Origin of the sequence: Vreelandella maris, assembly GCF_013371085.1 — a bacterium.
Lineage (GTDB): Bacteria > Pseudomonadota > Gammaproteobacteria > Pseudomonadales > Halomonadaceae > Vreelandella > Vreelandella maris.
This window is the reverse complement of record NZ_JABWCV010000016.1, coordinates 1-57287: the sequence shown is the minus strand read 5'-3', so window position 1 is coordinate 57287 and position 57287 is coordinate 1. Positions and strand designations below refer to the sequence as shown.

The following is a 57287-nucleotide window of genomic DNA, read 5'->3' as shown; positions in this document are numbered from 1 at the left end:
TTCTTTAAGTGAAGATGATTTGGCATTGAGCATTTGCCAGGGCGAGGCCGATGTGGGGCTGGGGGTAGAAGCCGCGGCCCATCGCCAGCAATTAGGTTTTGTTCCTCTCTGCGAGGAGCCATTTGATTTAATTATGCAACGGCGCAGCTATTTCGAACCCGCCGTACAGCGGCTGATGGCGTTTGCTCAACAAGCCCGTTTCGCAGAGCGTTCAATCCATTTGGGTGGTTACACTATTGCTGAAACAGGCAAGATTATACATAACGCCTAGCGCCCCCCCCCGATAGCCTTGATTGATTAGCAGGGTAGCTTGACGCTGTTACTATATGCGCCACAATAGTGAAGCGTTACTGACGCAAATCATCACGAAAAGGAGAGCATGATGAAACAAGCACTGAATGGTAAACGAGTAGCTATTTTAGCCGCCGCTGGTTTTGAAGAGTCTGAGTTGAGCGTGCCGCGTACAGCCTTACAGAAAGAGGGCGTCGAGGTTCACATTGTAACGCCTGATGGTAAGGGCATTCGCGCTTGGGCGGAAACTGAGTGGGGCGATACCTACGAGGCTGATAAAGCTCTTGCCGATGTCAATGAGTCTGACTATCACGCGCTGGTTCTGCCCGGTGGCTTATTCAATCCCGACGAACTGCGCACTAACGATGAAGCGTTGAGCTTCGTAAAAGCGTTTTTCCAGGCAGGCAAGCCTGTCGCCGCTATATGCCATGCCCCATGGATTTTAATTAACGCAGGCGTGGTTGAAGGGCGTCGTATGACCTCTGTTCCTAGCGTTGCACAAGACCTTCTTAATGCTGGCGCTGAATGGGTGGATGAGCCCGTCGTTGTCGACAGTGGCCTTGTATCCAGCCGTACGCCAAAAGACTTGGATGCCTTTAATACCAAGTTACTCGAAGAATTGCAGGAAGGTCGTCACTCCGGTCAGCACGCTTGATGGGGCTATTGCGTCAGTGGGCAAGCTTTGCCAAAAGGCTTGTCCACGTTATTTCCAAACCCATCAAAGGAGACAGTAGCCGTGGGGGGATGGTGGTTCATCCTTACCGCGGCTATGGTTCCCAGAATGAAATATTTGTCATGGGCAGGGTTTTTCGTCAAGCAGCCCTGGGGCAGGCGATTCCCCGCCATGGTATGTTGCGTGATACGGCTGATGTCGCGCGACGAGTTTTTCGCCGCGGGCTTGCCGATGCGCAGGTAGAGGTTCGAATTGGTGATAATCAGCTTTGTGTCAGCACAGATCGCGATGGCTATTTCGATGTCCATTTGCCGATCAGTCATACCCTGCCGATCGATGTCTCCTGGCACCGCGCTGATATTTTGGTACATCGTGCGGACCAAACGACGGTGCGAACTCATGTAGAAGTCTACGTGCCACCGCCAGAAGCGGATTTGCTGGTGATTAGCGATATCGATGACACCGTTATGTTTACCGGTGTGGCAGAAAAGCTCAAAATGCTTTATCGCCTATTTGTAAAAAAACCCCACCGTCGCACTGCCTTTCCCGGCGTCGCATCGCTGTATCAGGCGTTGTATCGAGGCGTTAGTGAGCGCGCCGAACGGCCCATTTTATATGTCTCACGCGGGCCTTGGGCGATTTACGAAATGCTCGAAACGTTTTTTCAGATCAATCGTATCCCAGTAGGCCCCATCCTTTTCTTACGCGAATGGGGTATCTCATGGCGCCGTCCCTGGCCACGGCGTGCAGAAGAGCATAAACGCGAATTGATCGACCGCATGCTGACCCTCTACAACGATTTGCCGTGTATATTAATTGGTGACAGCGGCCAGCATGATCCAGAAGTGTACATTGAAATCGTTAAAGCCTACCCGAACCGTATTAAAGCCATTTATATACGGCGAGTGGATAAAGACCCCAAAAGAGAGGCGGCGATTCAGCGGTTGCGCGATGAGTTGGTCGGCACTCAATGTGATTTGGTACTAGCTGCCGATAGCGTGCTGATTGCTGAACATGCGCACGCCCAGGGCGATATTTCTATTCATGGTTTGCAGGCAGTCAAGCGCGATGTGGAAGAACACCGCAATAATCCCGCCTAAAAACCATCCAGCCTAACAATATGTCCGCTTAACAGTGTTGCCAAGCCAGCCCCCATGGTAAAAGCTACGCATCGGAGAAGTTTGTTTGACGACGGCTGTTTTTAGATGGTTGTTTGTACAAAGCTTTTTTGTGGACAGGAACTGCCATGGTTATTCTACTGATCATTTTTGCACTGGCTGTTTTTGTGCTCCCAAATATCTGGGCCAAGTGGGTGCTTAAGCGCTACACGAAGGGCCGTGACGATTATCCCGGTACAGGGGCCGAACTTGCCGATCATTTGCTACGCCGCCTGGGTGTTGAGGGCGCTAGCGTAGAGCGCACGGAGTTCGGTGACCATTACGATCCTGAGACACGCTGCGTGCGGCTTTCCCCGGATAACTACGATGGCCGTTCGCTTACCGCCGTCACCGTGGCTGCCCATGAAGTGGGGCATGCCATTCAGCATTATCAGGGGTATGCGCCATTAATAGCGCGCAGCCGGTTAGTTAGCGTAGCTCAAAAAGCCGAAAAACTCGGTGCTCTACTGATGATGGCCGCACCGTTTCTATTTTTATTAACACGCCTGCCGGGAGGCTTGGCAATCGTGATTGCCATGGCCGTCATTAGCTTTGGCACCGCAGCGGTGGTGCATCTAGTGACGCTGCCGGTGGAGTTCGATGCCAGCTTCAATCGGGCGCTACCGCTGTTGAAAGAGTACGTGCCGCCTGCCGACATGGCAGGTGCCCGGCATGTGCTCACCGCCTGCGCATTTACTTACGTGGCCGCTTCGCTGGCAAGCGTAATGAATCTGAGCCGCTGGCTGGTGATTTTGCGGCGGTAAGTAACGCTATCTCTTCAGCCCGTAGATTGTGTTAAATCCTGCCCCAGGGCTGCTATCGATGCCGCTAGCCAGTGATCGCAGCCAGCTGCGCATCGGCACGCTGAGCGAGGCCATCGCGGGAAAGTCTGGCCCTGTCACGGGCGTCGTCGCTGCCGAGTTGACTGGCATTGGCATCCACGTTGAGCAGCACGCTGTGCAGCGAGGCATGAATCAACCTAGCCCCAGCATGCGCGTCGCTAACAAACTGCTGCTCGATGTGTTCTCCCGCCTGCCGCGTCAGTGCCAGCGCCGCAGCACACAGCTGCGCCGTTTTCAGCGGCACTTCAACGGCAGTTTCGGCCGCCGCATGAAGGGCGCTTTGACGCCCTTCGTCCTCCTCATCCCGGCCGACGGCTGCCATAAATGCCTCAAAGGCGGCCACATCTTCTTGGGCCAGTGGCGCTAGGCGCTGTTTAAGTGAGGCACCTTCATCAATCAACGCCTGACGCGGCGTCGTGGCGCTGGCTCAAGTGCAGCCCCTTGAGCACGAGCGCCAGGCCCAGGTCGGCACTCACCACGGCCACGGCGCCGCAGCCAGGCATCGGCTCGCGGGCCACGGTGTCGCGAAAATCGCTCAGTCTGTGCTCCCAGAGCGGTGCGGTGTTATCCGGCATGCGTCCTATCCTTTTTACATAGGGTAGTGGTTATACCCCAGCACGTTTCATGCTTTACACAATGCGCTCAAGTGCGGTTTTCAATGCTTGGCGCGTCTCGGGGCGCACGCAGCGCGACTGTTCCTGGCCATCCCTTAGAAAGATCAGCGTCGGCCAGAGCTTAACCTTGTATGACCGTCCCAGTCGTTTTCCCTTGCCATCCTCGACTCGCACATGGCGTACCCCAGGGGTTTGATCAATCACTTCCCTGATCAGTGGCTGCGCCGCACGACAGTAGCCGCACCAGGGCGTGCCAAATTCCACCACTACCGCCCCCTGACTGGCATCCAGTTCGCTTCGCTTTGGTACGATGCTATCGGGTAGGGTCATGTGTTCTCTCCTGAGAGGATGACAGGCCCCGCATCCCTGGAGGCCTGGTTAGTTTAGCGAATGATCAAGATAAACGAGATAAACCCGGTTTATTCGCCACTATCACCGCGCGACGCGGTGCAGGGTAGCTTTCAATGGTGCGGCTGCGGTCTTCCGGGTCAAGAAAATCGGCCAGCGATTGGTAGGTCATCCATTCTGTCGAGCGCTGCTCATCCAGCGTAGTGACCGCCTCATCCACCACGCGCACATTGGTAAAGCCGCAGCGTTCCAGCCAGTGGCAGAGCGCTTTTGAAGAAGGCAGAAAGTAGACATTCGGCATGGCCGCATAACGTTCGCCGGGCACGAAGACGGTCTGCTCGTCGCCTTCCACTACCAGCGTTTCCAGGACTAGCTCGCCGCCGGGCGCCAAGGCTGATTTTAACTGTTGAAGATGTTCCAGGGGCGCAGGGCGATGGTAGAGCACGCCCATGGAAAATACCGTATCGAAAAAACCGAGGTTCTCCGGCACATCCTCAATGCCCACCGGTAAGAACAGCGTTTTTCCGCCATCGGCATCGCCGACGAAGTGGCGTACCGCCTGAAACTGCCAGTAAAAGCGTGGCGAGGGGTCTATGATCAGCACGAAGGCCGCGCCTGCCCCGGCCATCCGCCAGGCGTGATAACCGCTGCCACCACCCACGTCGAGCACCTTACGATATTGTAGCGGTGCCAAGTGCGGGGCCACTCGTTGCCACTTCCAGTCCGAGCGCCATTCGGTATCAATATGAATGCCACCCAGTTGAAAAGGGCCTTTACGCCAGGGGGCGAGCTTTCTTAGCAGGTTAAAGCACTGACGCTGCTGGCTGTCACTCAGGGCAAGGTCGACGGTGACCGTATCGCTGTTTAAGTCCACGTGCCTGTCAGAGGGCAGCGCTGGCAGTTTAGCAACAGCCTTTTCCCAGGCGGAGAGGTCGCCATGGCGGTTACGATCTAACCCGTGGGCTAACTGCTTAGGTAGCTTTGCAAGCCAGGGTGTTAGCGAAGCATCCAGGGTTGCTTGATCCAAAAACGCCTGATAAATCGCACGATGATCGTCGGGTAACAGCGCCACCTTTAACCCTCCTTAAACGCAATTAGCGAGGCAAAGTTAAGGTACTGGAACCAGGTCATCGAGCGTGGAAAGCCAGCCTGCTTCAAGCGGCCATGAAGAGCGTCGAGGGTATCCGGTACCAGCACGTTTTCAAGGGCGGTGCGCTTTTGGCTTATTTCCAGGTCGCTATAGCCATTGGCACGCTTGAAATCATGGTAGCGCTCGACCCGCCAGGCGTTATCGCGCTCGTCGGCATCCACGGTTTTCTCTGAGAGAATCAAGACGCCACCCGGCTCCAGCGCCGCGTAAAGCCTTGCCAACAGCGCATCGCGGTCTGCGGCAGGGAGAAACTGCAGCGTAAAGTTGAGAATGATCATGCCCGAAGGTGCATACTCCAGGGTACGAATATCAGCTTCTTCTACCTGCATAGCATACGCAGGGCACTCGTCGGCAAAGGTTTGCCGGGCCTGGGTGACCATGGCGGGCGAGAGATCAACGCCCGTATAGCGAAAGGCGTCTGGCGCCAGCGCGCCCGCTAACGCCAAGCCCGAGGCGCCCAACGAGCAGCCCAAATCATACACATGGGCGCCATGACGCAAATGGCGCTGGGCAATCAGGCTCAGCATGCCAAGAATTTGTCCGTATCCTGGCACCGAGCGGCGGATCATATCAGGAAAGCAAGCGACCACTTTTTCGTCGAAAGAGAATCGCGCTACGCGGTCAAGGGGTGTCGAAAAGATAGCGTCACGGTAAGATGCATCACTCATGGGCAAGCCGGGATTGTAAATGAGGCTGAGTAGTTTACGCGCCCTTGTTAACACAGAACAGAGTTAACGCAGAACAGACCTGTCTGGCAAAGACACGGACTGCAAGGATCGACGCCACAGGAGACGGCATATGGCTTCAGCAACAAACGCTACCCCCGATACGCTGCCTGCGTGGCAGACGTTGAAGCATCACGCTGAAACGCTGCAGCACGTTCACTTGAAAACGTTGTTTGGTACCGAACCCTCACGCTGGGAAAGCTTCACTCGTCAGGTAGCAGGCTTAACGTTAGATCTTTCCAAGCAGCGTTGGGATGACGATACGCTTGAACATCTGTTTACCCTGGCCAGCGAAGCGGGTGTACCCTCGGCGATTGAGGCGCTGCTAAGTGGTAAGCGAGTGAACGTCAGCGAAAACCGTCCAGCCCTGCACACGGCGCTGCGTTTACCCGCCAATGCGACACTGGAGGTTGAAGGTGAAGATATCGTCACCGCCGTCCACGAAAGCCTTGCCCAAATGGAGCGTTTGGTTAGCCGTTTACATGCCGGGCAGTGGCGCGGGGCCACCGGCAAGCCGATTCGTCATGTAGTTAATCTAGGTGTCGGCGGTTCTGACCTTGGGCCGTTAATGGTTACCCATGCATTGACAGATTTCCGACCCAAAGATGTTCATCCAGTCGAAGTCCACTTTGCCTCGACCATGGATGGCTCGCAGTTAGCGGATTATCTGAGCCGGTTAAACCCGGAAACCACTATCTTTGTATTGTCGTCAAAATCGTTTACGACTATCGATACGCTCTCCAACGCCAACACGGCTCGCGAGTGGCTGTTGAGCCGCTTAACCCAGCATGGCGCGACGCCGATTAGCGCTGAATTAGTGGTACGTCAGCATTTTATTGGTGTTTCGGCAAGCCCTGAAAAAATGAGTGAGTGGGGAATCACTCCGGACCACCAATTGACTTTCTGGGAGTGGGTGGGCGGACGTTATTCGCTGTGGGGCACGATCGGCTTGCCGATTGCCCTTGTGGTAGGGATGGATAATTTCCGAGAATTCCTAGCGGGGGCGCACGAGATGGACCGGCACTTTGCCGAAGCGCCGATGGAAGACAACTTGCCCGTGCTGCTCGGCTTGGCAGGGATCTGGAACGTCAACTTTCTGGACATTCGCGCGCACTCTATTCTGCCCTACGATGGGCGTTTGGAGTACTTTGCCGCTTACCTTGAACAGCTAGAGATGGAGTCCAACGGCAAGTCAGTTACTCGCCAAGGTCAGCCCGTTAACTATTCTACCTGCCCGGTGCTCTGGGGGCAGTTGGGGCCCAATGCGCAGCACGCTTTTTATCAGCTGCTGCACCAGGGCACTCAACCGGTCGTGTGCGATTTTATAGCGCCGCTGAAGCGCTATGACGAAGTAGAAGATCCGGATACCCGCCACCACCTTAAAGCCCAGCACCGCTTGTCGCTGGCGAACTGCTTTGCTCAGTCCCGTGTTCTCATGCTTGGCGACGATGCCTTGGAAGATGACGGCCCGCGGCCCGAGCATAAGCGCTACCGTGGCAATCAGCCTTCAACCACGGTGCTGCTTGACCAATTGACGCCCGCTACCCTGGGTTCGCTTATCGCGCTATATGAACACAAAGTGTTTGTTCAGGCGGTAATTTGGGATATCAACCCGTTTGACCAGTGGGGCGTTGAGCTAGGTAAACAGATCGCCACGGACACTCAAAAGATTATCGACCATCAGGGCGATCTATCGCGTATGGATGCCTCCAGCCGTGGATTGATTGAAGCATTTTGGGCGGCTGAGCAGGAGTGAATTAAGGAGATAGCCGGGGCTAACCCGGCGACAGGCCTACGAGGAGGCGCTGTGAACCCATCCTTGGGCGCTACATTTGCCATCTGACCGCCATGGATGGCGGAAATGCCGGAATTGAAGGGATCACTTTTCCGGCCATGGCAAACGACCTCCTCTACGACCTATCCCCGGCGCCCCTGGTAATAAGCATGAAGCATGGCTAGATATACAGCTTTTTGCTTTTCCGCTATCCTGTGGCTCTTTGTAAACTGCTGAACTCTATTTTTAACGTCTGCTTTTAACCACTGACATAACGCCCAGCGAGGCTGCTAGCACTATTTTTTCAGGAATCGACGTTACATGACCCAGTTTGATGCCTCTCAGTACGGCGCGAGTTCCATCGAAGTCCTGTCCGGGCTCGAGCCGGTACGTAAGCGTCCCGGTATGTATACCGACACCACACGCCCCAATCACTTAGCCCAGGAAGTCATAGATAACAGCGTCGATGAAGCGCTGGCGGGTCACGCCACCATGATCAACGTCGTGCTGCATAGCGACGGCGGGATCGAAGTACAGGACAACGGCCGAGGGATGCCGATCGATCTGCATCCTGAGCACGGTGTCTCAGGCGTTGAACTGATATTTACCAAGCTACACTCGGGCGGTAAGTTCTCTTCCACGAGCTACCGCTTCTCGGGCGGTTTGCATGGGGTAGGGGTGTCGGTGGTTAACGCGCTGTCGCGCCGCTTAGATGTGGAAGTCACCCGCGATGGCGCATGCCATGCCATGGCCTTCGAGTTCGGCGAGAAAGTCGAAGAGCTGCATGAAATTGGCAAAGCCCCCAAGCGAGCAAGCGGCACGCTGGTGCGCTTCTGGCCGGACGAAAGCTACTTCGATAGTCCCAAGCTCGCGCTAACGCGACTGAAACACCTGCTGCGTGCCAAGGCAGTGCTTTGCCCCGGCTTGAAAGTCACCTTGGTCGAACCCGACGGCACTACCACCGAGTGGGAATTTGCCGATGGCCTGCGCGACTATTTGGTTGAAGCCACCGACGGCTACGAAGTGCTCCCCCGCGAACCTTTCGTTGGCCACTTCAATGACGACGAACATGGGGTCGATTGGGCGGTTCAATGGCTACCGGAAGGCGGTGAAGCGCTGCTGGAGAGTTACGTCAACCTGATCCCCACCCCGCAGGGCGGCACTCACGTCAACGGCTTTCGTTCAGGGCTGCTGGATGCGCTGCGGGAGTTCTGTGAATACCGCAGCCTGCTGCCCCGTGGAATTAAATTGACCGCCGATGACCTTTGGGAGCGCGCCTCTTTTGTGCTCTCGGTAAAAATGCTCGACCCCCAGTTTGCCGGACAAACCAAAGAGCGGCTCTCGTCGCGCACCATTGCTGGCTTTGTATCGGGGGTGGTGAAAGACGCTTTCTCGCTGTGGCTTAACCACCACGTGGATCAGGCCGAAGCGATTGCCGAACTTGTCATTAGCGCGGCGCAAAATCGTCAGAAAAAAGCCAAAAAAGTGGCCCGTAAAAAGGTCACTTCCGGCCCGGCGCTGCCCGGTAAGCTGGCGGACTGCTCCGGTCAGGACCCTGCTCAGAGCGAGCTGTTTTTAGTCGAAGGGGACTCGGCGGGTGGCAGTGCCAAGCAGGCGCGTAACCGTGAAACCCAGGCGATCTTGCCGCTGCGCGGCAAGATCCTCAATACCTGGGAAGTGGAAACTCACGATATCTACGGCTCCCAGGAAGTTCATGATATCGCCGTGGCGATTGGCGCCGACCCCGGCAGCGCTGATCTGGAAAAGCTGCGCTACCACAAGATCTGTATTCTCGCAGATGCCGACTCTGACGGCCTGCACATCGCGACGCTGCTCTGCGCACTGTTCGTGCGCCACTTCCCCAGTTTGGTGGATGCAGGGCATGTCTATGTCGCGATGCCACCGCTTTACCGCATCGATTTGGGCAAAGAAGTGCATTACGCCCTGGATGAGAGCGAAAAAGCCGCCATTCTCAAGCAGCTCGCTAACAAGCGTGGCACGCCCAACGTCCAGCGCTTCAAGGGCCTGGGTGAGATGAGCCCGCTGCAACTGCGTGAAACCACCATGTCGACGGAAACTCGACGCCTCGTCCAGCTCACTTTAACGGAAGGCGACGGCACCATGGAAATGATGGATATGCTGCTGGCCAAAAAGCGTGCCAGTGATCGCAAAAAGTGGCTGGAAGATTACGGCAACCTCGCAGACATTGAGGTATAACCCCCGATGACCATGGATATTCAAGTAGCGGAGGGCGACGTCGAACGTCTCTCCCTGCGCGACTACACCGAAAAAGCGTACCTCGATTACTCGATGTACGTCATTCTAGACCGTGCACTGCCCAATATCGGCGACGGTATGAAGCCCGTTCAGCGCCGCATCATTTACGCCATGCGGGAGCTGGCGTTGCATGCCAACGCCAAGTACAAAAAATCGGCTCGTACCGTTGGTGACGTGCTGGGTAAGTTTCATCCCCATGGCGACAGCGCCTGCTATGAAGCCATGGTGCTGATGGCGCAGCCGTTTAGCTACCGTTACCCATTGGTGGATGGCCAAGGCAACTGGGGTAGCCCTGATGACCCCAAATCCTTCGCCGCCATGCGCTACACCGAGGCCAAACTCTCCAAGTTCGCCGAAGTGCTGCTGGGTGAACTAGGCCAAGGCACCGTCGATTGGGCACCCAACTTCGACGGCACCATGCAAGAGCCGCTGGTACTCCCCGCGAAATTACCCCATGTGCTGCTCAATGGCGGTACTGGGATTGCTGTCGGTATGGCTACCGATATTCCGCCGCACAATGTGTCGGAAGTCGTCGAAGCCACCTGCCATCTGCTGCGCAACCCCAAGGCGACCACTGCCGATTTAATGGAATTCGTGCCTGCGCCGGATTTCCCTACCGATGCGGAAATTATTACCCTGCCTGCGGACCTGCGTAAGCTCTACGAATCAGGCCGCGGCTCGGTCAAACTGCGCGCCCGCTACATCCGCGAAGAAGCCAATATCGTTATTACCTCGGTACCCTACCAAGTCAGCGGTGCCAAGGTGCTGGAGCAGATCGCCGCGCAAATGCAGGCCAAAAAACTGCCCATGGTGGCCGACCTGCGCGATGAGTCGACTCATGAAGAGCCGACCCGGCTGGTCATTGAGCCGCGCTCCAACCGCATTGACGTTGAATCGCTGATGGCGCACCTGTTCGCCACCACCGACTTGGAAAAAAACGTGCGGGTGAACATGAACGTGATCGGCCTGGATGGGCGCCCACGGGTCATGCCGCTGCCGGAAATGCTAGGCGAATGGCTTCAGTTCCGCCGTAGCACGGTGCGTCGTCGTTTAGAGCACCGCCTAGGCAAAGTCGAAGATCGTTTACATATCCTGGAAGGCCTGCTGATTGCCTACCTCGATCTTGACGAAGTGATCCGCATTATTCGTGAAGAGGATGATCCGAAAGCCTCGCTGATTGCGACCTTCAGCCTCTCCGAGCGCCAAGCGGAAGCCATTTTAGAGCTGCGCCTGCGTCATCTTGCCAAACTCGAAGAGATGAAAATTCGCGGTGAGCAGAATGAGCTGGAAAAAGAGCGCAAATATTTAGAAGGTCTGCTGGGCAGCGAAGCCAAGCTCACAACGCTGATCGAAAAAGAGATTCGCGCAGCGGGTAAAGAGCATGGTGATGAGCGCCGCTCACCGTTGGTTGAGCGGGCAGAGTCCAAGGCGCTGTCTGAAGTAGAACTGTTAGGCGCTGACCCCATTACCGTGGTGCTCTCGGATAAAGGCTGGATTCGTGCGGCCAAGGGACATGATATCGACCCCGAAGGGCTCTCCTATAAAGCCGGGGATAGTTTCCAACTGGCGGCAAAAGGTAAAACCAACCAGCCGCTGGTGCTACTGGACGATACCGGGCGTGCCTATACGCTGTCTGCGCATAACTTACCCAGTGCGCGGGGCCAGGGTGAGCCGGTTACCGGGCGTGCTAACGTTGCCGCCGGAGCGAAAATGGCGGGGCTGATGTTTGCGCCACCGGAACGGCGCTTCGTACTTGCCACTGATGGCGGCTATGGCTTTGTGGCGCGGCTTGATACGCTCACCGGTAAAAACAAAGCCGGTAAAGCGGTACTTAGCCTGCCCAAGGGCTGCAATGTCATGGCGCCAGTGGAAGTGCCTGAGGGCGACGAGGAGCTGTGGGTGGCTTCTGTTTCAAATGAGGGCCGACTGCTGCTGTTCCCCTTGGATCAGTTACCCGAGATGTCTAAAGGTAAGGGCAATAAAATGCTCGATATCCCAGGCCCAAGAGCCGCCCGCCGGGAGGAGTTTGTTACCGGCATTGTGGTGCTAGCCGCCAGTGATGCGCTGTTGATCCATGCAGGCAAGCGCAAGCTGACACTAAAAGCCGACGACTTGGCATACTATCGCGGTGAGCGTGGTCGGCGTGGTAGCAAGCTGCCCCGCGGCTTCCAGAAAGTAGATCGACTAGAGGCAGGGGAGTAAGTAATGGCACGCGGTGATTTGATCCTAACCGTACTAGCGTCGGATTTAACCGCCGACATTCAAGCGCAGGTAGATGCTCTCATTACGCAGTTTAATCTGAACGTGGAGAGTACCCAGCGGCTTGCCGATGTCTCATTTCAGTCAGGTGAAGGCATCGACTGTATTGAATACTGCTTGTCTGGTGACGCAGATAGCAAAGCAGTGCGCGACGCCGCGCTTTTGCTGAGTGAAACGCTGGGTATTGATATCGTTGCCCAACCTGATACTCGCGATCACGTGCAGCCCCGTTTGGTCTGTTTCGATATGGACTCCACGTTGATTAAAGCTGAGGTGATTGATGAGCTTGCTCGCCGCCATGGCGTGGGTGAAGAAGTCGCTGAAGTCACCGAGCGTGCCATGCGCGGGGAAATTGATTTCAAGGCGAGCTTTCGCGAGCGGATGAGCAAACTGGTCGGTTTGGATGAGTCGGTGCTGGCGGAAATCGCTGAGGAGTTGCCGTTGATGGAAGGCGTTGAACGCCTGATGATCAATCTAAAGCGGTTAGGCTATCGCACCGCCATACTCTCAGGTGGCTTTACCTACTTTGCCCTCCACTTACAGAAGAAGCTTGGCTTTGACGAGATCCATGCTAATGAGCTGATCATTGAAAATGGCAAAGTGACCGGCGAAGTAAGCGAACCAATCGTAGATGCTGAGCGCAAAGCCGAGCTGCTCGAAGTCATTGCATTCCGGCAGGGCTTTAGCCTCGATCAGACGATAGCCGTGGGTGACGGTGCCAACGATCTTAAAATGCTGGCCAAAGCGGGGATGGGCATTGCGTTTCGGGCCAAGCCGTTGGTGCGTGCCCAAGCGTGTCAGGCGATATCGACATCGGGTCTTGACGGTGTGCTCTACCTGCTCGGCTATCAGCAGCAGGATTTAACACCGTAGAGCAGTATAAGAGTAGGAAGTAAAAAAGCGGGTGGTGCTTTTCGGCACCACCCGCTTTTTATTTTATGCCGTTTCAGCCATGGCCTTTATCGGGGTGCGGTACCGGTTTGTCGCCGACTTCTTCTGGACGCAGCTCTACCGGCTTACCCTGGGTTTTATCAGCGTGCTTTAAACGCAGGTGCAAGCCAGATTTGGCCAGCAGGTGGGCGCTGACGGGGGCGGTGATAAACAGGAAAAGCGTAATCAGCAGTTCTTGGATATCCGGTTTGCCGTCCACGCTCCAGAAATACAGCATCGAAGCGATGAGCATACAGCCGATGCCCAAGGTGGTGGCCTTGGTGGGGCCATGCAGGCGCATATAGAAATCGCGCAGGTGCGCCATCCCCAGCGAACCGATAAAGACAAAGATCCCGCCAGCGATCAGCAGCAGTGAAATAAGTGCTTCAACGATTACTGACATAAATCCCCCTGGCTGATATTCATCGTTCGATAGCTCCTGTTAATCATTCGATGATGTCTCCGCGCAGAATATATTTGCACACCGCCACGGTGCTGATAAAACCTAGCATTGCGATCAACAGCGCTGACTCGAAATAGGTTTTGCTGTTCAGCCACAGCCCCAGCAGTACGATAAGCGCAATGGAGTTAACGTACATGGTGTCTAACGCGAGTACGCGATCAGGCAAGCTGGGCCCAATGGTCAGGCGGTAGAGGTTCATCAACAGCGCCATCACGACCAGAGCTAAGGTGACATAGAGTGCAGTGCTTAACATTCGTAGATCTCCTTGAGTGGGCGTTCATAGCGCTCGCGAATCTGGTTAATCAGCACTTCCTCATCGTCCACGTTTAAGGCGTGAATCAGCAGTGATTTACCATCCATGCGCAGATTGGCCGACACGGTGCCCGGTGTCAGGCTGATCGTGCTGGCGAGCAGCGTGATGGTGAACCGCTCCTCTAGCATTAGCGGGTATTCAATAAAATGGGGTTTAAGCTTGCGCCATGGGTTGGCGATTAGATAAGCCACTTCAAAGTTCGCGGTGATGATGTCGCCCAGCACACGGAAGATAAAACGCAGCAAGGCAAAGGGTTTGGCGATAAGAGACCGTGCATCCCAAAACCGATGGGTCAGTAGGGGAATCAAAATAGCTAATGAGCCGCCTAACACGAACTGACCAAACGCGTAGCTGCGTACTAACAACAACCACACAACAAGTAGCAGTATCGATAATACAGGCGTGGGTAGCCAGGAGCGCGGGGCGATCATTGGGCATCTCCAGTAGCATTGGGTAGTAGCGTGCGAATTAGCACCTGAGGGTTGGCTAATTGATCAGCGGTGGCTTGAGTGTAGCTGCTTACTGGCCCTGCCAGTGCAACCAACAGCGGTGCTGCACTAAGCAGCCAGATAACGCCAAACCACTGGCGCCGGGCTAACGGTGAACCACTAATGTTGCCACGGTGGCTACGCCAAAACAGCGTAGAGCCTGCGCGGGAAAGCGCAATCAGCGAGGCTAGGCTGGTCAACAGCAGTAACGGCCAAAGCCAGAGACGCTGCGTGCCTTCGGCAGCATTAAGCATTAATGCCTTGCCGATAGCGCCTGAAAACGGCGGAACGCCAGCGACGGCGATGGCGCCAACGAAAAATAGCATAGCGAGTCCAGCGCCCTGAACCATCGGACGACCCTTCACCAGGCGCGTCCCCGCTTTACCACGCTGCAGGCTGATCATTTCCGCTAACAGGAACAAACCACCGGTAACCAGCGTGGTGTGGATCAGGTAATAGAGCAGGGCCGAGACAGCCTGAGGTGAGCGCATGCCGATACCCGCCAGCAGCGTGCCTACGGATACCAACACCAAATAAGCTACCAGCAAGCGCAAATCTCGTGCGGCCATTACGCCGACACCAGCGGCCGCCAAGGTGGCAAGCGAGAGCCACCAAACCCAAGATTGCTCCAGTGCTTCCAGCCCGCCAGCGGTGTCACCAAACAGCAGTGAATAGACACGCAGAATAGCGTAGATACCTACCTTGGTCATTATGGCAAACAGCGCCGCCACTGGCGCAGGCGCGGATGCATAGGCTTTGGGTAGCCAGAAATAGAGAGGCAGGATGGCGGCTTTTAACCCAAACACCACCAGTAGCATTAATGCGCCGGCGGTGACTAAGCCTTCACGCTCTGTAGGCAGTTCAGCCACGCGGATCGCCATATCGGCCATATTGAGCGTGCCCGTGGCGCCGTACAGAATCCCCACTGCGATGAGAAACAGCGAAGAGCCTGCCAGATTAAGAACCACGTAGTGGACGCTGGCTTGAATGCGCGCTTTACCTCCACCGTGCAAAAGCAGAGCGTAAGAGGCTAATAGCAGTACTTCAAAAAAGACGAACAGGTTAAACAAATCACCGGTTAAAAAGGCGCCGTTGATGCCCAGCAGTTGCCACTGAAAAAGGCCATGAAAGTTACTGCCTTTTTCATCATCTCCCGCGCAGGCAAATACCACTGCGCCAACCGCTAAAACAGCAGTGACCAGCAGCATCAGTGCTGACAGGCGATCCAGTACTAGCACAATGCCGAACGGTGCTTGCCAATCGCCCAGGGCATAATAAGTCACCTGATCACTGGCGGCTTGGCGCAAAAGGCCGGTTGCAACCAGCAGTAATAACACGGTGGCGGCAACGCTGACGGCACGCTTATAGCGCACTAAGCCTTGCCGTTGGTAGAGCAGTAATATACCCGCCACTAGCGGTAAAACGACAGGAAAAACAATCAGGTGCTGCATCATTCTCGGTCTTCCTTTTTACCGTCGACGTGGTCGTTACCCACTTCACTGCGCGCCCGCATGGCTAGAATTACCACGAAGGCGGTCATCGCAAAGCCGATCACAATGGCCGTGAGCACTAGCGCCTGAGGGAGTGGGTCGGCATAGTTCGTTCCTTCGGACACAATGGCTGGCCCATCAGTGGTGAGACCCCCCATCGAAAACAGAAACAAGTTCACTGCGTAAGAGAGCAGCGTTAGGCCGACCACCACGGGAAAGGTGCGGCCTCGCAAGGTTAAGTAGAGACCGCAGGCGGTTAAGACACCGGTGGTCATTGCATAGAGCAGTTCCATTAGCGAGGCTCCTTAGCAGAAGAGGTTGCAGCAGCGGCATCGGTGTCTTTTCCCGAGGTTTCAGTCACCGGTCGGTGCGCCGTAGTGACTTTGCCAAGGTTGGCCAAAATCATCAGCGTGGCGCCTACCACGGCTAAGTACACGCCCAGATCAAAGAGCAGCGCGGTAGCCAGTTCAAAGGTGCCGATCAGCGGTAGGCTGAAGTAACCGAATGCGGAGGTTAGGAAGGGATGACCAAACAGCCAGCTACCCAACCCCGTTAGCGTGGCAACGGCGACCCCGATAACAGCTACCGGTTGGAAGGGGAAATCCAGACGCTCTTGCGCCCACGCCACGCCACGCGCCATATAGAGCAGGATGAGGGCGACGGCGGTAATAAGTCCGGCAATAAAACCACCGCCCGGCTGATTGTGGCCACGCAGGAAGATAAACGCAGAGACCAAGAGCGCCAACGGCAGCAGTGTCATTGAAATTGACGTTAGCACCGCCGGGTAGCGATCAGGTGACCATACCCGTCCCTCACCGTCACTGTGCGGCATAAACAGGCGTAAGCGGTTAAGCAGCTTAAAAATCGCCAGGCCCGCGATGGCCAATACGGTGATTTCCCCTAAGGTATCGAAACCCCGGAAGTCGACCAGAATGACGTTGACGACATTATAGCCGCCGCCGCCCGGCTTGCTGTTTTCCACAAAGAAACTGGAAATCGACAGCGTATCGCGCGTCATGACGGCGTAGTTAAGGCTGGCGATCACCAAGCCAAGCGTACCTGCGAGTAGCATATCGCGAACGTTGCGTAGTGGGCTGGATTCGCGCGGCGTTTTTTGTGGCAAGAAAAATAGCGCTAGCATCAGTAGAATCATGGTCACAACTTCCACAGAGAGCTGTGTCAGCGCTAGATCGGGTGCCGAGAAACGGGCAAAGGTCAGTGCAACGAACAGCCCTACTACCGATAGCATCAATAGCGAAATCAACCGGTAGCGATGGGTGGCGGCGGTCGCCACGCCACCAAACATCAGCATCACTGCGCCTAGAATAAGGATGCCGTCCAGCGGCTGATTTCCTGCTGCGCCGGTCAAATCGGTGATTTGCACGAGGCCAATACCACCCATCACCAGCGCCGCCAGCCATAGCCAACCCACATAACGTTGAAGCGAGTTGCCTTCCAGTGCCGCAATCAGTTGCTCCGAGCGGTAGCCAATCGAGATAAGAATGCGCTCAAAAACGCGCCGGGCGTCAATGCCCGCAAACTGTTGAGTAAATCGGCGCACATTGCCATGGCGCCAATAAAGCGCAATACCGACGACAAAGGCCAGCAAACTCATAATGAGCGGCAGATTAACGCCGTGCCAGATAGCCAGATGAAAATCGAGTGGGCTTCCAATCACCGCTTCGCTGGCAAGTTCTAATAACCCTGTCGCCATAAATGCCGGAAATAGGCCAACCACAACGCAAAGCACCACTAAGATTTCAACCGGTAGGCGCATCAAATGCGGCGGTTCATGGGGCGTTTTTGGCGGTTCTTCACGGGCAGGTTTGAAGAAGACTGCGTGAACTAAACGCAGCGAATAAGCGACCGAGAGGATGCCTCCAAGTGTCGCTAGCGCGGGTAATAGCCAGCTGACCCCACCCAAAACGGGCGTTGCTAGCGACTCGGTAAAGAACATCTCTTTTGATAAAAAGCCATTAAATAGCGGCACGCCCGCCATGGCAGCAGCCGCCAGCGTGGTCAAAAGCGCGGTAACAGGCATGGCTTTTTTCAGGCCACCCAGCTGCTTTAGCTCCCGAGTGCCGGTTTCATGATCGATAATGCCTGCGCTCATAAACAGGGCGGCTTTGAAAGTAGCGTGGTTGAGGATATGGAACAGCGCGGCCAAGATCGCCATGGGGCTGCCAATGCCTAACAACACCGTGATTAAACCTAAATGACTGACCGTGGAGAACGCTAAAATGCCCTTTAGGTCGGTTTTCATCAGAGCAAACCAAGCGCCGTACAGCATGGTGACGATGCCGACCAGGGAGACGACCACGCTCCACAGCTCGCTACCTGCGATGGCAGGGTGCAACCGAGCCATCAGGAAAATGCCCGCTTTCACCATCGTCGCCGAGTGGAGATACGCCGATACCGGCGTGGGTGCCGCCATTGCATGGGGTAACCAAAAATGGAAAGGAAACTGTGCGGATTTAGTAAAGGCCCCTAGCAGTACCAAGCCGAGCATGAGCGGGTAGCGCGGGTCGGCAAGAATAACGTCTCCGCTGGCTAATACATCGCCCATATTGAAACTGCCCGCCATATCGCCTAGCAGCAGTAAACCAGCCAGTAGTGCAAGACCACCCGCGCCGGTCACCGTTAGCGCCATACGTGCGCCTTTGCGCGCATCACTGCGGTAGGACCAGTAACCGATCAGTAAAAACGAAGAGAGACTGGTTAGCTCCCAGAATAGCCAAAGCAGAATCAGGTTATCCGACATTGAAATACCGACCATTGACGCCATAAAAAGCATCAGGAAGGCGTAGAATCGGCCAAAGGGTTCATCTTTTGCCAAGTAGTAGTGGGCATACAGAATAATCAGTAGGCCAATGCCCAGTATCAGCAAATTAAACAGCAGCGATAGGCCATCGAGGCGGAACGCTAAGTCCAGCGCCAACTCAGGCATCCATGTGACTGAAAAGCGTAGTTGCTCACCGTCTAGCAGGGCTGGCACGTTGAGTAGCGTCATTACTAAGGCGGTCGCTGGCAGCACTGCCGTCGCAAGTGAACAGAAGCTGCGACCACGCTGTGCGGTAAGTGCCGGCACCAGTACGCCTAGCAGAGGCAATAAGGCTATCCAAAGCAGTGTCATGGGAGATCATCCAGCGGCTAAAGTTAAAAAAATCAAAAGAGTACCAAACAGGGCTCTTTAGGAGCGTTCTGATGGCTTAGGATACATCAAGTGAAACAACAGGATATCACTTGTGTAGAAGGTGTGTAGTTTTAGTATAAAGTGTGCCGGTCAACCGTTGAGAGATTTTATGTTCCATGAGTGAACCCTTTAATACCTGGCAAGCCCGTTTTGAAAAGCTGCGCTCAAATAAATTGTTTGAGGCGGTCGTGATCGCCATTATCGTCATTTCTGCCCTGGTGATAGGGGCAAAAACCTATGAAGAAACTACTCAAGTTGAGCAGTGGTTGCTCTATCTCGACATCGCGGTCACCATATTTTTCCTGATTGAGATTTTAATCAGGATGGCCGCTGAACGCACGCTGCTGAGTTTCTTCAAGAAAGGTTGGAACGTCTTTGACTTCCTCATCGTGACCGCCAGCCTGATTCCCATGGATGACTCTGAAATGGTGCTGCTGGCCAGGCTACTGCGTATTTTCCGGGTGCTGCGCTTGGTGTCGATGATACCCGAGCTACAAATGCTGTTAAGCGCCTTGGTCAAGTCGGTTCCTCGGATGGGGTATGTCGTCCTATTGATGTTTATCATCTTCTACATATACGCCGCCATTGGGAGCTTCCTGTTCCACAATGTGGACGAGGGGCTATGGGGCAATATTTCTCTGGCCATGTTGACGCTGTTTCAAGTGGCGACCTTCGAGAGCTGGGCCACGGCGGTGCTTTACCCGGCCATGGAGGTTTATCCCTACGCCTGGATCTATTTTTTAACCTTCATCTTTTTGAATGCCTTTATTTTTCTCAATATGATGATCGGTATTGTGCTGGATGTGATGCAGAAAGAGAGCGCTCAAATGGCGCTAGACAACGGCGAAGGTGAAGAAGCCGAACTGCAGTCGCTGCGCAATGATGTTCGCGGGCTGAAAGCGCAGCTTGACCGTATGGAGTCAGCGCTCTCTCAAGCATACTCGACAGCCCCAACACACCAGAATGATGCGGGCGGTAAGCACAGCGATAAGCCCACCACTGACTGATTTTAGGAGAGCCGCCATGATGTTGTCTGACCCCGCCAAAAAGTACCGTCCCTTTGTGGCCGTTGATCTGCCTGACCGCCAGTGGCCGAGCCAGCGCATTGAAGCAGCGCCTGTTTGGTGCAGTGTGGATCTGCGCGACGGCAATCAATCGCTGATTGATCCGATGGATCAGGAGCGTAAGCAGCGTTTATTCGACATGCTGTTGAATGTTGGCTTTAAGCAGATTGAAGTCGGCTTTCCTTCGGCCTCACAAACCGATTTTGATTTTGTCCGCTCGCTGATTGAGCAGGATAAAATCCCTGAGGATGTGACCATTCAGGTGCTGACCCAGGCGCGCCCACACTTGATTGAGCGCACCTTTGAGGCACTTCAGGGCGCTAAAAACGCGATCGTCCACGTCTATAACGCCACTGACCCGATGTTTCGCCGGGTGGTGTTTAATGTCGATAAAGCCGAGTGTGTGCAAATCGCCGTAGAGGCTACCCAACAGATTCGCGCGCAGATGGAAGCCGCGCCGCAAACCAATTGGACGTTTCAGTACTCCCCAGAGCTCTTCACCACTACCGAGATGGATTTCGCCGTTGAGATCGTCGAAGCGGTCATGGAAGCCTATGGCACCAGTGGTGAAAAGCCGATGATCGTGAACCTGCCCGCCACGGTAGAAGTCGCTACGCCCAATAACTATGCCGACCAAATTGAGTGGTTCTGTCGCAACGTCAAAAATCGTGATCATCTGATTGTCAGCGTTCACCCCCACAACGACCGCGGTACCGGCGTGGCAGCAGCAGAATTGACGCTAATGGCGGGAGCTGACCGCGTTGAGGGCACGCTGTTTGGTAACGGCGAGCGTACCGGTAACGTCGATATCGTCACATTGGCGATGAACATGTACACCCAGGGCGTTCACCCTCAGCTCGATTTCTCCAATATCACCCCGATCATGCGCGAAGTGGAGTACTGCAACCAGTTGCCGGTGCATCCGCGCCACCCCTACGTGGGCGATTTGGTATTCACCGCGTTCTCTGGCTCTCATCAGGATGCGATCAAAAAAGGCATGGCGTATCGCCGCGCTAATCCAGATGCTGTGTGGGATGTGCCTTATTTACCTATCGATCCGCTCGACGTGGGCCGCAGCTACGAAGCCGTTATCCGGGTTAACAGCCAATCGGGTAAAGGCGGCGTTTCTTACCTGCTTGAGCAGGAGCACGGCATTGAGTTGCCGCGTCGCCTTTCGATTGAGTTCAGCCAAGTGGTGCAGGAAGTCGCTGAGCGCACCGGGCGCGAGATCACCTCGAAGATGATTTACCAAGCGTTCTCGGATGAGTATCTGGAGCAGCAAGCACCCTTTGGGCTGGTGAGTCACCGACTCTCTTCTGAACCTGACAGCCCCAAAGTGACGCTGGAAGCCGTCGTTGAGACTGATGGCAACCGCCAAACCCTCAGCGGTGAAGGCAATGGCCCGCTAGCCGCCTTTGTTAAAGCGCTGGCCGCCGCCGGGCACGATGTGGAAATCATCGACTATCACGAGCACTCCCGCGGCCAAGGCGCCGATGCTGAGGCAATCGCTTACGTGGAAGTACGTATCGATGGTAAAGCGGTGTTCGGCGTGGGCACTGACGAAAGTATTACTAGCGCTTCCATGAAAGGCGTCCTTAGCGCTATCAACCGCCACCATTCGACCCAACCCGCAGCGGCGAACGTGACAGCGGAGACATTAGGGTAATTAGGCAGTTACCCAGTTAGCGAGGCGAAAGCGATGCGGCCCTGGCAGATCATAGTGTTGACAGCGATAGTAATCGCAGGGCTTGCCTCCGCGGTGGCTTCCCACGAACCGTTTGAATCCAAACTGGTGCGATTGGAGGCGCAGCGGGCGCTGCCCACGCTAGAGGCGTCGCTTCAACAGGAAGCTCTAGAGATCAACGCGCTCTTTCTTCATTATGCCTCGGATCAGGCGTTATGGATGAGTGCTTCGTTGGCAATGTTGCGCCATGGCGATGTGGCCCGCGAAGTATTAAAAGAGTATGGCCTGTCACCTCAGTTCCAAGAGGTGTTAACACGCTTTGGCGCAGACGCCGTTTTGCCTATCAGCTACTTTCGTACTCACGATGTGGCCATGCTACGTGCACAGCACTGGGTCGGCGAGCGCTATCAACAAGTCAGTCGCTGGTGGAGTGATGAAGAGGTAGCTACGAATGAGGAATTAACCCCTTTCCGGCGCGGGCAGATGGGCATTACGCTACTTGAAGATAATGGTCACGCGCTGCTTAACCAATTTGTAGTGAGTGAACAAGGCGAAGTGGAGTGGCTGCAGAGTGAGCGAGTGGTCGCGGGCGTAGGCGATTTCTTTACTAGTGGCCTTCGCGATCTCGAAAGCCAGTGGCGGCAGGGCGACGCCATTGGTGCAGCCGATCTAGGCTGGGCTGGGGTAGATCTGCTGGTCATGGCCAGCACCGTTAAGGTGCTGCGGGCAGGCAGAGCCGCACGTGCTGCTCGTGTAGGTAGTATCGAAGCGCAGGGTGCTCGGACAGGGCTCCGCCAAGGGGTGCTGGCTACCAGCAGCCGTTTTGCGACGTTACCGCGCATGGCCAAGGTCGCCGCCGTGGCGGGCACCGCTTATGTGGTGGTTCGCCACCCAAGCTTAGTGAGCGCACTCGGTGCTAATCTCTCGACCTGGCTTGGCTGGCCGGTTTGGTTCGGTCAGTTTCTTATCTGGCTGATCGTACTATTGCCGATCCTGTTCATTGCTCGCTTTGTCTATCACTGGTTACTCACGCCACTATTGTGGCTGTTGGTACCAGTAATACGGGTGTGTTTTGGCGCAGCAAATAAACAGTTAGCCAAGCGTACCAAGTCTCAGAGCAGTGATCTGGGTTGAAGCAGAGTGAGAATGTAGCTGTTAACGCAAACGGGCGGCCTTAGAGGCCGCCCGTTTGTTATTTGCCCATGTGCTAGCTTTATTCTGGCAGGGCGTAAACCGTGATTTGATCACCTACCTGATTTTTCAGAATGGTATTGCCGCCGGAAATAAAGGCAACATATTCGCGACCGTCGTACTCGTAAACGGCTGGGTTGGAGACAGATGGGGCCTCGGTCTGATCTGACCAGAGCTCTTCGCCGGTTTCAAGGGAGTAAGCACGTACCTTGGCATCCATTGAGGCACCGATAAAGATAACGTTACCCGCGGTGACCGCTGGGCCACCAATGGTAGGAGAGCCCCAGCTTTCCGGCATGTAGAAACCATACTGCTGTGAAGCACCCAATGGGCGGCGCCATTTGATATCGCCAGTGGTCATGTCGAGCGCCACGAGCTCCCCAAACGGCGGTTCCCAGCAGGGCATGCCTAGCCTGTTAAGGGCAACCTCAAGGCGCATGCCGTAGGGCGCACCTTCCTGAGACGCAAAGCCACTCTCGTTGCCCGATGCTCGATTGGCTGACTCGTAAGCTTCACGGTCATAAAGCCTGATGTACTGCACGATATGCGACGTGTTGACCACCGCCGTCTGACTTTCAGGATCGAATGCTACGCCGCCCCATTGCACGCCACCTGCGCTGATGGGAAAGCCTAACGTACCTTCACCCTCGGTAGTGGGTGGGGTGTACATACCTTCATAGCGAAGTTCCTCCCACAGTGCTGAACACTCTCCGAAGCTAACCGCGTCGGCCAGGGCCCACACCTTGGGCTTTTCTGCCTGATCCATCAGCGGGGCAGGTTTAGTGGGGAAGGGCTGAGTGGGCGCATAGACTTCCCCCTCAACGGAGCCGTCACCACCCGGAACCGGCCGCTCTTCAATCGGCCAGACGTCTTCACCGGTTTCGCGATTGACCACAAACAGAAAGCCCATCTTGGTCGCCTGGATCAATGCCGGTATCTCTTCACCATCTACCGTAATGTCCATTAGCGTTGGCGCAGAATTAATATCGTAATCCCAGATGTCGTGATGAACCCACTGGCGCGACCAGACCACTTCGCCCGTTTCAATATCCAGGGCAGTGGTTGAGGTACCGAGGGGGACTTCTTCAGTACGGTTGCCGCCCCAATAGTTAGGCGAGGGTGAAGAAACCGGCAGATAGACCAGCCCGCGCTCTTCGTCTGCAGACATGTGTGTCCACACGTTGGCGGTACCGCTCTGCTCGCGCATCTGATCGCTCAGAGCCTGGAATGTCCATTCAAGCTCGCCAGTACGGGCATTGATTGAAAAGACGGTGCCGGGGGGCGCCTCTTCATAGGCCCAGTCCATGCCCGCCCAACCTAGAATCAGGCGATCTCCCACCACGGTAGGCGGCTGCAGCAGCGACAATGGCCACTTATCGTTGGTGTCGTTCCACTGATTGGCATTGAGAACACCGTTATCGGCAAACCCTTGGCACGGCTCGCCGCTGTCGGCATCGACCGCAAACAGTCGCGCATCCATGGTGCCCATGTAGATGATTTTCTGGCACGATTCGCCAGCCACCGGATTATCGGCCTCCCAGTAAGCCACGCCACGATTCTTTAAGGCGGGCTGGGTGAGTGCTTCAAGTGAGGACTGGGTATCGAAACTCCACTTCTCTTCGCCACTTGCTGGGTCAAGCGCGATAATTCGGTAGAACGGTGTGCCGATATAGAGCGTGTCGTTGGCAAATACTGGCGTTGCAGACCACACCGTCGCCGGTAAATCGCCTGAGCCATCGGCGACATCGCCGGTATGGAGTTCCCATACTTTCTCTAACTCGCCAACATTATCGGCATTGATTTGGTCAAGCGGGCTATATTTTTGCGCGTTGAGCTGGCCATGAAAGCTATCCCAAATGGGCTCGCCAGGCACCAGCGGGATGGGCGCAGTGTTGGTTGTCTCTGCCGGACTATTTTCCGGGCTATTTGCCAGCTCATCTGGCGAGTCTTGTGCCAGTAACGGCATGGGTGATAAACAAAGCGCCAGTGCTGTAGCGGTACCCCAGCCCAGCGTGATGGTATTAAAGTGAGGTCGTTTAGCAAATGAAGTTGGCATCGTCGGCTCCTCAGGCATGGGTAGGGCGGGTATGGTGTGATGGGCGAACCATATCAAGGATCAGGCCGATTAAGCCGACCACCATAGCAGCGCAGATCCACCATTGATGAAGTAGCATGCCAGCGAAAAAAGTGCCGGTGAGGCCCACCAAGATGAGTACTCTCAATGCAATAGAAGCGCCTCGCCCCTTGATGGCCGCGAGAAGGAGTGCCAACACCGCAAGGGCGAGGCAGGCCAAAATGGCCACCAGGGCGCCGAGTGTCCCGGTCACACCGGTTAGTGGAGTGGAATAGGCGTATACAGCGATGGCAAGCCCGGCGAGTGAGGCAATGAGAAGTACGATAGAACCCAGCCGGGTCGAGTGTAATAGCGACATGGCGTTATTTCCTCCTTGAAAACTTCATGATAGTAAGGCGAACGCCTCACAACAAAGTGATTAGCACTATAACGTTAGCAGAGAACGATACCTTTTCGACCTAACGGCACGAATGAGAAGCTTGACGTCCTCCCCCGCCTAAAGTCGGGGGATTCCAACTGCTTGAGGGCAACGTCCTGCCCCAAGACTTAGGATATTGCGGGCTGCATTCACATCCCGGTCATGCGAGGCACCACACTCGCTGCATATCCAGTCTCTTATTCCAAGACCTGCGATACCTTTCGGCCTTTCCTTGGGCAGTGCGCCACAATTCGAGCAGGTCTGGGTGGTGTAGGCTTCATTGACTTCTTTGAAGACGGTGCCTGCGTGGTCGCATTTGTATTCCAGCATCGTCTTCAATTGGTACCAGCCAGCGTCCAGCACTGACTTGGCCATCTTGGTTTTTGCCAGCTTTGAGGCGCTGACATTACCTACTACGATAGTGCCGTACTGGCTGATCAGGTTGCGGCTAAACTTGTGGTTGGCATCCTTGCGACGATTCTTGATCTTGGCGTGGATCGCTTTCACACGCCCCTTATTGCCCGCTCTTTGGGCGGCTGCCAGTTTGGCTTCCAAGTCGCGGTAGAAGCGCCCTGCCTCCAGCTTTTGGCCGTCGCTGCATGTCGCGGTATCTTTAAGGCCAAGATCAATGCCAACCTCACCCTGGGCCTGATTAGGCGGAATATCCACCTCAACCACGACATTAAAGTACCAACGGCCTCGGGCATCTTCATTGAAGCTGCCTGAACGGAATTTGTATTGGCTAAGGCCGTAGCTATCCCAGACCTTGAAGTAGGTGCCGTTGTGGAACACTTGACCACTCTTCCACTTAGCCGCGCCGGTATTCACTGGAATCCAGCCTAGTGAGCGACGAACACCGCCGGACTTGCGCCACGCCAACCGCGACCTCTTGAACTGTTTGCGGCGAGTCGTGTATTCACGGGCGACTTCCTGCAACGTTTGGCTGTGCAGTCCCAGGTCCGTGCCTGCACCTTTTGTGTAGGGGTGCATATCGTAGGCCGATAGAAACAGAGCGCGCTCACGAATCGCTCGTGAACTCAGTTCGTTGAGGTAGTTCCAGACAAAGTTCACGTTGCGCGCCATACGATTGAGTTGGGCGACGTGCTTGTCTTTGACTCGAACCTTCAAGGTCTTGGTCTGTTTCATGCTTTGGAGCATAATTGGTCTATGGACACTAAACAAGAAATTAGAACTGGTAGGCATTGCGTTTTCATGATTCATGCCCACTTGGTCTTTGTAACAAAATTCCGAGGCAGGATCTTTAATGCCGAACACCTCGACTCCCTCGAAGCTCTTTTTCGGCGGGTATGCGCTGACTTCGAAACAGAGCTGGTGGAATTTAATGGCGAGACGGATCACGTTCATCTGCTGGTGAACTACCCGCCAAAGGTGGCGCTATCCAAACTGGTGAACAGCCTGAAAGGCGTATCAAGCAGGCGTATGAAGCTATTGCACCCTGAGCTGGCGAAACCGGCATACCTGAAAAACGCCCTATGGAGCCCCAGTTACTTTGCAGGAAGTGTCGGTGGTGCGCCTATATCGGTAGTCCGTCAATACATTGAGGGACAAAACCGCCCCAACAAGTCGCCCTAGCGGGCGACGCGCTCTACATCCCCGCACTAGAAGTACGGGGTTTTCCGCGCAAATCTGATAAAACCGCCAGAAAATCCCACAACAGCTGTGCCATTTTCACCGCACGCTGGGGTCGCGATGCCGGTTAGAGGCGAGCAGTTCAGTTCGATCACCTCACTGCCCACCGTTACCAGCTTGGCAATCGTTATGCTGCGCATCGGAGGCATCGTGAGTTGACGAAAGCCAGGTGGTTAAAATGACGTCACAAAGGCGTTTTGCTCATTTTGCCAGGCACTTCGCGGACTAGCCGGGGCATAAGAAAGCCGGGTAGGTGTTCTAGTAACTCTTTTACCAGTGCTTGCGCCACTGCATCGGGTACATCAAAGTGGGCGGCGCCCTGAACTGGGTCGAGCACGTGCAGGTAGTAAGGCAGCACGCCTGCTTCAAATAGCCGTTCAGAGAGAGTTGCCAGCGTTGGCACGCTGTCGTTGACACCTTTTAGAAGAACGCTCTGGTTCAGCAGCGTCACGCCTGCTTGCTTGAGGCGGGTACAGGCATCTACCACGGCCTGATCAATTTCATTGGCGTGGTTGATATGCAGCACCACCACTTTTTGCAGGCGGCTTTTGCTTAACCAGCCGAGCAGTGCGTCATCAATCCGGTCAGGAATCACCACGGGCAAGCGGGTATGTATGCGTAGCCGTTTGAGGTGAGGGATGCTTTCAAGCTGTTCGGCCAGCCAGGCAAGCTGCCGGTCGCTTGCTGCTAGAGGGTCGCCGCCGGAAAGTATCGCCTCGTGAATGGAGGGGTCGGCACGCAAGTACTCCAGTGCTTCTTGCCACTGCGCCCGGGAAGGCGAGTTCTCGCTATACGGGAAGTGGCGGCGAAAACAGTAGCGGCAGTTGATTGCACAGGCTGGGCTTGCAATTAGTAGCACGCGGTTAGCGTATTTATGAATCAGTCCTTTAGCGGGCTGATGATCGGCTTCTTCCAGCGGGTCAGCGACGTAGCCTGGAGTCGTTGAGGCTTCTTTGCCCAAGGGCAGCACCTGAAGAAGCAGGGGGTCGCTCAAATCCGCAGGGGCTATTTTAGCCAGATAGGCTTCAGGCACACATACCTCAAACAGCTCATGACCTAGCTGAGCGCCTGCCAGCAGGTCGCTGTCTAGCCCGAGCCGTTCGCACAATACCTGCGGGTCGCGGATGGCCTGTGAGAGTTGCTGTTGCCAATTGGAACGGACCATCGTGTGGCACTGTTGTTGCGTTTCAGAGGCTGAAATAATGATGTTCTCCTGCAAAAAAGCCCTCCTTCGGGTTATCATGCGCGCACTTATTGAATGACGCTATCAACGACGAAGCAGGGCTTCGTGCATCACGTTACTGACATAAAACATTGAGAGGCATTATGGCGAACTATTCTACCAATGAATTCAAAGGCGGTTTGAAAGTAATGCTCGACGGCGATCCTTGTTCGATCGTCGAAAACGAGCTGGTCAAGCCTGGCAAGGGGCAGGCGTTTAACCGCGTTAAGCTGCGTAACTTGATGACGGGCCGTGTGGGTGAGAAGACTTTCAAATCTGGTGATTCGCTGGAAGGCGCTGATGTCATGGATTTGGAGATGGAGTACCTCTACACCGATGGTGATATGTGGCATTTCATGAAGACCGATGGCTCCTTTGAGCAGTACGCCGTGGAAAAGAAAGCCTTGGGTGATACTGCTAAATGGCTGAAAGAGCAGGTGCCCTATATCATTACGCTTTGGAATGATAAGGCCATTTCTGTGACGCCGCCCAACTTCATTGAGCTGGAAGTGGTTGAAACTGATCCAGGTTTGAAAGGCGATACGGCGCAAGGTGGCTCTAAGCCTGCTACGCTATCATCTGGCGCTGTAGTGCGCGTGCCGTTGTTTATCAATCAGGGCGAAGTGTTGAAAATTGATACGCGCAGCGGGGAATACGTCTCTCGCGCTTAATCACTTTTCGCGATGTTTTTCGGTTTGGTAATGATGATGGCCACGCTTTTTGCGTGGCCATTTTTTGCTAAAAATAGCTTGTCTATAGCTTATCTAAGGAGAAGTGATGGCCATTGATTGGCAACCCTCGGCGTCGATTGAAACGCTCCGCGAGCGTGCACGGTTAATGGCCAAAGTGCGGGCATTTTTTGACCAGCGTGACGTGCTGGAAGTGGAAACGCCGGTCTTGGGGCAGGGGGGGAGCACGGATGTGCATCTGGTATCGCTTCATGCCCTGGCTCGCACCGATAGAGGGCAGCGCCGTTTATGGCTGCAAACTTCGCCTGAATTCCATATGAAGCGGTTATTGGCGGCCGGTAGCGGACCGATATTTCAGCTCGCCAAAAGTTTTCGCGATGGTGAAGTCGGGGCTCGCCACAATATCGAGTTCACCATGCTGGAGTGGTATCGGCCGCAGTTTACGCTGGATAAACTAATTGATGAGACGGCTACCCTGGTCATGTCACTGCTACCCAGTTTCCCCGGTCCGGTCGTGCATTATCGCTATCGGGAGCTTTTCCATACCCACCTAGAGGTGGACCCCTTTACCACGTCGCTGGAAAAGTTGCGTTTGGTTGCCGCGGAGCGGGCGCAAATGTCTGCGCAATCCTTGGCCGGTGAAGATCGCGAGACCTGCCTTGACCTGCTTATGAGCGTAGTGATCGAGCCACAGTTAGGCCAGCATGAGCTAAGTGTTGTGGTTGATTATCCCGCTAGCCAGGCCGCTCTGGCGCAACGTCACCAGGATGTAGATGGTGAGTGGGTGGCTTCCCGCTTCGAGCTCTACCTGAAAGGTGTTGAGTTGGCCAATGGTTACCAAGAGTTGACCGATGCCTCGGAACAGAGAGTGCGGTTTACGGATGATAACGCTGAGCGCCGCCGCTTGGGCTTGCCGGAAGTGGATGTGGATGAGCGTCTGCTGGCCGCTCTAGAGCACGGCATGCCAACTGGTGCGGGTGTCGCGCTGGGGATTGATCGCCTCATTCAACTGGCGCTAGGCAAAGCACGCCTGGAAGACGTGCTCGCCTTTTCTACGCCTCGCTGCTAAACCATCGGCTCGCTAGTAGGGGGCGCATCGCTATCATGAGTCGGTTTATCAATGTGGCCCAGCGCTTGCCCCATGCTGACCATGACACCCGTAGGATAGTCATCAAAGACAACCGGTTTAGTGAAGCACATCACTACCGTGGAGCCGAGTTTGAAACGGCCCATTTCAGCGCCTTTTTCCAACGTGATAGGTTGCCCAAACTGCATGCGCTGAGGCTGGCCTGCAAGCGGTGTTACCTGGCCTGACCAGACGGTCTCGATGGCCGCTACAATCATTGCACCTACTAACACCATTGCCATGGGGCCGTGCTCGGTATCAAAGATGCACACTAGGCGTTCGTTACGGGCAAACAAGCCCGGCACATAGTTGGCGGTTGCCTGGTTGACCGAGAAGAGTCGTCCGGGTACGTAAATCATTTCTCTTAATGTACCGGTCACCGGCATATGCACGCGGTGGTAGTCTCGTGGAGAGAGGTAGACAGTGGCAAAGCTGCCGCCGAGAAACTCTTCCGCCAGGGCTGTGTCGCCGCCCAGCAGGGTCTGCGCAGAGTAGGTGTGGCCCTTGGCTTGCACCAGTTGGCCGGCCTGTAGGCGCCCGTATTGGGAGAGCGTGCCATCGGCAGGGCTCAATATTCCTTCGCCTAATGGGCGCGCATCGGCTTTTAACGCCCGGGTAAAAAAGTCATTGAACGTTGCATAGGCGCTAGGATCGGGTTCCAACGCTTGGCTCATGTCGACATTAAAGCGTTTGATAAAGGCCTTGATCAGGGTGCTTTTCACCCAAGGGTTGTCGCACTGGCCGAATTTGCCGGATAGACGCGAAAGAGCGTGCTGAGGCAGTGGGTACTGAAGTAGCGAAAAGGCTTTTTGGGAAAGAGTCACAGTAATATTTTCACTTCTCAATCGGGGTGTCGTCGCGGTTGCCCCATTCACCCCAGGACCCCGCGTAGCCACGCATATTAAAGCCTAGTGCCTTGCCCACCAGCCAGGTAAAGCTGCTGCGGTGGTGGCTCTGGCAGTGGGTAGCGATTTCCATATCGGGGGTCAGGCCCAGGGCGCCAAGTTCGGTGATCAGCTCGGCGTAATCGCGAATGCGCAGTGCGCGCTGTCGGTCCATGGCGTGGAGCCAGTCCATATTAACGGCACCGGGAATGTGCCCCAGGTGCTTGTTGTTACCTCGGACGCCATCGTACTCATCTTTGGAGCGCGCATCCCACACCGCGAAGTGTTTATCGCTGAGCTTCTCTTTGATCTCTTCAAACGTGATCAAGGCGTTAGGGTTGAGAATTTCAGCGTGATACTCACTTTGGGTGGGGGCGGTAGGCTCGGTGCTCTCTTCCATGCCTGCATCGCGCCAGGCGTGTATGCCGCCATTCAAATAGGAGTAACGCGTATGGCCGATGAGCTCTAATGACCACAAAAGACGTGCCGCCCAGCCACCGCCTTCGTCATCGTAGGCCACCACGTGGGTGTCGCGGGTTAGACCTAATGCGCTGAACAGACGTGAAAGCGCCTCAACGCTAGGAACGTCACTCGGTACCGGCCCTTCACCGCGCATTAAATAGCGAAAGTCGAGGAAGATGGCGCCGGGCACATGGCCCTGACGATAGCTGTCGCCATTGGCTGGCACATCAATGATCAGCAGCTGTGGGTCATCTAAATGCGCCTGCAGCTGTTCCGGTTCAATAATCAGCGGCAGAAGGTTAGCTTCCGACGATTGGCTTTCAATACTCATGGGTAACTCCTATCAACGTTAGCTATCCAAACTATCAAGAATCCGTCGATAGCTGGCAAAGCGTGCTGGATGAATCTTGCCTGCCTCGACCGCTGCGAGTAAAGCGCAACCGGGCTCATTACGGTGACGACAATCACGAAAACGGCAGTAACCAATATAGTCGTGAAACTCAATGAAACCGTCGGTGACTTCCTGCTCGTTGAGGTGCACCAAGCCAAACTCGCGAATACCCGGTGAGTCGATGACATCGCCATCGGCCACGTCAGCTCGGCTCATGGTATAGAGGCGTGCCGTGGTGGTGGTATGGGTGCCCTTGCGGGAGTCTTCCGAGAGCGCGCCAATACGCAGGTTTTCATCCGGTAGCAACAGGTCGATTAGCGAGGATTTGCCCACGCCGCTTTGACCCACGAATACGGAGGTGCGCCCTTCAAGCTGACTGCGCAGCTCATCCAGCCCGGTGTCTGTAGCAGTGGTGGTGCGCACGACGGGGTAGCCTAAATCGCGATAGCGTTCAAGCAGTTTACCGAGTTCGCCGCCATCTTCTGGTAGCAAGTCGGTTTTATTGAGCACCAGTACTGGCGCAATGCCGGTAGCTTCGGCGGCGACCAAATAGCGGTCAATAAGGTTGGCGTGAGGTGCAGGCTCTACCGCAAACACGATCAACAGCTGATCAATGTTGGCGGCCACCGGTTTGAGCAGGCCGCGAGCATCCGGGCGCTTTAACACGCTGTCGCGCTCTTCCCGAGCCACTACCACGCCAGAGCCTTCCTGCCCGGCACGCCATATCACGCGGTCGCCGGTGACCAAACCATCCAGGTTGGCGCGTAAATGACAGCGCACCGGTTCATTATCGCTATTGCGTACCTCTAGGGTACGACCAAAGTGAGCAACGACGCGGCCCGGCTGTTCAGCACCGTATTCGCCAGCGGCGAGTTTTTCAGCATCTTGCACATCACGCTTTTCCGCACGCTGGGCACGTTCCGCCTGGACTTTCTCGACTCGCCACTGCTGCTGACGACTTAATTTACGTTTGCTCATGACCACCTGATGATCGCTACAATAAACGTCATTGTACCTATCAACGATGGCATTGTACTTATCAAAGATGCCATCAAACAGCCAGGCGGTTCTATATGGGCTGCTTGATGTTGTCATTTAAGGCACACTGGCACGATATTAATGACCATTTAGGCAAAGGGATAACGGTAATGAGCAACGAAACAACGGATTCAGCGGCGCCACGCAATGATCTGCTGATATGGATTGATCTAGAGATGACCGGTTTAGATCCAAATAAAGAGCGCATCATTGAAGTAGCCACACTCATTACTGATGCCGATTTGAATGTGGTCGCGGAAGGGCCGGTCATTGCGGTGAAGCAGCCCGATAGCCTGCTGGCGCAGATGGACGATTGGAACCAGAAAACCCACGGCGAGTCGGGATTAGTCGCCCGGGTGAAAGCAAGCCAAATGGAAACAGCCGAAGCCGAGCAGCAAACCCTGGCATTTCTGCAGCAGTACGCAGTGGCCGGATCGTCACCCATGTGTGGCAACAGTATCCATCAGGACCGGCGTTTTCTTGAGCGTGAAATGCCTGCGCTGCTCAACTTTTTCCACTACCGCAATCTTGATGTGTCTACCATAAAAGAAGTGGCCAAACGCTGGAATCCAGGCGCCTTGGCGGGCTTCAGCAAACAGAATGTGCACCTGGCGATGGATGATATTAAAGAGTCGATTGCTGAGCTGGCTCACTACCGTAATACGTTTTTGCGCGTTGAACAGCGCAGCGACGAAGAAGAGTAAAGCGGTTAAGACATATCAGTGGCAATACGCCTGCCGCGCTTGAGGCGTTGTTCCTCAAGCGCCCAGGCGACGTGTTCACGCACCAGTTCGCTTGGGTAGGCTCGGCGCGCCCATAGCGCGGCTTCCGCGGCCTCGCTCCAAGGGGCGTTTCCTAGGCCTATGGCGATATTGCGCAGCCAGCGCTCGTAGCCAATGCGCCGAATAGGGCTGCCAGCGGTTTTATCCAGGAACTCCGCCTCGCCCCAAGCTAACAGGCTGATTAGCGTAGCGCGATCTAAATCATGGCGCGGCGCAAAGTCATCTTCCTGGGTCATGCGGGTAAAGCGGGTAAAAGGGCATACCAGTTGGCAATCGTCGCAGCCGTAAATACGGTTGCCCATGGCGCGGCGAAACTCAACCGGTATGGCGCCGTGTAGTTCGATAGTGAGATACGAAATGCACTTGCGTGAGTCGACCACCTTATCGTCAACAATAGCGCCGGTGGGACAGGCGGTGCGGCACGCGCTGCAGCTGCCGCAGTGCTCTTGCTCAAATGGCGCATCGATAGGTAGGGGAAGATCCGTATAGAGTTCGCCCAGGAAAAACAGCGAGCCCGCTTTGGGGTTAAGCAGCATGGCATTTTTGCCGAACCAGCCAAGCCCGGCTTTTTGGGCCAGTGCGCGCTCCATTACCGGTGCTGAGTCGACAAAAGCGCGGTAACCAAATTCGCCTACTTCTTGCTCAATCTTTTTTGCTAATTGGGCTAACCGTTTACGCATTAGCTTGTGATAATCGCGCCCTAGGGCGTAACGCGATACATAGGCGCGGTTGGGCTGGCCCAGTACCTTGGTGCTTTCCACTTCAGCGGGCAGATAATCCATGCGTACGCTGATAATGCGCTGAGTGCCGGGTTCAAGCTCTGCGGGGCGAGTGCGCTTGCTGCCATGCTTGGCCATAAAGCCCATCTCGCCGTGGTAGTCATTTTCCAGCCACGCGTCGAGATGGCTTTCATGGGCCGACAATTCAGTGTCAGTAATGCCGACTTGCTGAAAGCCCAGCTCTCGCCCCCAGGTTTTAATCAGGTCGGCAAGGCGAGCAAGTTTCTGGTCAGTCATTGCACTATCAGAACGTGCAAAGGCAGTGGAATTAGACATAGTCAATCAACAGCAAGGCATTAAGCGCGCTATGCTAACGCATCAGCAGCCATCAAAACATGTGAAAGGAGAGATCGTGACGATCCCGAATACTTCCATGCTACGCCCTCTATATAAAGCCGCCCAGGTGCGCGAGCTCGACCGGCGCACCATTGCCGGTGGTATCGATGGTTTTGCATTGATGCAGCGTGCCGCCTCAAGCGCTTGGCACAGCTTTCGTTCACGCTGGCCTCAGGTGCGCAGCTTAACCGTAATGTGTGGAAGTGGTAATAACGGGGGTGACGGTCATGTGCTGGCAGCGCTGGCCATGCAGTCTGGCCTCAAAGTGCAGCGAGTGACGCTGAAGCCTCTTGATGAGCTAAGCGGAGACGCAGCCCGCGCTGCACAATTGGCAACCTCCGCGGGCGTAGGTTGCGAAGAGTGGGAACCCAGCACTGTATTGACGGGGGAAGTCATTATTGATGCCTTGTTAGGCACCGGTTTGACGGGTGAGGTAGAGGGCCGGTTTCGGCTTGCCATCGAAATGATCAATGCTGCTCAGAGGCCGGTACTGGCAATTGATATTCCCTCGGGATTGGTTGCTGATACCGGTGCAGCGACAGGAGTTGCCGTTAAGGCTGCCTGCACGGTGACTTTTATCGGCGATAAGATCGGTTTGTATACTGGTGATGCACCCGCTTATACCGGTGAGATCGATTTTCGCCCGCTGGGTGTTAAAGCCCAGGCATATTTTGATATTCCAGCCACCGCTTGGCGGCTGGATGATTCGCTCTTAGCGGATGCCTTTGCTCCCCGGCTGCGCACGAGCCATAAAGGGGATATGGGACATATGCTGGTGATGGGCGGCGCTCCCGGCTTTGGCGGCGCGGCGCTACTGGCCAGCCAGGCCGCTGCGCGGATGGGGGCGGGTAAGGTGAGCTTGGCGACGGCCCCTGAGCATATCACCGCTAGTTTGGTACGCTGCCCGGAAGTAATGGCCCACAGCGTGCGCGGTGGCGCCGAAGCGGCTGAGCTAACTGCGATGGCCGACGTTGTCGTGGTAGGGCCGGGGCTTGGTCAGGCGGCCTGGGGGCAGGCTGTATTACAGAGTGCGCTTAAGTCAGACGCGCCGTTGGTAGTAGATGCTGATGGGCTGAATCTTTTAGCACGCCAGTGGCCAGATATTCGACGCGATAATTGGATATTAACCCCGCATCCCGGTGAAGCGGCACGGCTATTGGGCTGTTCCGTGGCGGAGGTTCAGGCCGACCGACCCGCCGCTGCCCAGGCCCTGCAGCGGGCACGTGGCGGCGTGGTGGTGTTGAAAGGCGCTGGTAGTTTGATTGCTGGCCCCACTGGTTTAGTGGTGTGCCCCTACGGAAACCCAGGCATGGCTAGCGGTGGCATGGGCGATGTGCTCAGTGGCATGCTAGGTGCATTGATGGCGCAGCGCGGAGATGTGGAGTTCAGTGCCTGGCTAGCCACGATGGTGCACGCGTTAGCGGCTGATCGAGCAGCACAACAAGAAGGCGAGCGTGGCCTGCTGGCGAGCGATCTGGCATCCTATGCGCGAAAATTGATTAATCCGTGAAGGCAGCCCACATGCAGGTGCAATTAGACAACGAAGAGGCTCAGGTCGCGTTTGGCGAAGCGCTAGGGCAGGTATTACAAGGTCGTGGGTTGATCTACCTGGAAGGTGAGTTAGGCGCCGGTAAAACCACGTTAACACGGGGTATTCTACGGGCGTACGGCCATCAAGGGGCGGTGAAAAGCCCCACCTATACGCTGATAGAGCCCTACGAGCTGGGCTCTCAGCGAGTGTATCATTTAGATCTGTATCGCTTATCCGACCCTGAGGAGCTTGAGTTTATCGGTGGTCGCGATGTATTGGCCGACGAGGCAGTGTGTATTATTGAGTGGCCGAGCCGGGGAGAAGGGTGGTTACCCACACCTGACCTGCGCCTTGCTTTGGCAGTGGCTGAACAAGGCCGTTTGATCACTTTAACGGCTTGCAGTGATTTGGGCGCGCGTATCCTGTCATTGCTAGAGCGCCAAGCCCATGAAGTAAGCCAGGCCAGTGCAACAAGTAAGTTAAGCGACGATCAGTTGGAGAATGGTGTGATTCAATGGAAATGAAGGCCGCTGCAGCTCGTGTGTATCGTCTATTGGCCGTTAGTTTCTTTGCTCTCACGGCGATCAACGTTCAAGCGTCCAGCGTCGAAAGCATGCGCTTATGGGCGGCGCCTGATCACGCGCGTCTGGTGTTTGATCTGTCTGCGGCCACCAGTGCCAATGTGTTTTCGTTACAAAATCCCGCGCGTTTAGTGATCGATTTAGACGATACGCAAATGGATACCGACCCTAGCACGTTGCCGCTGCATGACAGTGCCATTACCTCAGTGCGAACAGGTAAGCGGGAGGGCGGCGGTTTACGCGTAGTGCTTGAGCTTAATCGAGCTATAGAGCCGCGCCATTTTACCCTGACGCCTAATGATCAGTATGGGCATCGGCTGGTGGTTGATCTCGAGTATCCGGGTGAAAGTGCCGTTGAGAATCCCATTGACCCTATCGAGGCGATGATTCGTGAGCAGGAGATTCAGGCGCAGCGTGCCTCGACTCAAGCTCAACTGCCCGGCAGTGTAGAGCCACCCCGTAATGAAGCGCCGACGGCCGTGCAGGAAGCCAAGCCGCATCCGCGTAGAGATATTATTATTGCGGTTGATGCTGGGCACGGCGGGGAAGACCCAGGCGCCATTGGCCCTTCAGGCACGCGTGAAAAAGATGTAGTGCTGGAAATCGCCCGCCGTTTAGCCTCGGAGGTGAACGGCACCGAAGGTTTTAAAGCCGTGCTGGTTCGTGATGGCGACTATTATCTGGGGCTTCGTCAACGTACCGCCTTGGCTCGTGAGCAAAAAGCCGACTTTTTTGTCTCGGTACACGCCGACGCCTTTACCAGTCCTCGCCCTCAAGGCAGCTCGGTTTATGCGCTCTCTCAACGTGGTGCTACCTCGGAAACAGCCCAGTGGCTGGCGGATAGTGAAAACCGTTCTGACCTGATCGGCGGCGTCGATGGTAGCTTGTCGCTGCGAGACAAAGACCAGGTGCTGCGTGGCGTACTTTTAGATCTCACCATGACCGCGACGTTGAATGATTCGCTCTCTATCGGCGGGCAAGTGCTGGAACAATTAGGACGGGTGAATCGGTTGCATAAATCACGAGTTGAACAGGCCGGGTTTATGGTGCTGAAGTCTCCTGATATTCCTTCGCTATTGATTGAGGTGGGCTTTATATCCAACCCTGACGAAGAGCGTCGCCTGCGCGATCCGGTTCATCAGGGAGGGCTCGCCCAGGCTATTTTCAGTGGCTTGCGCGATCACTTCCAGCGTTACCCACCGCCTGCCAGTTTGCTTGCCTGGCAGCGCGATAATCAACGTAGTCCTGCGGGTAATGAATACCGTATCCAGTCGGGCGATACCCTGTCGGCGATTGCTGTACGTCACGGTGTACCGGTGAATCAATTGAAGCAGGCCAATGATATTAATGGTGATGTGATACGGGTTGGCCAAGTGTTACAAATTCCCCGTTCATGAGAAATCGTTCTTGAGGTGTCGTGTTGACTGAGATGACCGCAACTGCGCCGCGAATTCATGTGCTCGACCCACGGTTGGCCAACCAGATTGCCGCTGGCGAGGTGGTTGAGCGCCCCTCGTCGGTGACAAAAGAGCTGATTGAAAACGCCATTGATGCGGGTAGCCAGCGCATTGAAGTAGAAATTGAGCAGGGCGGAACGCGGCTTATTAAGGTGCGTGATGATGGCATTGGTATTGGCGAAGAGGATTTACCGCTCGCTTTGGCACGTCATGCCACCAGTAAGATTGGTAGCCTCGAAGACCTGGAAGGCGTTAGCTCGTTAGGTTTTAGGGGGGAGGCGCTGGCCTCAATTAGCTCTGTTTCCCGGCTTGAGCTGATCTCCAACGCTGAGGAAGATCCTCGTCATGGCTGGCGGGTGGTCGCGGAAGGGCGAGGAATGGAGGCACGAGTGACGCCTGCGCCGCACCCCCGCGGGACTAGCGTTGGCGTGCGCGATCTGTTTTTTAACACTCCCGCACGGCGCAAGTTTCTGCGTACCGAAAAGACCGAATTTGCGCATGTTGAAGAGGCCTTTCGCCGTCAGGCACTATCGCGCTACGACATCGCCTGGGTATTGCGCCACAACCAGAAAGTGATTCATCAACTTCCTCCTGGGCACTCGGCGGCAGCTCGCGAGCGGCGAATTGCCTCGCTGCTAGGTAAAAACTTTATCGAGCACGCCCGCTATATCGAACGCGAAGCGGGTGGTTTGCGACTAAGTGGTTGGGTGGGGCTGCCGACTCACTCCCGCTCTCAGGCTGATCAGCAATACTTTTTCGTTAATGGCCGTGTGGTGCGTGACCGTTTGGTGGCCCATGCGGTGCGTCAGGCGTATCGCGATGTGCTGTTTAACGGTCGGCATCCGGTGTTTGTGCTCTACCTGGAGCTTGATCCGGATGTAGTGGACGTCAATGTTCACCCTACCAAGCATGAAGTCCGTTTTCGTGATGGCCGTATGGTGCACGATTTTCTGTACTCCAGCCTGCATCACTGCTTGGCGTCCTCTAAGCCTGCAGAAAGCGGTGACGAAAATAGCGACGAAGAGGCGAATGGTGTCGTTGCTTCTCAGCAGCAAGAGCGTGGGCAGCCGCCCCAGGTAGGTGCGGGGGCAGGTGAAAACGCCGAGCAACCTCGCTGGCAGCAGCAGGGCATTGCGCTGACTCACTCTTCGGATCGCCACCCTGGTGCTGAGCGTGTGCGCCGCTTTATGCAAGGCTATCAGGCGCTTCACCCCAACCATGAAGAGACGCTGTTAACGCCGCAGGTTGACGTGGCGAGTGAAGGCGAAAACGAAGTGCGTGAAGCGCCTCTGGCGATGCCTGATAACGACCCCACGGTGGCACCGCCGCTTGGGTTTGCGCTGGGGCAACTGCACGGTATTTATATTCTGGCCCAGAACGCTCAGGGTTTGGTGGTGGTGGATATGCATGCCGCCCATGAACGAATTGTCTATGAGCGTATGAAAACACAGCTAGCGGCTGCTAAAGGAGTAGATGCCCAGCCGCTGCTAGTGCCGGTTTCTATCGCCGCTAGTCGGGCAGAAGTGGCGACGGCTGAGAGCGAGCAAGAGGCTATCGCCAAGTTGGGCATTGAGCTGGATGTTGCCGGACCGGAAACGCTGCTGGTGCGCCAGTTGCCAGCGTTGCTCTCCCAGGCGGATCCAGAAGCCCTGGTACGCCAGATGTTGGAGGAGCTGGCGCGTTACGGGCGGACCCATCAAGTCGAGGCGCGGCTTCATGAATTGCTCTCCACCATGGCTTGCCACGGTAGCGTGCGCGCCAATCGGCGGCTCACCATTGATGAAATGAATGCGCTGCTGCGCGACATGGAGCGCACGGAGCGCAGTGATCAGTGCAATCACGGCCGACCCACCTGGACGCAGATGGGACTAAAAGCGCTTGATCGGCTGTTCTTAAGAGGCCAATAGCAGCACGATCGAAAATTTAATTTCTGTTAAATATTGGAGCACTACCCGCGCATGGCTGATACGCGCCCTTGGGCAATTTTTTTGATGGGCCCGACAGCGGCCGGGAAAACCGATACCGCGATGGCGTTGCATGAGCGCTTAGGGCATGAGCTGATCAGCGTTGATTCAGCGATGGTGTATCGCGGTATGGATATTGGCAGCGCCAAACCTAGTACCGCTGAACTTGCCCGTGCACCCCATCACTTGATTGATATCCGCGACCCTGCTGAGCCTTATTCAGCGGCTGACTTCCGTGAAGATGCGATAAAACTGATGCGACAAATCAGCGCGGCAGGCCGGGTTCCTCTGTTGGTCGGCGGTACCATGCTTTATTACAAGCGGCTGATAGAAGGTGTGGCCAATTTACCTTCGGCTGACCCGGTCATTCGCCAACAGCTTGAAACGCAATGGCAATATGAGGGGCTGGAGTCTCTGCATAAACGATTGGCTGAAGTGGATGCGGTTTCCGCTCAACGTATCCATCCCAATGATCCTCAACGCTTAATACGTGCGCTAGAAGTGTATTATGCCAGCGGGCGGCCAATGAGTGAGTTATGGGCGGAGCAACAGCCTGAAACCTTTCCATGGCGCGTGTTGTCGATAGCGTTGGCGCCTAGTGATCGTGCCCTTTTGCATCAACGTATCGCTAAGCGCTTTGAACTAATGATGGATGAGGGCTTGATAAATGAAGTTACTGCCCTCAAAAAGCGTAATGACTTGCATTTAGGCCTACCGGCGATGAAGAGTGTTGGTTATCGTCAAGTGTGGGAGTACCTGGAAGGTGAATATGATTACGCCACGCTTGTTGAGCGGGGCATAATCGCGACTCGCCAACTCGCAAAGCGTCAGCTAACGTGGTTAAGAAGCTGGCCATCGCTTGAATGGGTAGATTCGCAGCGCCCTGACGCGCTTGATAAGGTATTGAAACTCGTGCGTGAAAGCGGTGCTTAGCGTAAGATAGTTCTTCAAGATAGTGATTTAGTAAGCGTATGTTTTCGAATGGCCACTTGGCTTTTTCGACAACATTAGGCCTTTCGGGCAAAAAGATTGCGGCGTAGCACTAGTAGGGCACGCCATTTGATAATTAACCCCCAACGACAGTTTTAGGGAGAGCAACATGTCCAAAGGGCAGTCCCTTCAAGACCCGTACTTGAACATTCTGCGCAAAGAGCGCATTCCGGTCTCCATCTTTTTGGTCAATGGCATTAAGCTTCAGGGCCAGATCGAATCGTTTGACCAGTTTGTTATCTTGTTGCGCAACACCGTCAGTCAGATGGTTTATAAACACGCTATTTCTACGGTTGTTCCGTCTCGTAACGTACGCTTGCCTGCGCAAGACCCGGCAGAGCAAGACGCCGAGATTTAACACCGCTGGATAAGCAAGAGATTCCACGAGGTATTGATTGTTTTTCGAACGCCCAGACGCCGGTGAAACGGCAGTTCTTGTTCATGTCGATTTCTATGATGAGCAAAAACGTGAAGACCCGGGTGAGTTTCTAGAGCTCGTACGCTCTGCGGGTGCAGAGCCTGCGACTCTACTCACTGCCAGCCGCCACCGGCCTGACTCACGCACATTTATTGGGTCAGGAAAGCTGGAAGAGTTGCGGGCAATGCTCGCGGCTCACGCGGCAGAATTGGTGATCTTCAATCACAGCTTAAGTCCCTCTCAAGAGCGCAATGTTGAGCAAGAGCTCAAGTGCCGAGTGCTTGACCGTACCGGTCTTATTCTCGATATTTTTGCGCAGCGGGCAAGAACGCATGAAGGTAAGCTGCAAGTAGAGCTTGCACAGCTTGAATATATGTCGACTCGCCTAGTACGCGGGTGGACACACCTTGAGCGCCAAAAAGGCGGGATTGGCCTGCGCGGCCCAGGTGAAACTCAGCTTGAAACTGACCGACGCCTGCTGCGTGGACGGATTAAATCGATTCACAAGCGGCTTGATAAAGTGCGTAGCCAGCGCGATCAGAATCGTCGCGCCCGTGCTCGTGCTGAAATCCACAGTGTATCGCTGGTGGGCTATACCAACGCGGGTAAATCGACGTTGTTCAACGCGTTAACTAACTCTGATGTTTACGCCGCTGATCAGCTGTTTGCCACACTAGACCCAACGTTGCGTCGGCTTGAAATTGAAGACGTCGGACCTGTGGTAATGGCTGACACCGTCGGGTTTATCCGTCATTTACCGCACAAGCTGGTCGAGGCGTTTCAAGCGACGCTTCAAGAAGCTTCAGAAGCGTCGTTGCTGGTACACGTGATTGATGCAGCAGACCCTGACCGCGAGTTAAATGTGGAGCAGGTGGAGCTAGTGCTAAAAGAGATTGGTGCAGATGATGTGCCAGTGCTCAAAGTCATGAATAAAATCGATAAGCTCGACAGCGCGCCGCGTATTGAACGTGATGGTCATGGTGTGCCAGAGGTGGTTTGGCTCTCAGCGCAGCAGGGCCAGGGGCTTGAATTACTTCATGAAGCACTGACCGAACGCTTAGCAAACGATGTGATTGGCTTCTCGCTGACACTTAACCCTGAGCAAGGTAAGCTGCGTGCTGGTCTTCACGAACTAAATGCAGTTCGTGAGGAAGCTTTTGATGAGCAGGGGCATTCGGTGCTAGATGTGCGTTTGCCGCGGCGCGATTTTAATCAGTTGATGGCTCAGTTAGGCGAGCGTGCCAATACTTATTTACCGGTAGCGTTACAAGAATCCGATGAGTGGTAGGCTACTCATTACGAATCTTAAAGCACTGCTTGTATTCTGCTTTGTATAAAAATGGTACAAGGTTTATAGAGCAATAATATCAAAACGCAATGCTATCGTTTAAAACGCTGGCATTTGCGTTAGCGAATACCTTAGTGGAGACGAAGTATGGCCTGGAATGAGCCTGGTGGTGGCAACCAGCACGACCCTTGGAGTAGTGGCGGCCGACGCGGTGGAAATGATAACGATGGAAACCGTGGTAGTAATAATGGTGGCAACAACGGCAATAAAGGAGGCGGTAACCAAGGTCCTCCTGATCTGGATGAAGCGCTGAAAAAATTTCAGGATAAGCTCAACAGTATGCTGGGTGGCGGTAAAAAAGGGGGCAGCAAAAAAAGCGATGGTGGTGGCGGTGGCGGTAAAAGCCGTAACCCTTTCGCTTTGCCTGGCTTACTGATTATTGTTGCGCTGGCGATTTGGGCCGCGATGGGCTTTTACTTAGTCGACCAATCCGAGCGTGGTGTTGTGCTTCGTTTTGGCGAATTCCAGGGCATTGTAGAACCTGGCCTGCAGTGGAATCCGCCTTTGATTGATGATGTGCGGATGGTGAATGTGACGCGCGTGCGGTCATTGACTCAAACGCAGTCCATGCTGACCCGCGATGAAAACATCGTTGAAGTGGAAATTTCAGCACAGTACCAAGTCGCTAATCCTCGTGATTTCGTTTTAAACGTACGTGATCCCGCTATCTCTATTGAGAATGCGTTGGATTCGGCACTGCGTCACGTGGTTGGCGGTACTGATATGATCGATATTCTGACCTCGGGTCGTGAGATTCTGGGCAGCTCTGTCTCTAGCCGTCTGCAGTCCTATCTCGATAACTATGGTGCTGGTATTCGTTTACAAACCATCAACATTGAGTCGACGTCTGCTCCTGCACCGGTAATTGATGCCTTTGATGACGTTATCCGTGCCCGTGAAGATCGTCAGCGTACGATCAACGAAGGGATGGCGTACGCTAATGCGATCATTCCTGCAGCTCAGGGCCAGGCGCAGCGTATAGTTGAGCAGGGCCAAGGGTATCGTGAGTCGGTGGTAGCTGAAGCGCAGGGTCAAGCCAACCGCTTTAACTCGCTACTCTCGGAGTACGGTAATGCGCCGGATATCATGCGCGAGCGTATGTATCTAGACACAATGGAAGAAGTGTTCAGTAATTCGCCGAAAGTGCTGCTGGATGTGAGCGAAAACGCCCCATTAATGTATCTCCCGCTGGATCAAATGCGCGGCGGTACTGGTGGCAATCGCAACGATTCATCGTCTGGCAATAGCGAGAATAGCAGTAATGAGCAGTTGGACGCCGATGTGCTTGAGCGGCTACGCAGTACCCAGAGTAGCTCATCAACGAATACCAATAGTAGTAACTCCATCCGCAGGGAGGGCCGGTAAATGATTAATAATCGATCCCTGCTGATTGTTGGTGGTCTGGCTGCCGTTGCGTGGCTGGCGAGCAACACTCTGTACGTGGTAGACGAAACTGAACGTGCCGTTAAGTTGCGTTTTGGTGAAGTCATCGAAGAGAATATTCAGCCTGGTTTGCACGCAAAAGTGCCGATCGCGCAAACGATTCGTAAGTTTGATACGCGTTTGCTGACGCTGGATACAGACACTAGTCGCTATCTGACGCTTGAGCAGAAGGCAGTTATCGTCGATTCCTACGTTAAGTGGCAGGTGGTTAATCCAACACGCTACTACGAAGCGACGGCAGGCGATGAGCTAATGGCTATTCGACTGATTCAGCCGCGTGTGGATGAAAGCCTGCGTAACGAGTTTGGCCGTTTGAATCTTCAGGAAATCATCGCTGAACGACGTGATGACCTGATGACCGGCCCTACCGCAGAGCTCGATGAGCTAATGCGTGAAGAGCTAGGTGTAGCTATCCGCGATATTCGTATTAAGCGAATCGACTTGCCCGAAGACGTCTCGGCAGCGGTGTTTGAGCGTATGCGCTCCGAGCGTGAGCGTGAAGCTCGCGAATGGCGTGCTCAAGGTCAGGAAGAGGCTGAGCGTATTCGGGCCAACGCAGATCGTCGCCGTCAGGTGTTGCTTGCTCAAGCCAATGAGCGCTCAGAAACACTGCGTGGTGAAGGTGATGCCCAGGCTGCTGCGATCTTCTCTGAAGCGTATGGTCAGAACGAGGAGTTCTTCTCCTTCTGGCGTAGTCTAGAAGCTTATCGCGAAAGCTTTGCTGATGATGGCAATCTAATGGTGCTGGAGCCGAATAGCGATTTCTTCCGCTATTTGCGTAACCCAGAGCCGGAAGGTCGCGAAAGCGACAGCGAGTAAGTCGCTTTTGGCCGGTGCACCTCGTCACGTCATTCCTAGGGCCTGGCGGGGTTTATCCGGCCAATAAACGTGATAGAATTTATCAACCGGGCGTCGCCCGGTTTTTTTGTGGCCCTCATTTAACGCTGGCGTCGGCAATCATATTGCTTCGTTACTGCTTGAGTTTGTTGGGCCTTCATCGTCTTGCAGGATTGTTCACATGACCATCGCTGACCGCTGGCTACTGCCCGACGGCATGGATGAGGTGCTGCCGCCTCAGGCAAGCCGCATGGAAGAGCTGCGCCGCGCGCTGCTCGATCTTTACCATTGCTGGGGCTATGACCAAGTAATGCCGCCGCCGGTGGAGTTTTTGGACTCCTTGTTAACAGGTACGGGGACAGATCTCGATCTGCAGACCTTTAAGCTGACCGACCAGCTCACCGGCCGCATGATGGGCGCCTCGGCTGACGTAACGCCGCAAGTAGCGCGTATGGACGCCCATTCGCTTAAGCGACAGGGGCCAGTGCGCCTTTGTTATTGCACCAACGTATTGCGTGCAAAGGCGGATCAGCACCAAGGCGGGCGCAGTCCCGTGCAGGTAGGCGCTGAACTGTTTGGCCATGCTGGGCTTGAGGCTGACAGTGAAATTATTCACTTGGCGCTGGCGAGTATGAAAGCGGCCGGCGCTCAGGAGATCCACTTAGCGCTTGGGCACATCGGTATTTACCGTAGCCTAGTTGAAGCAGCTGCGCTCAGTGATGAGCAAGAGAGCGCGCTATTCGAAGCGCTGGCGCTAAAATCGCCTACGCAATTAGCACAGCTTGTAGACGCTAGTGTTAGTGACCCGGCATTAGCGGATATGTTGCTGGCGCTTGGTGAGCTGCATGGCGGAGCGGATATTTTAAGCCAAGCGCGCGAGCGTTTTGCTGGCGCTCCTGCCTCGGTCACGGCGGCATTGGATCAGTTGGATGCGCTCTATCAAGGCGTATTGGCGCGCTTTGATGTGTCGCTCTACTTTGACTTGGCTGAGTTGCGTGGCTATCAGTACCATACCGGTATGATGTTTGCCGCCTACGTGCCGGGCTATGGGCATGCGCTTGCTAAAGGCGGGCGTTATGACGACACAGGGCGAGCCTTTGGTCGCGCTCGCCCCGCTACCGGTTTCTCGATGGATCTTAAGCAGCTGGCGTCGTTGGCTCTGGCTGCCCCGAGTCGCGGTAGTATTTGGGCACCCGCCCAGCAGGATGAGTCGCTCAACGCTGCCATTGTTGCACTGCGTGAGCAAGGGGAACGCGTGATTCAAGCGCTGCCTGGGCAGCGTACTGGGCCGGCGGAGCATGAATGTGACCGCCGTCTTGAGCTTATCAATGGTCGTTGGCAGCCAACGGCCCTGACACAAGAGACGAGTGCATCATAATGGGTAAGAATGTCGTAGTGCTGGGCACCCAATGGGGTGACGAGGGCAAAGGTAAGATTGTTGACCTGTTGACTGAATCAGCATCCGCCGTGGTGCGTTTCCAAGGTGGTCACAATGCTGGCCATACGCTGGTCATCGACGGTGAAAAAACCGTTCTTCACCTGATTCCTTCCGGCGTTTTGCGTCCAGGCAAAACCTGCGTGATTGGTAATGGCGTGGTGCTTTCACCTGAAGCGCTGATCAAAGAGATCCGTGAGCTGGAAGCCAAAGGCGTACCGGTACGTGAGCGCCTGCGTCTTTCACCCGCTTGTCCGCTGATCCTGCCTTACCATGTGCGCCTGGATCAGGCCCGTGAAAAGGCCCGGGGCATCGCTAAAATTGGCACCACCGGCCGTGGCATTGGTCCCGCTTACGAAGATAAAGTGGCCCGCCGTGGCCTGCGCTTAGGCGATATGCTTCATCGCGAGCGCTTTGCTTCCAAGCTGGGCGAAGTGCTCGACTACCACAACTTCGTGTTGGTGAATTACCACGGCGAACCGGCGGTCGACTTCCAGGAAGTGCTGGATACTGCAATGCAGATGGCTGAAGAGCTGCGCCCAATGGTCTGCGACACCGTCAGCATGGTGCACGACCTCCGTAAAGCTGGTGAGAATATCCTGTTTGAAGGTGCTCAAGGCTCGCTGCTGGATATCGACCACGGTACCTACCCGTACGTAACCAGCTCAAACACCACTGCAGGTGGCACGGCCACAGGCTCTGGCGTCGGCCCGCTTTATTTGGATTACGTGCTGGGCATTACTAAGGCATATACCACTCGCGTTGGCTCAGGCCCATTCCCCACTGAGCTATTTGACGTTGATGGCCGCCACCTTGCCGAGCGTGGTCATGAGTTTGGTGCCACGACTGGCCGTGCACGCCGCTGCGGTTGGTTTGACGCCGTGGCCCTGCGTCACGCGGTGCAGATCAACTCGGTCTCTGGCATCTGCCTGACCAAGCTGGATGTACTGGATGGGTTGGAAAATATCCGCGTCTGCGTTGGCTATCGCAGTAAAGATGGCGACGTATTGGATAACCCTGTGGATTCGGAAGGCTACGAAGCCGTCGAACCGCTTTACCAGGATTTACCTGGCTGGAAAGAGTCCACGTTGGGCGCTAAACAGGTCGAAGATTTGCCTGCCAATGCCCGCGCCTACATCAGCTTCCTTGAAGAGCAGGTGGGTACAAGTATTGATATCATTTCTACTGGTCCAGACCGTATGGAAACCATCGTGCTGCGTAACCCGTTCGATAGTTAATAACGGTTCAAGTTGGCTATTGAGAAGCAGATGAGCAAAAGGGGCAACTGAGTTGCCCCTTTTCTGTATGTGTAAGCTTATTTTTAAAAGTCGATACCGCGGCGCGCTTGTAAGCCGTTATTGAAGGCATGACGAACTTCCTGCATTTCAGTCACCGTATCGGCCATGGCGACTAGCTCGCGATGGGCATTTCTTCCCGTAATAATCACCGTCTGTTCCGTCGGGCGTTTCTCCAGCGCTTGTTTAACGGTTTCAATGTCCAAGTAACCAAACTTGAGCATATAGGTAATTTCATCAAGCACCACCAGATAGATCTCTGGGTCCGCTAGCATACGCTCGGCGTCTTTCCATACCGCGTGGCACGCCTCTGTGTCCGCTTGGCGATTCTGGGTATCCCAGGTAAAGCCGGTGGCCATTATCGCTACCTCAAGATTGGTGTCTTCCTCCAATCGTTTACGTTCGCCGCACTCCCAGAGACCTTTAATAAACTGCACCACGCCAACTTTATAGCCATAACCCAAGGCACGGGTGACCGTCCCCCAGGCTGCGGTGGTTTTGCCTTTTCCGTTACCGGTATTAACAATGATTAGGCCGCGCTGTTCGTCGGCACTGGCGACCTTCTCATCTACGCGTGCTTTCAACTTCTGCATGGAGGCTTTATGGCGGGTCTCGCGGTCACTCATGATGTCTCCTGGGGGTAACGTTTTTAAGATAGCAAGAAGGCTATCGCGCTAGCCTAAGTCATCTAACAGGGGTTGAACATCTTTTTGAAGAGCTTGATGGATAACTTTTGTATAGATTTAGGTGGGTGATAATCAGGTTTTGGTTCAATAAAACATGCTTCAAAACCGAAAAGGACAAGAGATAAACAACAGAATTGGCCCCTAGGGGGCTGGCTGCTCTAGAATAGGTGGTCATGTCTTGTCAGGAATTACATCATGCCTTCATTTGATATTGTCTCAGAGTTCGATAAGCACGAAGGTGCTAACGCCGTTGATCAAGCCAACCGCGAAGTGCAATCGCGTTTTGATTTTAAAGGCGTCGACGCCAGCTTCACTTTGGAAGGCGATAAAGTGCAGCTAGAGGCGGAAGTTGATTTCCAGCTTAAGCAAATGCTTGATGTGCTGCGAGCCCGTCTTATCGCCCGTGGCATTGATGCCCGCTGTATGGACGTTCAAGACCCGGTGCTCTCCGGTGTAAAAGCCCGCCAGGAAGTTGCTTTAAAGGAAGGGCTTGATGCGGCGGAAGCCAAAGATGTGGTTAAGCGCATCAAAGCCAGCAAGCTCAAAGTACAGGCACAAATTCAGGGTGAGAAGGTGCGGGTAACGGGTAAAAAGCGCGACGATTTACAAGCTGTTATGGCGTTGCTGCGGGGCGAAGAGGGACCAGATTTGCCGCTCCAGTTTGATAATTTCCGCGACTAACTAGCAGGGCAGCGCCACTCGCCGCCGTCACCCGGTATTAACTATATAAATATTCGTTTTATACAGGAGTCACGCATTATGTCTGATCCGCAGCCGGTTTATTTAAGCGACTACCAGCCACCCGCTTACCGGGTAACTCATACCGAGCTGACGTTTGATCTTGACCCCGCCGCGACCCGTGTGAAGGCGCGATTGTTGATAGAGCGACATGCGAAAGCTGACGCGAATGCGCCGCTGGTGTTAAACGGCGAACATTTAAAGCTCATCTCCCTGTCGATCGATGCAACGCCGCTGAATGAATCCGCGTATCAAGTAGATGCAGAGACCCTAAGTATTGCCAATGTTCCAGAGCGGTTTGTGTTGGAGAGTGAGGTAGAGATCGCACCGCAAGAGAACACGGCGTTAGAAGGGCTTTATCAGTCCAACGGCATGTACTGTACTCAGTGCGAAGCCGAGGGTTTTCGACGTATTACCTTTTACCCCGACCGCCCAGATGTCATGGCGACCTTCAAGGTCACGGTGATCGGCGATCAGCAGCGTGAACCAGTATTACTGGCTAACGGTAACCCGTTAGAGCGCGGCGAGCTGGAAGGTGGTCGTCATTTCGTCACCTGGGAAGATCCGCACCCCAAGCCCTGTTACCTATTCGCTCTAGTGGCAGGCAACCTGCATAGCGTAGAAGACCACTTCACCACCATGAGCGGTCGCGAGGTCACGCTGCAAGTTTGGGTGGAGCAAGAGAACCTGGATAAGACCGAACATGCTATGGCCTCGTTGAAACGCGCCATGGTGTGGGATGAGCAGGCGTATGGCCGTGAATACGACCTGGATCTATTTATGATCGTGGCCGTCAATGATTTCAATATGGGGGCGATGGAGAATAAAGGCCTTAATATCTTTAACTCCGCCGCGGTGCTGACGCATCCCCATACCGCTACCGATGCCGCCTTTCAGAATGTTGAAGGCATCGTCGCCCACGAATACTTTCATAACTGGTCAGGCAATCGTGTCACTTGTCGCGACTGGTTCCAGCTTTCGTTGAAAGAGGGCTTTACGGTCTTCCGTGATCAGTGTTTCTCGGCGGATACCAATTCAGCACCGGTTAAGCGCATCCAGGATGTCTCCTTTTTCCGCACGGCACAGTTTGCCGAAGATGCTGGTCCTACGGCGCATCCGATTCGCCCTGACCACTTTATTGAAATTACCAACTTCTACACCCTGACGATTTATGAGAAGGGAGCAGAAGTCGTACGCATGCTGCGTAATTTAGTGGGGGAGGAGAATTTCCGTCGCGGCTCAGACCTTTACTTTGAGCGATTCGATGGCCAAGCGGTGACGATTGAAGACTTTGTAGGCTGCATGGCGGAAACCTCCGGCGAGGATTTAAGCCAGTTTATGCGTTGGTACTCCCAGGCAGGTACGCCGGATATTGATGCTCACGGCGAGTATGACTATGTGCATGGTGAATATCATTTAACGTTGCGTCAGCGCACGCCCGCGACACCAGGCCAGCCCGATAAACTGCCGCTGCATATTCCCGTACGTATGGGGTTAGTCGGTACAAAATCAGGTCAAGACTTAACGTTAACCCTCAATGGCGAAAAAATAGGCAAAGATGCCGTTATTCACCTACGTGATGATGAGCAGACATTTGTCTTTACTGATGTCGCTGAAGCGCCGGTGCCGTCTTTACTACGTGAATTTTCAGCGCCCGTTAAGTTGCACTTCCCCTATTCACGAGAAGATCTGGCCTTTTTGTTGACCCACGACAGCGATGGCTTCAACCGCTGGGATGCTGGCCAGCGCTTGGCGCTGTTGGCGTTGGATGACTTAATTGCTGCCCACCGTAACAGTGTCGAGAAGGTGATGGACAGCCGTGTTGTTGATGCCTTTAAAACACTTCTGAACGGCCCAATCAGCGATAAGGCGGTATTAGCTGAAATGCTGACACTTCCTTCAGAAGCGTATATAGCGGAGCAGCAGCCTATTGTGGATGTCGACGCCATACACGCGGCACGTGAATTTGTGCGCCAATCGCTGGCGTTAGCCCTACGCGAAGAGTTTGTGGCGATCTATGAGGCCAATGTGACGGAGGAGCCTTACGCCCCGACGCCTGAGCAAATTGCCCAACGTAGTCTGAAAAATGTCGCGCTCTCCTATCTCATGTCGATAGAAGATGAGCAAGGTTTAGCGCTATGTGAAGCGCAATTTTCCGCTGACCATAATATGACCGATGTGCGTCAAGCGCTGACGTTACTGGTGCACAGCGATCGCGATGATTTGGCCTCGCCAGCATTGAAATCATTTGGCGAAAAATGGGCGCATGACCCCTTAGTGATGGATCAGTGGTTCACCATTCAGGTCTCACGCCCGCAGGGAGATGTGCTTGAGCGCGTGAAGTACCTGATGCAACACCCCGCTTTTTCACTTAAGAATCCCAACAAAGTGCGTGCCCTCATTGGGGCGTTTGCCCAGAACCGAGTCAATTTCCACCGCTTAGATGGTCAGGGCTACCAGCTGTTGGCCGATGTGGTGATTGAACTCAACCGGCTTAATCCAGAAATTGCCGCGCGGCTTATCACGCCGCTAACGCGCTGGCAGCGTTTTGATGAAACCCGCCAAGTATTAATGCGGTCTCAGCTAGAACGTATTAGGCAACAGCCGCTGTCTCCAAATGTGTATGAGGTGGTCGAGAAAGCATTGGCTTAGGTACAGGTAGAGGCATAGTGGGCAAAAGCAGTTAACCAAGGAAAGGAACAACAACGGTGACAGATTCGCAGCAACACTATTTACTTATTATTAATGGTAAATCTGCCGGTAACCCGGCATTGCGTGAAGCAGTCAATGAACAACGCCAAGCAGGGATGCAAATTACTGTTCGAGCTACCTGGGAAGGGGGCGACGCTGCTGATATTGCTGAGCTATCTGACACCATGGGTATTACGCATGTGATTGCCTGCGGTGGCGATGGCACGGTTAGCGAAGTCATGAACGGGCTGATGCGTTTGCCCCATGATCGTCGGCCGGCATTAGGTATCGTGCCATTAGGCAGTGCCAATGATTTTGCCACCTCAGTTGGTTTGCCATTAGAGCCAGGCCCTGCTTTAGCCGCCGCAAGAGCGCTAAGTGCCTACCCCATTGACGTTGTGCGTGTGACGGCTGGTGCGGGTGGTGAGTCCGCAACCAGCTACTATATCAATATGACGACCGGGGGATTTGGCGCTGAAATTACCTCATCAACGCCGAAAACCCTAAAGCGACTATTGGGGGGCGGCGCGTATTCATTGATGGGCGCGCTCAAAGCATGGCGACACCGCAGCTATCGCGGCACGCTACATTGGGATGAAAAAGAGGAGAGTGCATCGCTACTGTTGCTAGCACTAGGCAATGGCCGCCAATCAGGCGGAGGGCAGGTACTGGGGCCACGGGCCAAGCTTGATGATGGTCGTCTGGATGTGCTTCTGGTCAAGGACTTTAGTTCGGTGACAGAGCTGAGCAAGTTGATTAGCGAGCTGCAAAGCTTTCCCTCTGAGGGGCGATTTGTGCGCTATTTCACCACGACTCAACTAACGCTGACGACACAGGCGGGTGATCCGCCCTGGCCATTAACGCTGGATGGTGAGGCGCGCTGTTATGACCATTTCTGTGCCGAAGTAGTACCTCTAGCGTTGCGTGTGTTGTTACCAGAAGAGTGCCCCTTGCTCTCTTCCAGCAACCAGCCTTAACTGATTTGACTCAGTTTTAAACGTTATAAAGGAGAAGTATCTAATGGCAAATCGCGTGTGGATACCTGTAGTTGCCGCAATGGCTCTACTGCTGAGTGCCTGCGGTGACTCCCAGGAAGATCCCACCGTAACACCAGATGATAATTCTGATGTGACGGATGATGAAACAGTGCGCGAAGAGGAGTCCCCAGCAGCGGCTGAAAATGCGGCCGAAATGTCTAGCCCCGAAGAAGTAGAGGATGATATTGAGGCACAGCAAGCCGCTGAAGAACTTGAGCAAGCGGAAGCTCTGGACAGCCAAAATGGTGATAGTTCTGCTGATGCTGCGACGGTAGAGGCCGAAGAAGATACACTTGCCGCCGACCCTGACGATGTGCTTGATGAGGAAAGCGCAATGCCGGGGGAAGCAACCCGTTCGGATGTCGATGAGATGATTGCCGAAACTGAACGCCGCTTTGAAGAAGCGGAAAAGCGCCTTGAAGAGCAGTTTCAAGAGGTAGAGCAGCAGGCGCCCACGTTAGAGCCGATGGAAAATGAAGATTTCTCGTCTAGCTGGGACGAAGACAGCAGCTTGCCAGAGCGGACGCCGTTGGAAGATAACCGTGAAGCTACCGACGTTGAGGCTTTGATCGAGGATACAGAGCGTCGCTTTGAAGAAGCGCAGCAGCGTCTTGAAGAGCAGTTTCAGGAATTGGAGAGTCGAGAGGCCGAGACTGGCCCAGCGATCGAGTCAGACGCGAGTGATAGTGATATAGGCGCTAGTGAGATGGATGAGCTTGATACCAGTGCAGATAGCCAAGCAGCTAACCGTAATCGTGAGGAATAAACAGTTGTGGCTAAGCTGAGCCTTAAAAATCAGCCATAAAAAAGGCCCGCGTTAGCGGGCCTTTGTCCATCCGGTAGCAATTAAGCTGGGCGGATGTTGGAAGCCTGAAGGCCTTTTTTACCCTGAGTCACTTCAAAGCTGACTTTTTGACCGTCTTGCAGGGTCTTGAAGCCTTCAGCTTGAATTTCGGAGAAGTGGGCGAACAGATCGTCTCCGCCGTCATCAGGAGAGATGAAGCCGAAGCCTTTAGTATCGTTGAACCACTTAACTGTGCCAGTTGCCATTTTCTATTTCCTTAACATGCTTAATATTCAAACGGGCAACTCAATTGTCCACCCGCTACAATTACTCTAGATGCAAACGCGGCTGTCGTCCAGCCACATACCTAAGATTTTTTATTTCTTTGCGAGCAAGCACAAATGATGCAGTTGGATTTTGTTGATGCGCAGTTTATTTCCTTCCTGGTGGCTATCACGCTGCTTACGATTAGCCCTGGCGTCGACACGCTGCTAGTCATCCGTAACACGGCTCGTGGAGGCATTCGCGATGGTGTGACTACCAGTGTAGCTATCTGCTGTGGGCTGTTTATCCATGCCACTATCTCTGCGTTAGGCATCTCGCTTATTCTGCTGCAATCGGCCTGGGCATTTCATATGTTGAAGCTGGTAGGGGCGGGATACTTGATTTGGCTGGGGATCACCAGTTTATTGGCAGCGAGGCGAGGGCAGCCGCTGCCCGTTAATGGCGTACTAAAAGATACGCCTGCTGTTTCTCGCTGGCAGCCAGTCAAAGAGGGCTTTTTGTCCAATGTGTTGAACCCCAAAACGGTGGTCTTCTACATGGCGTTTTTGCCTCAGTTTATCGCCCCCGGCGATCCTGCTTTGCTGAAATCCCTTTGGCTGGCTGGCGTGCATTTCATTATCGCCAATATTTGGCAGATCAGCGTGGTAATGATGGTGGGGAGTGCCGGTAAGTGGCTCGCCAACGCGCGTTTTGCGCAAACCTTGAACGCCGCTACGGGAACCGTGTTGGTTATCTTTGGTATCCGGCTTGCACTCACTCAGCGCCCGGTTTAGACCGGGCGCCAAGGCTAGTGGGTAGCTAGCCTAACGACGGGCGAGCAACGCCCGGTCGTAGCGTACCTGCTGTTCGTTATCGCTCAGCAGCGAAACGCCTTCGCTGTTGCCACCGTTAGCAAGGCTTTCAAAAATCACACGATAGCTCAGGACGGCCTGTACGTAGTCGCGGGTTTCGCGGAAGGGGATGCTTTCCACAAATAGGTCAAACGCCTCCACGCCATCACCTAGCCATTGGTCAACTCGACCAGGGCCAGCGTTATAAGCCGCAGCGGCTGCTAAGCGATTGCCCTGGTAGCGTTGCAGCTTGTCACGCAAGTAGGTGCTTCCCAAACGGATATTTAGCTCTGGGTCCAGCACGCCGTAGGGGCCTGGATCGTTAATGCCCAGCTCGCGGCTGACTTGGCTAGCAGTGCCTGGCATTAGTTGCATTAAGCCTCGCGCGCCTGCAGGCGAAAGGGCGTTTGGATTATAAGCACTTTCGCGGCGGGTAATGGCCATCAGTAGGTAGGGATCAACGCCGGTGAGCCGGCCCCAGTGCTGAAAGCTATCGTGGTAGGCCTGGGGAAAACGCCAATCCAAGGCGTCCCACATCTCGGCTGCAATGGTGGTTTGCACCAAGCGAGCATGCCACTGCTGCTGGGCAGCATAATCGGCTAATGCGCGTGCCTGCTGTGGAGAGCCAGTTTGTACCGCATGCAGCCACTCGCTATTGGCAAGCCCATCTTCACCAATACGAAGCAATGCCTCGGTACGCTGCACGGCAGGCAGTTGCGCTATACGCTGCCGCGACGCTTCGTCAAAATGATTACGTTCCATATTCAACTGGTAGGGCTGACCGAGTTTTTCGGCGGCGGCAAAGCCGTAAAAACTGCGATCTGTCGCCGCCTGCTGGTAACGTTCCTCAGCGGCTGTATGGTTGCCAAGTTGCGCGTTGGCACGGCCCAGCCAGTACTGCCAGCGACTATTTTCCTGTTGGTCTACCGGCATTTCGGCAACCCAGTGAAGCACGCCGTTCCAGTCACGGTTAGCCAATGCATGGCGGACACGCAGCTCTAAGACACGCTCGCTCTCAAGGGTTGGTAGCACGCTGTCGACCCAGCTAAGTGTACCCGGCACATCGCGGACCAAAGCGTAAAAAGCCAGCTCTTCCTCAATGGCTGCACGGTCGCTGGGTAGCAGGTTTAGGCGTGGTGAGAGCGTTTGCCAAGCAGCAAATGCTGCGGGCGTATCTTCTCGCGTAAATCGCTGCATGGCCGCCTGATAAAAGCTAGCGGTAGCCGCACACTCCGGACCTAGGCACGAAGGTGCCTGAGTGATTGCGTGACTGCTGTTGGTGACACTGTCGATGGTGTCCAGCGCGGTTTGCCACTGGCCACTTAATAGCCCGCCCAGATAATTTGAAAGGCGCGTTTCTCCGGCTTGCCAAGCCAACATTTTGCGTTCCCAGATGGCCGTGGCATCAATAGTGCCGTTAGCGCGCAGGCGGTTAAACAACGGATCGCACGCATCAGGCTGTGAACTGCCCGTGCGCCACAAATTAAGGCCTGCTTCGCTGGCCTGCTGGGGTTGAGTAGCCAGTAGTGCCGTGTAGTAATAACATTGCCGCGCTTTACCTGCTGGCTCGCCGTCAGCGACCGCTAGTAAGTCATTGTAACGTCCCGCATGGCCATACTTTGCAATCGCTTGGCCGCGCATCCAGACCGCTAGTGGTGAATCAGCGTACTGGTTGATAAAACCTTGCACTCTGTCAGGCGATAGATGGGGCAGCTGCCCCCTCAGCCGGTGATATTCCACATAGCCCTTTAAGGGATGACTTTCTATTGAGCGGGTATCAACTTGCTCCCACTGTTGCTCTCTTGCGGCAGCGAGTGCATCGCGTAACTCACTGTCTGAGGCGGCCCACGAAAACGCGGGTAGCCCCACCAGCAGGGTTGTACATAGTGCGCGAGCGGTATGGCGAAATGGTGAAGCCAACATGGTGCTCTCTCTCTATCAATTTAACTCTGTTTAAGCTCGGTGGAGGTAGTCCACAGGTATTATCGAGCAACCGCTATATTGAACGAATGTAAATAACCATGATCTGACTGCCCAGATACTAGGGTCTGTTGACGTTTCACATGGGCAGCCATAAACAACCACAAGCTAAGGCCACCATGCTTTCGTAGTTTCGCTTGAGCTTGTCGTAACGCGTCGCTATGGCGCGATACGGCTTCA

Annotated in this window: 53 protein-coding genes and 1 pseudogene (1 of these 54 running past the window's edge); 31 read left to right on the top strand and 23 right to left on the bottom strand. The window is 54.7% G+C overall.

The genetic code is table 11. The features are described 5' to 3' along the window. The 4 genes from HUO07_RS14370 to HUO07_RS14355 form a co-directional block, all read left to right on the top strand. Positions 1–271: the end of a helix-turn-helix transcriptional regulator gene (locus HUO07_RS14370; RefSeq protein WP_176304166.1), read on the top strand. It extends 617 nt beyond the left edge of the window; only the last 271 of its 888 coding nucleotides appear in the window; its start codon lies off the left edge, out of view; the stop codon is at positions 269–271. A gap of 111 nt (positions 272–382) precedes the next feature. Continuing rightward, the gene (locus tag HUO07_RS14365; RefSeq protein WP_176304165.1) at positions 383–946 is read left to right on the top strand and encodes a type 1 glutamine amidotransferase domain-containing protein; all 564 of its coding nucleotides are present in this window, start codon (positions 383–385) and stop codon (positions 944–946) included. After that, positions 946–2064: an App1 family protein gene (locus HUO07_RS14360; RefSeq protein WP_176304164.1), complete on the top strand. Its 1119-nt coding sequence runs from the start codon at positions 946–948 to the stop codon at positions 2062–2064. Before HUO07_RS14365 ends, HUO07_RS14360 begins: the two co-directional genes overlap by 1 nt. A 146-nt stretch (positions 2065–2210) precedes the next feature. After that, positions 2211–2885: a zinc metallopeptidase gene (locus HUO07_RS14355; protein ID WP_176304163.1), complete on the top strand. Its 675-nt coding sequence runs from the start codon at positions 2211–2213 to the stop codon at positions 2883–2885. A 64-nt stretch (positions 2886–2949) separates the two neighbouring features. Here the strand turns inward: HUO07_RS14355 and HUO07_RS14350 are convergent, their stop codons facing one another. From HUO07_RS14350 to cmoA, 5 genes are all read right to left on the bottom strand, one after another. Beyond that, positions 2950–3363: a cyclodeaminase/cyclohydrolase family protein gene (locus tag HUO07_RS14350; protein ID WP_246286676.1), complete on the bottom strand. Its 414-nt coding sequence runs from the start codon at positions 3361–3363 to the stop codon at positions 2950–2952. Continuing rightward, on the bottom strand, positions 3356–3538 hold the full coding sequence (locus HUO07_RS21755) for a cyclodeaminase/cyclohydrolase family protein (RefSeq protein WP_246286674.1): 183 nt from the start codon (positions 3536–3538) through the stop codon (positions 3356–3358). The genes HUO07_RS14350 and HUO07_RS21755 overlap by 8 nt, the downstream gene beginning before the upstream one ends. 54 nt (positions 3539–3592) lie before the next feature. Beyond that, positions 3593–3907 carry a thioredoxin family protein gene (locus HUO07_RS14345; protein ID WP_176304162.1) on the bottom strand — a complete coding sequence of 105 codons (315 nt, stop codon included), beginning with the start codon at positions 3905–3907 and terminating at the stop codon, positions 3593–3595. A gap of 64 nt (positions 3908–3971) precedes the next feature. Next, positions 3972–4997: a tRNA 5-methoxyuridine(34)/uridine 5-oxyacetic acid(34) synthase CmoB gene (gene cmoB / locus HUO07_RS14340; protein ID WP_176304161.1), complete on the bottom strand. Its 1026-nt coding sequence runs from the start codon at positions 4995–4997 to the stop codon at positions 3972–3974. Positions 4998–4999: 2 nt separating this feature from the next. After that, positions 5000–5743 (bottom strand): carboxy-S-adenosyl-L-methionine synthase CmoA, encoded by a 744-nt coding sequence (gene cmoA, locus HUO07_RS14335; protein ID WP_176304160.1) that lies wholly within the window; start codon positions 5741–5743, stop codon positions 5000–5002. Positions 5744–5873: 130 nt separating this feature from the next. Here cmoA and pgi point away from each other — a divergent pair, with 130 nt between their 5' ends. The 4 genes from pgi to serB all read left to right on the top strand — a co-directional run bounded on the left by pgi (position 5874) and on the right by serB (position 12983). Beyond that, on the top strand, positions 5874–7556 hold the full coding sequence (pgi, locus tag HUO07_RS14330; RefSeq protein WP_176304159.1) for a glucose-6-phosphate isomerase: 1683 nt from the start codon (positions 5874–5876) through the stop codon (positions 7554–7556). Between the two features lie 339 nt (positions 7557–7895). Continuing rightward, positions 7896–9791: a DNA topoisomerase IV subunit B gene (parE, locus tag HUO07_RS14325; protein ID WP_176304158.1), complete on the top strand. Its 1896-nt coding sequence runs from the start codon at positions 7896–7898 to the stop codon at positions 9789–9791. Positions 9792–9797: 6 nt separating this feature from the next. Next, complete coding sequence (gene parC / locus HUO07_RS14320) at positions 9798–12053, top strand: DNA topoisomerase IV subunit A (RefSeq protein ID WP_176304157.1); 2256 nt, start codon at positions 9798–9800, stop codon at positions 12051–12053. 3 nt (positions 12054–12056) lie between these two features. After that, on the top strand, positions 12057–12983 hold the full coding sequence (serB, locus tag HUO07_RS14315; protein ID WP_176304156.1) for a phosphoserine phosphatase SerB: 927 nt from the start codon (positions 12057–12059) through the stop codon (positions 12981–12983). Positions 12984–13056: 73 nt separating this feature from the next. Here serB and HUO07_RS14310 read toward each other — a convergent pair whose 3' ends face one another. Genes HUO07_RS14310 through HUO07_RS14285 form a run of 6 tightly spaced genes read right to left on the bottom strand, consistent with a single transcriptional unit; the run spans position 13057 to position 18927 of the window. After that, a complete protein-coding gene (locus tag HUO07_RS14310) occupies positions 13057–13443 on the bottom strand; it encodes a Na+/H+ antiporter subunit G (protein WP_176304155.1) in 387 nt (128 codons plus the stop codon). Positions 13444–13486: 43 nt separating this feature from the next. Further along, complete coding sequence (locus tag HUO07_RS14305; protein WP_176304154.1) at positions 13487–13756, bottom strand: K+/H+ antiporter subunit F; 270 nt, start codon at positions 13754–13756, stop codon at positions 13487–13489. Further along, positions 13750–14247: a Na+/H+ antiporter subunit E gene (locus HUO07_RS14300; RefSeq protein WP_176304153.1), complete on the bottom strand. Its 498-nt coding sequence runs from the start codon at positions 14245–14247 to the stop codon at positions 13750–13752. Before HUO07_RS14300 ends, HUO07_RS14305 begins: the two co-directional genes overlap by 7 nt. Next, on the bottom strand, positions 14244–15758 hold the full coding sequence (locus tag HUO07_RS14295; RefSeq protein ID WP_176304152.1) for a monovalent cation/H+ antiporter subunit D: 1515 nt from the start codon (positions 15756–15758) through the stop codon (positions 14244–14246). Before HUO07_RS14295 ends, HUO07_RS14300 begins: the two co-directional genes overlap by 4 nt. Next, complete coding sequence (locus HUO07_RS14290; RefSeq protein ID WP_008958597.1) at positions 15755–16087, bottom strand: Na+/H+ antiporter subunit C; 333 nt, start codon at positions 16085–16087, stop codon at positions 15755–15757. The genes HUO07_RS14295 and HUO07_RS14290 overlap by 4 nt, the downstream gene beginning before the upstream one ends. Beyond that, positions 16087–18927 carry a monovalent cation/H+ antiporter subunit A gene (locus tag HUO07_RS14285; RefSeq protein ID WP_176304151.1) on the bottom strand — a complete coding sequence of 947 codons (2841 nt, stop codon included), beginning with the start codon at positions 18925–18927 and terminating at the stop codon, positions 16087–16089. Before HUO07_RS14285 ends, HUO07_RS14290 begins: the two co-directional genes overlap by 1 nt. 176 nt (positions 18928–19103) lie before the next feature. On the opposite strand from HUO07_RS14285, the gene HUO07_RS14280 reads away from it, so the two are divergent. From HUO07_RS14280 to HUO07_RS14270, 3 genes are read left to right on the top strand one after another with little or no spacing between them, the layout of a single operon-like run. Next, entirely contained in the window at positions 19104–19994 is an 891-nt protein-coding gene (locus HUO07_RS14280; RefSeq protein ID WP_176304150.1) for an ion transporter, read from the top strand. 16 nt (positions 19995–20010) lie between these two features. Next, the gene (gene leuA, locus HUO07_RS14275) at positions 20011–21717 is read left to right on the top strand and encodes a 2-isopropylmalate synthase (RefSeq protein WP_176304149.1); all 1707 of its coding nucleotides are present in this window, start codon (positions 20011–20013) and stop codon (positions 21715–21717) included. 33 nt (positions 21718–21750) lie between these two features. Then, positions 21751–22869, top strand: a complete 1119-nt coding sequence (locus tag HUO07_RS14270) for a hypothetical protein (protein ID WP_176304148.1) — start codon at positions 21751–21753, stop codon at positions 22867–22869. A 79-nt stretch (positions 22870–22948) separates the two neighbouring features. Here HUO07_RS14270 and HUO07_RS14265 read toward each other — a convergent pair whose 3' ends face one another. The 3 genes from HUO07_RS14265 to HUO07_RS21750 all read right to left on the bottom strand — a co-directional run bounded on the left by HUO07_RS14265 (position 22949) and on the right by HUO07_RS21750 (position 26564). Next, complete coding sequence (locus HUO07_RS14265; protein WP_176304147.1) at positions 22949–24982, bottom strand: pyrroloquinoline quinone-dependent dehydrogenase; 2034 nt, start codon at positions 24980–24982, stop codon at positions 22949–22951. A gap of 10 nt (positions 24983–24992) precedes the next feature. Continuing rightward, complete coding sequence (locus HUO07_RS14260; protein WP_176304146.1) at positions 24993–25358, bottom strand: hypothetical protein; 366 nt, start codon at positions 25356–25358, stop codon at positions 24993–24995. A 138-nt stretch (positions 25359–25496) separates the two neighbouring features. Continuing rightward, a complete protein-coding gene (locus tag HUO07_RS21750; RefSeq protein WP_176304145.1) occupies positions 25497–26564 on the bottom strand; it encodes an RNA-guided endonuclease InsQ/TnpB family protein in 1068 nt (355 codons plus the stop codon). 21 nt (positions 26565–26585) lie between these two features. Between HUO07_RS21750 and tnpA the strand changes: the two genes are divergently transcribed. Continuing rightward, the gene (gene tnpA, locus HUO07_RS14250) at positions 26586–27011 is read left to right on the top strand and encodes an IS200/IS605 family transposase (RefSeq protein WP_176304144.1); all 426 of its coding nucleotides are present in this window, start codon (positions 26586–26588) and stop codon (positions 27009–27011) included. Positions 27012–27252: 241 nt separating this feature from the next. Here tnpA and epmB read toward each other — a convergent pair whose 3' ends face one another. After that, positions 27253–28287 (bottom strand): EF-P beta-lysylation protein EpmB, encoded by a 1035-nt coding sequence (gene epmB, locus HUO07_RS14245; protein ID WP_246286672.1) that lies wholly within the window; start codon positions 28285–28287, stop codon positions 27253–27255. Between the two features lie 107 nt (positions 28288–28394). Here epmB and efp point away from each other — a divergent pair, with 107 nt between their 5' ends. Next, positions 28395–28961 carry an elongation factor P gene (efp, locus tag HUO07_RS14240; RefSeq protein ID WP_176304143.1) on the top strand — a complete coding sequence of 189 codons (567 nt, stop codon included), beginning with the start codon at positions 28395–28397 and terminating at the stop codon, positions 28959–28961. Between the two features lie 106 nt (positions 28962–29067). Next, the gene (epmA, locus tag HUO07_RS14235; RefSeq protein WP_176304142.1) at positions 29068–30048 is read left to right on the top strand and encodes an EF-P lysine aminoacylase EpmA; all 981 of its coding nucleotides are present in this window, start codon (positions 29068–29070) and stop codon (positions 30046–30048) included. Here epmA and asd read toward each other — a convergent pair. From asd to rsgA, 3 genes are read right to left on the bottom strand one after another with little or no spacing between them, the layout of a single operon-like run. Further along, positions 30045–30929, bottom strand: coding sequence for an archaetidylserine decarboxylase (gene asd, locus HUO07_RS14230; protein ID WP_176304141.1), 885 nt, complete (start codon positions 30927–30929; stop codon positions 30045–30047). The two genes, epmA and asd, sit on opposite strands and share 4 nt — an antisense overlap. A gap of 10 nt (positions 30930–30939) precedes the next feature. Then, positions 30940–31782 (bottom strand): sulfurtransferase, encoded by an 843-nt coding sequence (locus tag HUO07_RS14225; protein WP_176304140.1) that lies wholly within the window; start codon positions 31780–31782, stop codon positions 30940–30942. Between the two features lie 18 nt (positions 31783–31800). Further along, positions 31801–32820 (bottom strand): small ribosomal subunit biogenesis GTPase RsgA, encoded by a 1020-nt coding sequence (gene rsgA / locus HUO07_RS14220; RefSeq protein WP_101146270.1) that lies wholly within the window; start codon positions 32818–32820, stop codon positions 31801–31803. Between the two features lie 170 nt (positions 32821–32990). Between rsgA and orn the strand changes: the two genes are divergently transcribed. Next, positions 32991–33584, top strand: coding sequence for an oligoribonuclease (gene orn / locus HUO07_RS14215; protein ID WP_176304139.1), 594 nt, complete (start codon positions 32991–32993; stop codon positions 33582–33584). Positions 33585–33589: 5 nt separating this feature from the next. Here orn and queG read toward each other — a convergent pair whose 3' ends face one another. Then, complete coding sequence (gene queG, locus HUO07_RS14210; RefSeq protein WP_422822698.1) at positions 33590–34717, bottom strand: tRNA epoxyqueuosine(34) reductase QueG; 1128 nt, start codon at positions 34715–34717, stop codon at positions 33590–33592. 97 nt (positions 34718–34814) lie between these two features. Between queG and HUO07_RS14205 the strand changes: the two genes are divergently transcribed. The 11 genes from HUO07_RS14205 (at position 34815) to HUO07_RS14155 (ending at position 48019) form a co-directional block, all read left to right on the top strand. Continuing rightward, positions 34815–36287, top strand: a complete 1473-nt coding sequence (locus HUO07_RS14205; protein ID WP_176304200.1) for an NAD(P)H-hydrate dehydratase — start codon at positions 34815–34817, stop codon at positions 36285–36287. Between the two features lie 11 nt (positions 36288–36298). After that, complete coding sequence (gene tsaE, locus HUO07_RS14200; protein WP_176304138.1) at positions 36299–36832, top strand: tRNA (adenosine(37)-N6)-threonylcarbamoyltransferase complex ATPase subunit type 1 TsaE; 534 nt, start codon at positions 36299–36301, stop codon at positions 36830–36832. Continuing rightward, entirely contained in the window at positions 36823–38286 is a 1464-nt protein-coding gene (locus HUO07_RS14195) for an N-acetylmuramoyl-L-alanine amidase (protein WP_176304137.1), read from the top strand. Before tsaE ends, HUO07_RS14195 begins: the two co-directional genes overlap by 10 nt. Before the next feature lie 32 nt (positions 38287–38318). After that, on the top strand, positions 38319–40253 hold the full coding sequence (gene mutL, locus HUO07_RS14190) for a DNA mismatch repair endonuclease MutL (protein WP_176304198.1): 1935 nt from the start codon (positions 38319–38321) through the stop codon (positions 40251–40253). A gap of 51 nt (positions 40254–40304) precedes the next feature. Continuing rightward, entirely contained in the window at positions 40305–41243 is a 939-nt protein-coding gene (gene miaA, locus HUO07_RS14185; RefSeq protein ID WP_176304136.1) for a tRNA (adenosine(37)-N6)-dimethylallyltransferase MiaA, read from the top strand. 166 nt (positions 41244–41409) lie between these two features. Then, a complete protein-coding gene (hfq, locus tag HUO07_RS14180) occupies positions 41410–41658 on the top strand; it encodes an RNA chaperone Hfq (protein WP_007114649.1) in 249 nt (82 codons plus the stop codon). A gap of 37 nt (positions 41659–41695) precedes the next feature. Beyond that, positions 41696–43006, top strand: a complete 1311-nt coding sequence (gene hflX, locus HUO07_RS14175) for a ribosome rescue GTPase HflX (RefSeq protein WP_176304135.1) — start codon at positions 41696–41698, stop codon at positions 43004–43006. Between the two features lie 147 nt (positions 43007–43153). Then, complete coding sequence (gene hflK / locus HUO07_RS14170) at positions 43154–44431, top strand: FtsH protease activity modulator HflK (protein ID WP_176304134.1); 1278 nt, start codon at positions 43154–43156, stop codon at positions 44429–44431. Further along, positions 44432–45328: a protease modulator HflC gene (gene hflC / locus HUO07_RS14165; protein WP_176304133.1), complete on the top strand. Its 897-nt coding sequence runs from the start codon at positions 44432–44434 to the stop codon at positions 45326–45328. Between the two features lie 199 nt (positions 45329–45527). Further along, positions 45528–46724, top strand: a complete 1197-nt coding sequence (locus HUO07_RS14160; RefSeq protein ID WP_008958622.1) for an ATP phosphoribosyltransferase regulatory subunit — start codon at positions 45528–45530, stop codon at positions 46722–46724. Beyond that, positions 46724–48019, top strand: a complete 1296-nt coding sequence (locus HUO07_RS14155) for an adenylosuccinate synthase (RefSeq protein ID WP_101146260.1) — start codon at positions 46724–46726, stop codon at positions 48017–48019. Before HUO07_RS14160 ends, HUO07_RS14155 begins: the two co-directional genes overlap by 1 nt. A gap of 83 nt (positions 48020–48102) precedes the next feature. Here HUO07_RS14155 and cobO read toward each other — a convergent pair whose 3' ends face one another. After that, positions 48103–48702 (bottom strand): cob(I)yrinic acid a,c-diamide adenosyltransferase, encoded by a 600-nt coding sequence (cobO, locus tag HUO07_RS14150; protein WP_176304132.1) that lies wholly within the window; start codon positions 48700–48702, stop codon positions 48103–48105. 255 nt (positions 48703–48957) lie between these two features. On the opposite strand from cobO, the gene HUO07_RS14145 reads away from it, so the two are divergent. The 4 genes from HUO07_RS14145 (at position 48958) to HUO07_RS14130 (ending at position 53994) form a co-directional block, all read left to right on the top strand. Next, positions 48958–49443 (top strand): YajQ family cyclic di-GMP-binding protein, encoded by a 486-nt coding sequence (locus HUO07_RS14145; protein WP_007114656.1) that lies wholly within the window; start codon positions 48958–48960, stop codon positions 49441–49443. A gap of 78 nt (positions 49444–49521) precedes the next feature. Continuing rightward, on the top strand, positions 49522–52152 hold the full coding sequence (gene pepN, locus HUO07_RS14140; protein ID WP_176304131.1) for an aminopeptidase N: 2631 nt from the start codon (positions 49522–49524) through the stop codon (positions 52150–52152). Between the two features lie 56 nt (positions 52153–52208). Next, positions 52209–53168, top strand: a complete 960-nt coding sequence (gene yegS / locus HUO07_RS14135; RefSeq protein ID WP_176304130.1) for a lipid kinase YegS — start codon at positions 52209–52211, stop codon at positions 53166–53168. 43 nt (positions 53169–53211) lie between these two features. Further along, positions 53212–53994 (top strand): putative sodium/potassium/calcium exchanger, encoded by a 783-nt coding sequence (locus HUO07_RS14130; protein ID WP_176304129.1) that lies wholly within the window; start codon positions 53212–53214, stop codon positions 53992–53994. Positions 53995–54074: 80 nt separating this feature from the next. On the opposite strand, the gene HUO07_RS14125 is transcribed toward HUO07_RS14130, so the two are convergent. Continuing rightward, positions 54075–54278 carry a cold-shock protein gene (locus HUO07_RS14125; RefSeq protein WP_007114660.1) on the bottom strand — a complete coding sequence of 68 codons (204 nt, stop codon included), beginning with the start codon at positions 54276–54278 and terminating at the stop codon, positions 54075–54077. A 135-nt stretch (positions 54279–54413) separates the two neighbouring features. On the opposite strand from HUO07_RS14125, the gene HUO07_RS14120 reads away from it, so the two are divergent. After that, positions 54414–55070 (top strand): LysE family translocator, encoded by a 657-nt coding sequence (locus HUO07_RS14120; protein ID WP_176304128.1) that lies wholly within the window; start codon positions 54414–54416, stop codon positions 55068–55070. 30 nt (positions 55071–55100) lie between these two features. Here HUO07_RS14120 and HUO07_RS14115 read toward each other — a convergent pair whose 3' ends face one another. After that, entirely contained in the window at positions 55101–57050 is a 1950-nt protein-coding gene (locus HUO07_RS14115) for a transglycosylase SLT domain-containing protein (protein ID WP_176304127.1), read from the bottom strand. A 136-nt stretch (positions 57051–57186) separates the two neighbouring features. Beyond that, positions 57187–57287 (bottom strand): annotated as a pseudogene (locus tag HUO07_RS14110) (IS5/IS1182 family transposase); the annotation flags it as partial.

Excerpts from the sequence above, each read along its gene's own strand:
- HUO07_RS14365 (WP_176304165.1), top strand. The coding sequence starts at position 383 with ATGAAACAAGCACTGAATGGTAAACGAGTAGCTATTTTAGCCGCCGCT.
- HUO07_RS14360 (WP_176304164.1), top strand. The coding sequence starts at position 946 with ATGGGGCTATTGCGTCAGTGGGCAAGCTTTGCCAAAAGGCTTGTCCAC.
- HUO07_RS14355 (WP_176304163.1), top strand. The coding sequence starts at position 2,211 with ATGGTTATTCTACTGATCATTTTTGCACTGGCTGTTTTTGTGCTCCCA.
- HUO07_RS21755 (WP_246286674.1), bottom strand. The coding sequence starts at position 3,538 with ATGCCGGATAACACCGCACCGCTCTGGGAGCACAGACTGAGCGATTTT.
- HUO07_RS14345 (WP_176304162.1), bottom strand. The coding sequence starts at position 3,907 with ATGACCCTACCCGATAGCATCGTACCAAAGCGAAGCGAACTGGATGCC.
- cmoA (WP_176304160.1), bottom strand. The coding sequence starts at position 5,743 with ATGAGTGATGCATCTTACCGTGACGCTATCTTTTCGACACCCCTTGAC.
- pgi (WP_176304159.1), top strand. The coding sequence starts at position 5,874 with ATGGCTTCAGCAACAAACGCTACCCCCGATACGCTGCCTGCGTGGCAG.
- parE (WP_176304158.1), top strand. The coding sequence starts at position 7,896 with ATGACCCAGTTTGATGCCTCTCAGTACGGCGCGAGTTCCATCGAAGTC.
- parC (WP_176304157.1), top strand. The coding sequence starts at position 9,798 with ATGACCATGGATATTCAAGTAGCGGAGGGCGACGTCGAACGTCTCTCC.
- serB (WP_176304156.1), top strand. The coding sequence starts at position 12,057 with ATGGCACGCGGTGATTTGATCCTAACCGTACTAGCGTCGGATTTAACC.
- HUO07_RS14310 (WP_176304155.1), bottom strand. The coding sequence starts at position 13,443 with ATGTCAGTAATCGTTGAAGCACTTATTTCACTGCTGCTGATCGCTGGC.
- HUO07_RS14305 (WP_176304154.1), bottom strand. The coding sequence starts at position 13,756 with ATGTTAAGCACTGCACTCTATGTCACCTTAGCTCTGGTCGTGATGGCG.
- HUO07_RS14300 (WP_176304153.1), bottom strand. The coding sequence starts at position 14,247 with ATGATCGCCCCGCGCTCCTGGCTACCCACGCCTGTATTATCGATACTG.
- HUO07_RS14295 (WP_176304152.1), bottom strand. The coding sequence starts at position 15,758 with ATGATGCAGCACCTGATTGTTTTTCCTGTCGTTTTACCGCTAGTGGCG.
- HUO07_RS14290 (WP_008958597.1), bottom strand. The coding sequence starts at position 16,087 with ATGGAACTGCTCTATGCAATGACCACCGGTGTCTTAACCGCCTGCGGT.
- HUO07_RS14285 (WP_176304151.1), bottom strand. The coding sequence starts at position 18,927 with ATGACACTGCTTTGGATAGCCTTATTGCCTCTGCTAGGCGTACTGGTG.
- HUO07_RS14280 (WP_176304150.1), top strand. The coding sequence starts at position 19,104 with ATGAGTGAACCCTTTAATACCTGGCAAGCCCGTTTTGAAAAGCTGCGC.
- leuA (WP_176304149.1), top strand. The coding sequence starts at position 20,011 with ATGATGTTGTCTGACCCCGCCAAAAAGTACCGTCCCTTTGTGGCCGTT.
- HUO07_RS14270 (WP_176304148.1), top strand. The coding sequence starts at position 21,751 with ATGCGGCCCTGGCAGATCATAGTGTTGACAGCGATAGTAATCGCAGGG.
- HUO07_RS14265 (WP_176304147.1), bottom strand. The coding sequence starts at position 24,982 with ATGCCAACTTCATTTGCTAAACGACCTCACTTTAATACCATCACGCTG.
- HUO07_RS14260 (WP_176304146.1), bottom strand. The coding sequence starts at position 25,358 with ATGTCGCTATTACACTCGACCCGGCTGGGTTCTATCGTACTTCTCATT.
- HUO07_RS21750 (WP_176304145.1), bottom strand. The coding sequence starts at position 26,564 with ATGAAACAGACCAAGACCTTGAAGGTTCGAGTCAAAGACAAGCACGTC.
- tnpA (WP_176304144.1), top strand. The coding sequence starts at position 26,586 with ATGGACACTAAACAAGAAATTAGAACTGGTAGGCATTGCGTTTTCATG.
- efp (WP_176304143.1), top strand. The coding sequence starts at position 28,395 with ATGGCGAACTATTCTACCAATGAATTCAAAGGCGGTTTGAAAGTAATG.
- epmA (WP_176304142.1), top strand. The coding sequence starts at position 29,068 with ATGGCCATTGATTGGCAACCCTCGGCGTCGATTGAAACGCTCCGCGAG.
- HUO07_RS14225 (WP_176304140.1), bottom strand. The coding sequence starts at position 31,782 with ATGAGTATTGAAAGCCAATCGTCGGAAGCTAACCTTCTGCCGCTGATT.
- rsgA (WP_101146270.1), bottom strand. The coding sequence starts at position 32,820 with ATGAGCAAACGTAAATTAAGTCGTCAGCAGCAGTGGCGAGTCGAGAAA.
- orn (WP_176304139.1), top strand. The coding sequence starts at position 32,991 with ATGAGCAACGAAACAACGGATTCAGCGGCGCCACGCAATGATCTGCTG.
- queG (WP_422822698.1), bottom strand. The coding sequence starts at position 34,717 with ATGTCTAATTCCACTGCCTTTGCACGTTCTGATAGTGCAATGACTGAC.
- HUO07_RS14205 (WP_176304200.1), top strand. The coding sequence starts at position 34,815 with ATGCTACGCCCTCTATATAAAGCCGCCCAGGTGCGCGAGCTCGACCGG.
- tsaE (WP_176304138.1), top strand. The coding sequence starts at position 36,299 with ATGCAGGTGCAATTAGACAACGAAGAGGCTCAGGTCGCGTTTGGCGAA.
- HUO07_RS14195 (WP_176304137.1), top strand. The coding sequence starts at position 36,823 with ATGGAAATGAAGGCCGCTGCAGCTCGTGTGTATCGTCTATTGGCCGTT.
- mutL (WP_176304198.1), top strand. The coding sequence starts at position 38,319 with ATGACCGCAACTGCGCCGCGAATTCATGTGCTCGACCCACGGTTGGCC.
- miaA (WP_176304136.1), top strand. The coding sequence starts at position 40,305 with ATGGCTGATACGCGCCCTTGGGCAATTTTTTTGATGGGCCCGACAGCG.
- hfq (WP_007114649.1), top strand. The coding sequence starts at position 41,410 with ATGTCCAAAGGGCAGTCCCTTCAAGACCCGTACTTGAACATTCTGCGC.
- hflK (WP_176304134.1), top strand. The coding sequence starts at position 43,154 with ATGGCCTGGAATGAGCCTGGTGGTGGCAACCAGCACGACCCTTGGAGT.
- hflC (WP_176304133.1), top strand. The coding sequence starts at position 44,432 with ATGATTAATAATCGATCCCTGCTGATTGTTGGTGGTCTGGCTGCCGTT.
- HUO07_RS14160 (WP_008958622.1), top strand. The coding sequence starts at position 45,528 with ATGACCATCGCTGACCGCTGGCTACTGCCCGACGGCATGGATGAGGTG.
- HUO07_RS14155 (WP_101146260.1), top strand. The coding sequence starts at position 46,724 with ATGGGTAAGAATGTCGTAGTGCTGGGCACCCAATGGGGTGACGAGGGC.
- cobO (WP_176304132.1), bottom strand. The coding sequence starts at position 48,702 with ATGAGTGACCGCGAGACCCGCCATAAAGCCTCCATGCAGAAGTTGAAA.
- HUO07_RS14145 (WP_007114656.1), top strand. The coding sequence starts at position 48,958 with ATGCCTTCATTTGATATTGTCTCAGAGTTCGATAAGCACGAAGGTGCT.
- pepN (WP_176304131.1), top strand. The coding sequence starts at position 49,522 with ATGTCTGATCCGCAGCCGGTTTATTTAAGCGACTACCAGCCACCCGCT.
- HUO07_RS14130 (WP_176304129.1), top strand. The coding sequence starts at position 53,212 with ATGGCAAATCGCGTGTGGATACCTGTAGTTGCCGCAATGGCTCTACTG.
- HUO07_RS14125 (WP_007114660.1), bottom strand. The coding sequence starts at position 54,278 with ATGGCAACTGGCACAGTTAAGTGGTTCAACGATACTAAAGGCTTCGGC.
- HUO07_RS14120 (WP_176304128.1), top strand. The coding sequence starts at position 54,414 with ATGATGCAGTTGGATTTTGTTGATGCGCAGTTTATTTCCTTCCTGGTG.
- HUO07_RS14115 (WP_176304127.1), bottom strand. The coding sequence starts at position 57,050 with ATGTTGGCTTCACCATTTCGCCATACCGCTCGCGCACTATGTACAACC.